The following is a 57,671-nucleotide window of genomic DNA, read 5'->3' on the forward strand; positions in this document are numbered from 1 at the left end:
CAGAAGTGAAACCTCTTAGCGCTGATGGTAGTGTGGGGTTACCCATGTGAGAGTAAGTCATCGCCAGCTCATTATTCCAAACACCCCCATTCCAATGAATGGGGGTGTTTTTTTATGCGCGGGAAAAATTAAAATATTCGACTAACTTTAGAATGAGTTATGATATAAATCATATTATTTAAAATGATAATAAGAGTATTAATAATGAAATTTGCAGGATTTAAAATATTTTCTATTATATTGGTTATAACACTTAGTTGTAGCTCTATATATGCTAAAGAAATTGTGAAAAGTCTGTATAGTACAAAAGCCTTTTTAAATATTTGTGTGAGTTCGAGAGGAAATCCAGAATTAGTAAATAATCAAGCAAAAAATATGGGGTTTATCCAAATGCCTGATGAATATGCTGTACATTTTCTAAAAGATTATAATGGTCATGCTTGGATGATAAATTCTTCTGAAGGAAAATTTGTTATTACACAACTTGATAATGGTGTATGTTCATTATTTATAAATAAAGGAAATTCAGAAGAACTTAGAAAGTTGGCTGCCTCCGGAATCTACAGGCCTAACTTATAAAAAGGAAATATATAAAGATAAGAATTTAACCACAACAAATTATATTATTTCTAAAAATGAGAAGCCTTTAGAGACATGGATATATACTAGTTCATCTGAAAAGAATTCTTCATTAGTTGCTGTTATTTCCCATCAAATGAATTAATTAAAGTAAACCAATCTGAAGCATAGAAGAGCCAACTTTATTAAAAGTGCTCTTCTATAAGCTATTATTTTAACTGTCTACGGGCATGTTTTAGAGCAGTTCGAAGACCTTCTTCTAAAGTCGGGTGATAAAAGGGTTTCTCTAGAATATCATTTAGCGTTAATTCTTCAGCGATTATCCAGCTTAATAAATGGGCCATATGTTCAGTTGCTTCTGTAAATAGCTCAGCACCTAGAAGCTTTTGGCTTTCCCGTTCAATATAAACTTCAATAGCACCTTTATTTTTTCCAAGAACTATAGCTCTTCCTTGTCGTTCATAAGAGGCTTCACCTGTAATAAAATCTATACCTTCATCTTTTAGTTGCTTATAACTTTGACCTACGATCGCCATTTCAGGATGACTAAAGACAATTCCTAATGGAGTAAGTGTTTTAACTGAATTAACCTGTGGATAATTTAAACAGTTATAAACAACTTTTTTACCTTCATGGGCTGCCTCATGCTGTAGTGGTGTTGAGGTGTAAGCATCACCAACAATGAAAATTGGATATGTATCTAGCTGCTTAGTTTTAGCATTTATAGGTAATAATTTAATATCTTTGAAAGAATTATCAATATTTTCTAGTTTTAAAGTATTGAGTAAACTTGTACGCCCTGTTGCAGCTAAAACATATTCAACTTTGAGGTTTTTTTCTTTTTCTTCAAGTTTATAGTTTAATAAAACACTTTCCTCACTGACTTTAACCTCACTTGGCAATGTTTCGAATAGTATTGTTAACTCTTTTCCTAGCTCTTCTTGAGCAAGCTGTTGAAGTCTAGAACTAGTCAATATCCCAATTCGTTTACTACGAGCAAAGATTGTAGTTTTTACCCCTAACCGATGCATAGCTTGGGCAATCTCAAGAGCAATTACACCGCTACCAATTACAGCAATCGATTTAGGGAGTGTTTCTAATTCAAATATTTGATCTGTGGTTATAAGCCGATGCCCTAGTTCTTGCTTCCAAGTTTGATCATAACTAGGAGTAGAACCAACCGCCAAAATAAAACTTTTTGATTGATATTGCTTACCATTAACTTCTACAGTTTGGGCATCAATAAAATGTGCTTTGCCAGAAACTTTATGCTCAGTTGGCCATTGCTCTACATCTTTTAAAGTTGCTTGCGTAAATCGGTCACGTAAGGTCTGCACATGTTGCATCACTTGATCTGTATTAATCTTTGCAGATACGTCTAAAGCAACTTCTTGAGCATTTTGAATATCGAACATGCGGTTGGCTGTTGAAAGGAGGACTTTACTTGGCATACAGCCTACGCGGGCACAAGTGGTATCCCATGGTCCATCATTTATAATTAAAATATTGTTGGTATGTTTAACGGCTTCTTTGTATGCGCTAATACCAGCAGTACCTGCGCCAATGATAATAATATCGAACATTGTCATTAAGCTATTTTAATAGATATTTAGAATATATAGAAAAACCCTCTTAAACAGAGGGTTTATCCTAATTATTTAGCTTTAAAATGTAAATTTTTGCATAAAAGGTGTTTTTAGGTTTGTTGAAACAGTCCCATTTTGATTAATAGACTGACCTTCAATGCTTACCCCATTAATAACATGCTTAAAGTCTAATGTAGTTCCATTCAAGCTTTGTTTGAAAGTAAAAATATTTTGTCCTTCTAAATAAATACTGCCATTAAATTTCTGTGCATTCGTTGTTGGTGATTCATTTTCAACTCGACTTCCTTCAAGGCTAGTAATATTTGGTAGGCTCAATATTTGGTGATTATTAGCCATTACTTTATATGTTGCATTGTTTGTATTGCCAGGAGTAGAGTTCACAACAAATGAAATTGGCTCTGCAAAAGGGACATTAGGATTGTCATTAATGAGTACGTTGAAACCAGAACCACCTTGAACTACATAGAGATCACCATCAATTGATGTATTATCTTTATAGACACTCATTGCACCCGTGGTTACTTCTTTTTCAGTTGGTTGGCCAGTCTCTGGATCTTGAACTAGAGCGGTTGTCGTAATTTTATAATCACTTGTGGCAGCATTAATTAATACGAATCTTTTTTGCTTGGTTTGTTCAAGTCCCCATGACTGTTGGAAAGGATAAGCAAACGCACCTGTAATAGTTACATCTTGAAAGTTTTTATCATTATTTTCATTTTCAAAAATATAAATTCTGGTATTTGATTGATAGTCCTGTAAGTTCGGAGATATATTGTCGTTTGCCAGTTTAATGTTCTTCAAGTCGTCTGCTGTAATATCAAAATCCCAATCATTATATCCAGTGAGTAAAGTTTTTATTTCTTCCCCTTTAAATACATAGCAGGCGCGGTAGTCTGTAGTACTCTTGATAAAACATTTATCACGATAGTGGTCGGAGTACTTAGTAAGATCTACTTTTCGAATATCTAAGGTTAACTTAAGTGGTCCTTGAGCGAAGGTATCTAGTGCATGATCAATATAACCTTTTGATTGCTTTTCATCATTAAGATCATAGGCACCAAATAGATATTTACCTTCTTGTTTTACATTATTTAAAACTGAGGTCGCTAACTCCTGATCTGTTGATGGTGTGGTTGGTGTTGTTGTAGAGCCAGAATTTGAATTTTGGTTATAGTAGCCATCACTGCCACCTCCTCCACAAGCTGTCAAAAAAGCAGCCAAAGTAATCCCACATACCCCATGAGTAAGCTTCATGATTATCCCCATTAAAATGATAAGTTATTTAAAATAATTTTTTAGGTTTATAAAATAACATATATTTCATGAGGTTGCTCATGATATTTATAGGTAGGGTAACTGATTAAATGCGTGTACCCATCGTTACTCCGACAGTAGGTTTTACTTGCATTGAGGAGCATGCGCTAACGATTAAACAGCTTAAAAGAACGAAAATAAATTTATTCATAGAAAATTAATAAATGAATTAAAAGATATAAATACTCTAAATTAATATTGTTTTTAGTTCTGTTGAGTTCATGCAGAGATATGCAAAATAATTTATCAAAAACCCTACTTGAAATAAGAAATAGGGTTTTCAAGAGAATTAATTTTTTAAACTTAGTCGTCTAACAAATCCATTTGTTTTGCTAATTGATATAGGTTGTTTGAACGGTTTCCTGTGCGGCAGAACATCAGCACAGGTTTTGGCAATTCATTATAATGATTAGCAAAAGTACGTACATCTAACTCAGTAATTTGTCCAGCTACAACAGGTTGATAGACATAGTCTAAGCCTACTTGACGTGCTGCTTCTTCAATCTGAGCGCTTGTAGGTTGTTCTGCGCCGCCTTCCATATCTGGTCGGTTATTAATAATAGATTTAAATCCTTTTTCTACAACTTGGCCAACGTGTTCTGGACCAATTTGACCTGCGAAACCAACATTATCTGACATTTCGTCACTCCAAAATTTAACAAAACCTCTTATGCTGTATCATAGCATTAAGCTTAACCTGAGATACAAGACACTAAAACGTTGTTCTTACATAGATAAAACTTATGTCATAGAACAGCTCTAGATTTTTAAAAGGCGATCAGGATGTTTTTTGTAAATTCATTACTTCGACCATAATGCCACGGAGCACATATGCACGCTTATACGGTTGAGCCTTTATATGTTCCATGTGATCAGGAAATGATTGCAGCTGACTTTTATATTCCAAAAACAAATAATAAATCTGCGGTAATTATCATGGCGCATGGTTTTGCCGGATTGCGTCAATTTAAACTTATTCAGTATGCCCAGCGATTTGCTCAAGCAGGTTACGCTGTTATTTTATTTGATTACAGATATTGGGGCGGCAGTACTGGCAAGCCTAGAGAAATGGTCTCCATCAATTCACAATTAGAAGATTGGAAGACAGTGATTCAATATGCTTCGACTTGTAAACTTGTAGATAACCGAAGGATTGTGCTTTGGGGAACTTCTTTAAGTGGGGGATATGCGCTAAGCTTAGCTTCTGAGTTAAAGAATATTCAAGCAGTTTTAGTACAAATTCCCTATGTAGATGGCGCTGAAACTGCCAAGCTCTATCCTTTGCAGCGCTATCCCCAAGCATTAAAGCTGTCGAGTCAGGATTATATGGGATCAAAGATGGGGCTTAATCCAAAGAGATTACCTGTTGTTGATCAACATAACCTATGCTTTATGCCTACAGCAGATAGTTATTATGGCTATTTATCGATTGTGAATTCTGACTATTATTGGAGCGGGGAAGTCCCAGCTCGTGTCTTTTTTAATCTGATGCGATACCGTCCAATCCAAGTTGTGCGCCAGATTAATATTCCTGTTTTATTTATTGCTGCTCAAAAAGATTCACTTATTCCTATTGAGTCAAGCCGTGAAGCTGCGACAAATATTGCACCTTTTGTGAGTTATCATGAATGGGATATGAAACATTTTGATATCTATCACGGTTCATGGTTTGAAAAAGCAGTGACAACCCAATTAGAATTTTTACATCAGCATATAGGAGTGATGTAAATGATTATTGTATGTGCATCGTGTGGTGCTAAAAACCGAGTCCCAGAAGAAAAACTTCCGGAGCAACCAAGCTGTGGGCAATGTCATCAGCCATTACTACTGCTTGCACCAATTGAGCTAAATGAGCAGAATTTTAGTAACTACATCACGAATAGTGATTTACCTATTCTTATAGACTTATGGGCAGAATGGTGCGGACCTTGTAAAATGATGGCTCCACATTTTGCGCAGGTCGCAAAACAAAATCCAGGCGTTATCTTTGCCAAGATTAATACCGAAGAATCTCCTCGCTTGAGCCAAGCTTTTCATGTGAGAAGTATTCCGACACTTGTCTTAATGAATAAAACGACAGAGGTCGCGCGTATTAGCGGTGCATTACGTGCGCCTGAATTGCAACAGTGGCTCGATCAACAACTTCAAACGAATTTCGGGAGCTAAGGTGTCAGAAGCTTATACCAAACCAGAAGGAATTTTATCCTTACAAACGATTGCCATGCCAGCAGATACAAACTGGAGTGGTGATGTATTTGGTGGATGGATTGTGTCACAAATGGACTTGGCTGGAGCAATTCACGCAGAACGTTTCAGTCGTGGTCGCTGTGCTACGATTTCTATTAATCAAATGACCTTTTTGGTTCCGGTAAAAGTTGGCTTTGTCATTAGTTGCTATACCAAAATCTTAAAAGTTGGAAATACTTCTATTCAGATGCAAATTGAAGTTTGGGATAGTCATGATGACTCTCGTGAACCAATACGCATTACTGAAGGAGTCTTTACCTTTGTAGCAGTAGATGTAAAAGGTAATAAGCGTCAAATACCTGAAGAAGCGAAACAAAAGTTTTTAGAAACTCAATAAGAATTAGAAAGCCTGAATATCCGTATTCAGGCTTTAATTTTATTCAAAAGAAAAACTATTTTTTAGAAATTAAAACATAGTATTTGTATTTTTGCTTTGCTCAGGAATATTTTGTATCACATCCCAATGCTCTACGATTTTTCCATTTTCGACACGGAATATATCAACAATCGCTCTTCCTCTGTCTTTTTCGTTTTCAGTGGAATGAACATGTAAAACGACAAGATTACCTTCAGCAATTGCACGTTTAATCTCATTTTTAGCTTGCGGATTCTTTTGGAATTTTTCAGTGAAGAAATTAACAAAAGGCGCTTTCCCATCTGGAACATTAGGATTGTGCTGAATGTATTGTTGACCAATATAGCGGTCTGCATATTCTTTGACTTTATGTTTTAAAAAGACACCTTCATAAAAGTCGGTCACTATTCTTTTGTTTTGAGTACTTACTTTATCAATAGCTTCTGATTTAGCCGAAGTTACTTTACTGGTTTTAATGTGAGGTTCAGTCGCGTGAGAACTTATTGTTGTAAATATTAAACTGGTAAATAAAGAGGAAAGAATCAGTATTTTTTTCATTTTGACCTCAAGATACAAAAATAATTTTTATATCTTGAGGTCAATAACCATCTAAAAATACTTTAGATTAGTTATTATTTCTTACGTTTAGGTAACCATGCCCACAGCATTTGACATTGAATTGGCTCATTGCCTGCGTCATCAATCACAGTAACAGGAATCACAAGTTCACCTTTCTCATTATCTGCAATAAACTTTTGTTGTTCAGCAGACAATGTCGCTGTAGCAGTCAAACCGCCTTCAACCACTTTTAAATAATCTACATGTAATGATTTGATTAATAAAATTCGATTATCAGGAATATGTAAACCGGTTAGAAAACCCGTTGCAGTTTCTGCTAAAAGCGCCATAGCCGCAGCGTGGACGCCTTTAATATGATTCTGCATATTTTTTTGGTTATCTAAACGGACAGTAACGTGGTTTGAGTCTACTTCCAGATAGCGGATATTTGCTGTACCCACCATTGGCACGATACGACCAAACGCCTTGCTCCAAAGCGTGCTCCGAATACCTTTAGGGAATTTTGAAGTTGCTTTTACCAGTTTTGATAGACGGTTGGATTGAGACATGGGATTACCTTAGCTTTAAATGGCCGACAAGATATTAATCTTTAAAGTTATTAAACTGTAATGGCACACCGAATTGTTGTTCACGTAAAAAAGTCATAACTTGTTGTAAGGTGTCACGCTTTTTATCAGTTACACGAATTTTGTCGCCTTGAATAGAAGATTGCACTTTAACGCCACTTTCTTTAATGGCTTTATTAATTTTTTTTGCAGTATCAGAGTCAAGACCGTCTTTAAGTTTAATGACTTGTACAAAATTTTTGCCTGAAGCAGAGGCTTTTTGTGGATCAAGTGCTTGAACATCAATTTTTCGTTTATAAAAATGATTTTCTAACATGTTATAAACTTGTTCACACTGGAAATCACTTTCGGTACTGATTTTGATTTCTTTATTTTTTTCATTTAATTCGATAGAAACATCGTGACCACGAAAGTCAAAACGTGTGGCAATCTCTTTTTGTGTGTTTTGTACAGCATGATTAACTTCAAATAACTCTAATTCAGAGACAATATCGAAAGAAGGCATAGTTTAGACCTTTACAAAGGGAAAGAATATTTGAGATGCTAAGAGGGTTTTCTTCATTTGCCAAGTGTTGTTTACATCAAAGGAGTGCACAATGATCCGTAAACAAGAAATTACAACATTTGAGTTCCCAGAAAATGCTGTTATCTGGGATGTCCGTGATACTAATGCTTATGCAGAAGGGCATGTTAAAGGTGCGGTGAATCGCCCAATTAATGATTTGAATGCTGATATTTTGAACCAGGTCTCTGCGGGTCAGCCGATTTATATTTTATGTGGTGGTGGTAGCAAAGCTCCTCGTGCAGCTGAGAAACTAGAAGGATTGGATGCCTCGCGTGAATATGTCGTGCTGATGGGCGGGACACGTGCAGCTCGTGATGCCGGCTTGCCTCTAGAGCAGGGCGCATAAAAAAAAGCACCTTCGGGTGCTTTTTTATTGAAGTGAATTATTACGGTTTAAAATAAGGCTTTTTAGGTTTCACTTTCTTTTGAAACCGTTGAGGATTCAATTTTTGTAATAGGCGGTCCGGTACCGGGCAAGCTTCTCCTAATATTTGAGCAACTAAGATTTCACTGCACAGGGGTGCAAATAAGAAGCCTTTAGAGCCAAGCCCAGCAAAAGTAGCAATTCGGCTATTCTCCTGCATTTTTCCAACCAGAGGAAAATAATCCAAGCTTTGAGCCCGTATAGATGCACGACCTTGCCATGTCGAAGGTAATGGTAACTTTTCAGCATATTCAGGGAATACACTGTGGATTAATTCAAAGTTATGCACATGGTCTTCGGGAAGTACATCTTGATCTTCACGGTTTGGGTAGAAAGACGCACCTAAAATCATTTGTGAAGCATCAAGTTGCATGCAATAGCCGCCATAGCTATACGCTTCATTTAAAGGTAGGGGAGAAAATGTATTATCAACCCAGCTGACTTGTCCACGTATTGGTTTTAACAGTGGATAGCTGTCAAATAAAGCAGCACTTTCTCGAGCGCAGCACACAACGACATGGTCTGCTTCTGCAATAATTTCATTGTTGGTTTGCAACTGAACTTTATTTTCAGAAGAAACAAGTGCTGTGACATGAGCAATTTTGAGATTGATACATGGATGCTGCAAAATTTCATCACGTAATTGATGTGGTGAGACAGAGCCAGCCGCAGTTAGTAATATGTTTGAGTAATCAGTTTCAAGTGAGTTCGCTGAGTTGGTAACAACTTGAGCTGGATACTGATTTACCAAATCAAGAAGTTCATCTGCATTTTTTAATGCAATTTGCTGGATTTGAAGCGGGCGGAATGCTTTGAAATTTTTATAAAAATTTAAAGCATGTTGCCAACTTAAGGTCATGAGATGTTCATGACTTTGTTCAATTGGGCATAGTTTCGGATTAAGTAATGCCAAAGGGTTTCCAGACGCGCCCGATAACGGATTGGTTTGCTCGTATAAGGTCACTTGGTGGCCACGTGCTGCAAATGCCCACGCCGTGCTTAAACCTGCTACACCAGCCCCTATAATCGCAATATGCTGTTGCTCTGTAGCCAATGCGTGGGTTTGTCCTAATTCTGTGGAACCCTGATCAGATTCAGGCAGCTTCCAGACTGCTTTGAGCATTTCTCGTTTATGGCCAAAACCACGTGGACGAGAAATATCGATACCATGTGCTTTTAGTCCACGTTTTAAAATGCCAGCAACACTAAAAGAGGCAAATGTAGTGCCATAACCTGAAAGACGGACAATATTGTTTAAAACATTTTGTTCCCACATGTCTGGGTTACAAGACGGTGCAAAGCCATCTAAAAACCAGGCATTCACAGCTTTAGTTTTAACCATGCTTGGAAAAATTTCTTGCGCATCTCCAAGCCAGAGATCGATGCTAAAACGTTCTTTAGGGAAAGTTAAACGATGACATCCGGCAATAGGCAGGGGATATTGTTCAATTAGCTGCTCTGCAAGCGGTTTAAGTTCATCCCAGACATTTAAAGCGCGAATAAGATCAGCTTTACTTAATGGAAATTTTTCCACGCTAATTGCATGTAAATGGCTTTGATTATTAGGACGGACTTCCTGCCAAAGTTGCCAGAGTGCAAGAATATTTAAACCCGTACCAAAACCGGTTTCTCCTACACTGAAATATTCAAAATCTTTTAAATTGGTTAATCGTTCTGATAAGTCGTTACCATTTAGAAAAACATGTCGTGTTTCAAGTAGGCCATTATCTTTAGAGAAGTAGACATCACCAAATTGTTTAGAAATGGGAATCTCGATACCATCGACGAATTCCCAGTCCAGCTCTGCTGTTTGGATAGGGTTTGATACGTTCATTGAGTTTAATAGATCGCTTGGTATTACCACTGGCGTCGACGTTTTGTATGAATATAACTAGCAATAAAGAAACCTAGCAATACGCCACCTGCTAAGGTAACAGCGCCATATAAAAACATTTGTGCACTTCGTTCACTTTGTAAGACTTGAACCTGAACAGAGAGATTATCATTTTTTAGCTGTAACTCTTGGTTCTGAGCCAATGCTTCAAGGTTGGCATGTTCTAGCTGTTTTAAGCGAGATGCTTGATCTTGAACTAAGGCTTTGATTTTTGCGTCTTGCTGTTGCTTGTTCTTTGCGAGCTGTTCTGCTGTAAGTGGTTGTGCTGCAGTTGGTGCTGTTTTGACTCCAGTTGCCGATGTTGGAGCTGGTTTAGCGGCTTGAGTTGAAGGCGCACTTGGAGAAGGAGTTGCTGGTGTCGCAGCAGGTTCAACTGCTCCAGCAGTTGAACATATCAAACACAAGCCAAGAAAGCTTTTGATTGCAAGCTGCATGCGATTACCCTTTTGGAAATGCTTTATTAAACGGTTTTACATCAACGTGAGCATAAATGCCTTCCTTAAGAAATGGCTCTTCTTTTAACCATTCATCTAATGCTTCGCGACTGTCGAATTCAACAATCATGGTGCTACCATAGAAGCCTGCTTGCGGATCATTAGGATCTTTTGGCATAGCACCCGCTGTAACAAGGCGGCCTTCATCATCGAGTTTTTGTAAGCGTTCGATATGCTGAGGGCGTACTGCCAAGCGTTTTTCTAAAGTTCCTTCGTTATCGGTACAGCTTAGAACAAAAAAAGGCATGTAATCGTATCTCTATAATTAATCAGGAAGCATTTTAAGCGTCTGGTGACTTAAAATGTTTACGTAAAATAATGAACTGAATAATGATAAATGAAAACATCACGATCATGTCACCAAATGCAGTAAATTCGCCCCAATATTTTCCACCGTGAAATAAAAATGCGAAGAAAACATGTAGACAAGACATCACGACAAACATCGCTGCCCAAGCGAAATTGAGATTTTTCCAACCTTTTTCACTCAAATCTAAAATCGGGTCAAATAAGCGTTGAATGAGTGGTTTACGATCTTTACCAAACCAAGGCGAAATCAAGAATGCGCCTGCGAAAACTAAATTTAAAATCGCAGCTTTGAGACGAATATAGAAATCGTCACTTAACATGAGGGTGATGCCACCAAAAATGACAGTCATAAACAATACAAACCACTGTTGTTTGTCTAAGCGGAATTTTTGGAAAACGAATAGGGCACCATATACCACAAGCATTGAAATAATTAAGCCAGTCGTCGCTACAAGAATATTATTATTATCGGCACCACCAGCAGACCCGATCAGTTTCAGTAAAGGATGCTGGGTGTCAGTTGGATCAACTGTTTTATATAAATAGAAGAAAATAATTAATGGAACAAAGTCCAGAAGTGCTTTCATGTTAGAGTATCTGATCAGGTTTGGCGAATGGCATAGTATAAAAGATGCAAGGCATAGATTTACATACACATAGCAATATTTCTGATGGAACTTTGTCTCCAGAATTGCTGGTGCAAGCTGCTATAGATGTGAACTTGCATACGTTGGCTTTGACTGATCACGATACAATGGATGGGTTGCAACGTGCAAAAAATGCTGCACAAGGTCATGATTTAAATATTATTTCTGGTACGGAGATTTCTAGTCAGTGGTCGCGCCCAAGCACTAAGAAGAGTTATGGTGTACATATTGTTGCTTTAAATATGCAAGATGAAGCACCAATTTTAGAAGCATTAGAACAACAAAAAAGAATTAGAGCGCAAAGAGCTAAAGTGATTTGTGAGCTATTAGAAAAATGTATTGGTTTTCAGATTTATGATGATGTTCTTGCCAAAGTAGAAAATCAGGCGGATAGGGTAACAAGAACTCATATTGCTAAAACATTGGTCGAGAAAAATGTTGTAGCTCGTCCTCAACAGGCATTTGATCGTTTCTTAAAAGAAGGAAAGCGTGCTTTTGTAAAGTTCGAAGGTTTAGGCTTAAAAGAAACCATTGATGTGATTCATCAAAGTAAAGGATTCGCAGTATTAGCACATCCGACGCGTTATGATTTATCTGCAACCAATGTTCGCTATTTAATTGAATTATTCGCGACATCAGGTGGAGACGCAATTGAGTTACCTCCACCGATGGAACCTCTATCTACTCGTCAGATGATTGATCGAATGATTGAACAATATCAGTTGGCAGTTTCTATTGGCAGTGATTTTCATGGTGAAAATATGCCATGGATTAAACTCGGAAATACGCCTAAACCTACAGATAAGCAGCATGGGATTTGGGAGCGCTTTGTTTAAACTCTACAGTAGGTTGTTATCCTGAGCTTGAATTGGTGGTGGAGTAGGTTTACCGAGCGTCCCTAAAAGTTCAATCTCGATACTACGTACCATAGCATCTAAGGGTAAGTCATTACTTTGCGTACCGAATGGCTCTTCAATTTCAGAGCTTAGTGCATCTAGACCTAAAAATGTGTATGCCAAAATTCCAACTAGTAAAGGCGTTGCTAATCCAAGTAATGACCCAAGACTAAAAGGCAACATAAAACAGAAAAAATAGACTGTGCGGTTGAGTAAAACTGAATAGGCAAATGGAATGGGCGTATTGGCAATCCGGTCACAGCCAGTTTGTACAACACTTAAATCTGAAACATTTTTATTCATTTGTGCATAGATGATGTCAGAAATTTCACCTTCTTTAAGTGCCTGCAACAATTCCCAGTGAATGAGACTGAGTGTGTACTGAGGAGCATTATTTTGTTGGTAGAGTTGAGTGAGTGCTTGCTGACTCATACCACTGGTTTGTATTAACTCAGTTGGGTTCGCCGTCTGACGACGTAAACGGTCACGCAATACATTAGCAAAAACAATCACATGTTGAATAACACGCTCACGGCGAGCTTGAGTTAAAATACGACAATCGCGGTCAAAATGGCGTGAAGTTGCAATGAGAACGCCCCATAATTTTCGGGCCTCCCACCAACGGTCATAACATGCACTATTTTTAAATCCTAGGAAAATAGAAAGTACGACACCAATGAGCGTGAAGCCAACCAAAGGAATCTCTGGAAAGCGATAAAGATTGATGTATTCGACTCCACCAATGATTGCCGAGATCAGCATCACAACGCCTAGGGATGGCAAAATTTTGGGTAAAATTGTGCCTCGCCAAGAGAATAATACTTTGAAAATACTAGGCTGTTCCCGAACAATCATTTTATTTTAAACGTCGCTATTTTTGTTTTGATCTTCTAGGCTTAGTAGTACTTTGTCAATATCATTGAACTGATATTGTTGCTGGGTTGAGCAGTTGTTGTTCAGCAAAGGAAAAGCTCCCTTCAGGTGAGATAATAAAGTGGTCAAGCAGACGAATTTCGACAAGCTGACAAGCCCGTTCAAGTTGCTGAGTTAAGGCAATATCTTCGGAAGACGGTTGTGCTGAACCAAATGGATGATTATGTGCAATAACGAGCTGGCAAGCATGTTGCTGTAAGGCGTAGCGTAAGGTTTGATTGACCGAAACTGCGCAATGCTGAACTGAACCAAAGAATAGCTTTTTAAAATGAAGCTTTCTTAGTTCTGGATCTAGACACAAAACAGCAAAGACTTCTTGTTTCTCACCCTTTAGTTCATAGCGCAGATAATCCAACACTAAATCTGATGAATGGAGGCTGAGATTATTTGTCTGGAAGTGATGATTGAGATAACGCCGTCCAAGTTCTTTGACTGCCAGCAATTGTGAATATTTCGTTGCCCCAATGCCATTAAATTGAGTTAACTCACTAAATGAGGCATCAAACACTGCATTAAGGTTACCGAAGTGCTGAATGAGTAAACGAGATAACTCGACTGCTGAATATTGCCTTGAACCTGAGCGAAGAAAAATCGCGAGTAGCTCAGCATCTGATAGACTTTGTGGACCTTGTTGTAATAACCGTTCTCTTGGCCGTTCTTGTTCAGGCCAATTTTTAATAGAAGTATTCATATTCCCCAGCATTATTCGCTTAAAATTTTATTTTGTTTGCCCAATCAATCTTGGGTCTGCGCGTATTTAATGCTATTGTGAGCGCCACTGCAACAGAAAGGTATCCTGTTCGTGAGCTTTGATCTAAGCGTTATTCCTCATAAAAACATTGTTTTAGCTGTTACTGGCGGAATTGCTGCCTATAAAAGTGCCATCTTAGTCCGCCGCCTCAAAGATTATGGCTTTGACGTGCGAGTGGTGATGACACATGGTGCGCAGGCATTTATTACACCATTAACTTTTCAGGCTCTTTCTGGTAATCCTGTTCATACTGAACTTCTAGACCCAGCGGCTGAAGCAGGTATGGGACATATTGAATTAGCACGTTGGGCTGATTTATTACTGGTCGCACCTGCAAGTTGTGACACATTGGCTAAATTTGCGAATGGTTTGGCAGATGATTTACTCAGCACGGTGTTTTTGGCAACAAAATCTCCTGTCTGGGTAGCTCCGGCGATGAACCAGCAAATGTGGGCGGCTAAAGCAACTCAACGTAATTTGCAAACCTTAGTCGAAGATGGCGTACATGTGATCATGCCAGATGCGGGTGAGCAGGCTTGTGGTGATGTCGGCTTAGGCCGTATGCCTGAGCCAGAAGAAATTGCTCGCCAAGTCGCTGGCTATTTCCATCAAGCTCAACGTGCTATCGCTGAGAAATTTGGACTGTTGGCAGGTAAACGAGTGGTTATTACTGCTGGACCAACACGTGAAGCGATTGATCCTGTGCGTTATATCTCAAACCATAGTACTGGAAAAATGGGTTTTGCTTTAGCCGCTGCTTGTTATGCTGCTGGCGCGCAAGTGACTCTGATTGCTGGACCTGTAAGTTTAGATACGCCAAATGGTGTTCAACGTGTAAATGTTGCCTCAGCACGACAAATGCTTGACGTCAGTATGAGTTCACTAGAAACAGGCTGCGATATTTTTATTGCGACTGCGGCAGTCGCAGACTATCGCGTAGCAGAAGTTGCTGAGCATAAGATTAAGAAAGCAGGGGATGAGTTGAACGTTTCCCTTGTAAAAAATCCAGATATCGTGGCGACAATCGCAGGTCAGGAAAAACGTCCATTTATGGTGGGCTTTGCCGCCGAAACGCAGAATGTTGAAGAATATGCGGCAGGAAAACTTGTTGCTAAAAAACTAGACATGATTGCATGTAATGATGTTTCTCGTGCTGATATTGGGTTTGCTTCTGATGAGAATGCGATGACAGTTTTCTTTGCTGAAAGCTATCACATGAAAAAGCGTGAGTTAGAGAAAGCATCTAAGCAAGAAATTTCTCAACAATTGGTTGAAGCAATTTCGGATGCCCTGCGCCGTAAATAATATGTTCTAAATAAAAAAACCGCGAATGAATCGCGGTTTTTTTATTTGTCTTAATTTAGCCAACTTAAGGAATTTCATCCTCAAATTCAGGCTTAACCTGAACGATGAAGTCTTGGCGGTTAAGACCACGCCATAATGCAAATGCGGTACCGATATAAATCGAAGAATAAGTACCAACAAATACACCAACAAACATTGCAACAGAGAACCAGTGTAAGCCATCGCCACCTAAGAACATCATCGCTAGAACAACCAGCAATAACGTCATTGATGTATGAATGGTACGACGTAAAGTCTCAGTTAACGCAATATCAACGATTTCACGAGGAGTCGCACCGCGAATTTTACGGAAATTTTCACGGATACGGTCTGACACTACAATATTATCGTTAAGCGAGAAACCAATAACAGCAAGTACCGCAGCTAACACTGTAAGGTCAAATGGCCATTGGAATAATGCAAAAGCACCAATAATAATGATGATGTCGTGGAATAAAGACATTACGGCACCCATCGCGAGTTTAAACTCAAAGCGGATGGTCACGTAGATCAACATTAAGATAAGTGCAAGTGCAACTGCACCAGCAGAACGAACATAGAGTTCGTTACCAACTTGACCACCAACAGAGTCCACTTTATGAACTTCGGCAGCATTATTTGGTAACTGCACTGCTTTAGTAATCGCATTATTAAGGTCTTCAACCTTAACTTCTTGTACTGGCATGCGCACAAGTAAGTCTTTATTACTACCTAAAGTTTGTACTACAGCATCTTTAAAACCAGCTTTATCGAGTGCCTGAATAACTTCAGATTGATTGGCTGGTTGAGCATAGTTAAGCTCAGCTGAAACACCACCGGTAAAGTCTAAACCGAGGTTAAGACCTTTAGTCGCAATAAAGAAAATACTCGCCAAAGTAATAAGGATCGAGAAGATCGCCGCAGGTTTAGCAATCTTCATAAATGGGATGATTTTTGCATCATCCGGACGACCATATTGTTTTGAATCTTGTTGAGTCACTTTAGTCATCATCGATCTCCTTAAATGCTCAACTTTTTCAAATTACGACGTTTGCCATAAATGATTTGTACGATTGCACGAGTTACTGTAATTGCAGTAAACATCGAACAAATAATACCGATCATTAATGTCACGGCGAAACCTTTGATTGGGCCTGTACCAATTGCAAACAAAATGAATGCAACAAGGAACGTGGTTAAGTTCGAGTCAAAAATGGTGTTATAGGCTCGATCATAACCGGCCACAATGGCCTGTTTTGGTGAAGCCCCCCAGAGCATTTCTTCTCGGATACGCTCACATATCAGTACATTCGCATCGACCGCCATACCAATGGTAATAACGATACCAGCAATACCCGGTAAGGTGAGAGAAGCTCCAATCCATGACATCACGGTTAAAATCATTGCCAAGTTAAACACAAGAGCAAAGTTCGCGATTAAACCGAATACACGGAAGAAAACCACCATCCAGATTGCAACGAGCAAGAAGCCGATTTGAGTAGACAATACACCTTTATCAATATTTTCTTGACCAAGGCTTGGACCTACTACACGCTCTTCAACAAAGTACATTGGCGCAGCTAAAGCACCAGCACGAAGCATTAATGCAAGTTCAGATGCTTCTTGAGGAGAACTTAAACCGGTAATACGGAAAGTCGAACCTAAAACAGCTTGAACTGTTGCAGCGTTAATAACTACAGACTCAGTGTATGGCGTACGAACTTCTGTTTGTGCACCAGTTTTTGGATCTGTGACATAGTTAATTTTTTGCTTGTTCTCGATGAACAATACCGCCATGCGTTTACCAACAGCATTACGGGTTGCATCGGACATCAGCTTACCGCCAGCACTGTCGAGCGTAATATTTACTTCGGCACCGCCAGAGTCCTGACTAAAGCCAGAGCTTGCATTTTGAACACGCTCACCAGTCAATATTCGGTTACGTTGCAACAAGAGTTGACGGCCGCTATCTAGAGACTCATAAGCAAAAACTTCTGTGCCCGGAGGTAAAGGTTGACCATTATATTTACCGGTATATGGATCGATATATTGATCATTTAAGTCAGAAACTAAACGGAATTCGAGGTTCGCAGTACGTCCTAAAACACGTTTAGCTTCAGCTGTATCTTGTACACCCGGTAATTCAACAACAATACGGTTGCTACCCTGACTTTGTACCAATGCTTCTGCAACACCAAGTTCGTTAATACGATTACGTAATGTTGTTAAGTTCTGATTTACCGCATATGACTGAATTTCTTGGCGACGTACATCGGTATAAGTAAGCTTTAAAGTAGAACCTGTAGAGCTTGCTAATGCCTGTTGGGTATATTCATTCCCATTACGACGTAAAAAATCCATTGCTGCATCACGGTCAGCATTGTCAGCAAATTGAACAGTGATCACATTATTCGTTAATGCAAGACTATTAAATTTGATCTTGTTTTCACGGAACTGACGACGCAAATCGGTGGCAGAGGTTTCCATACGTTGGGCAACGGCTTTGTCCATATCTACTTCAAGCAAGAAGTGGACACCACCACGTAAGTCCAAACCAAGTTTCATTGGTTTTGCCCCAATCTTTTGCAGCCATTCCGGTGTGGTTGGTGCAAGGTTTAGGGCGACAACATATTCATCACCTAAGTCACGACGTAATACTTCTTTTGCCTTTAACTGCGCTTCAGATGAACTGACACGCAATAGGGCAGCATTATTTGTAAAAGTATTGTCATGGCTCGCAATATTTGCTGTTTTTAAAATTTGCTCTGCTTTTTTCACCACACTTTGATCAATTTGGGTACCAGCTTTGGCACCGGAAATTTGAACAGCGGGCTCATCCGGATATAGACTCGGCAGTGCGTATAATGTACTGATTACCAGAACAACCAGAATCAGTAAATATTTCCATGCAGGGTAACGCATTCGCTTTCTTCTTAAATGAAAAAGCCGTGCTAAAGCACGACTGTTTTATGATTAAAGGTTATTTAGAGTGCCTTCAGGTAATACTGAAATTACGCTGGCACGCTGAATTTTTACTTCTACACCACGGCTAAGTTCAACAACTGCATAGTCACCTTCAATTTTGGTTACTTTGCCCATTAAACCGCCAGCGAAAACAACTTCACTACCAACACCTAAGCTCTCGATTAAAGAACGGTGTTCTTTAGCGCGTTTTGCTTGAGGGCGCCAAATTAAGAAATAAAAGATTGCAACGAATACAACAATCATCAAGATGTTTGGCAAAATACCATTAGTTGGGCCAGCTGCTGGTGCTGCATGAGCAGCAGAAATTAAAAAGCTCATTTTGATTTCCTAAAGTTAAAAATATGAGTCAGATAACTGACATAATCCTAATTCGTTTTGCAATTTACCTTGTCTTGAGGTTGAGCGCAAATCTGGCTTATTCATCAACCGGACATGGCGGAACTTCTAAACCACGACGGGCATAAAAGTCCTGAACAAATTCATCAAATGTGCCATTGTCTAATGCATCACGCATACCTTCAGTTAAACGTTGGTAATAACGTAAGTTATGAATAGTACCGAGCATAGATGCTAACATTTCTCCACATTTTTCAAGGTGGAATAGATAAGCACGGGTAAAGTTCTTACAAGTGTAACAATCGCAATGTGGATCGAGCGGGCTCTGATCATGGCGATATTTACTATTACGAATACGTACCAGACCATCAGTGACAAAATAATGACCGTTTCGAGCATTACGAGTCGGCATTACACAGTCAAACATATCGACACCGCGGCGCACTGCTTCAACGATATCTTCTGGTTTACCAACGCCCATTAAATAACGTGGTTTGTCATGTGGCATTTTATTTGGTAGATAATCTAAAACTTTGATCATCTCTTCTTTAGGTTCACCTACCGATAAACCGCCAATTGCGTAACCGTCAAATCCGATTTCAAGTAAGCCATTTAAAGACTCATCGCGTAAGTCTTCATACATACCGCCTTGAATAATGCCAAATAGCGCATTGTGATTTTTGAGCTCATCATGATGATGGGTTTTACAACGTTTTGCCCAGCGTAAAGAAAGCTGCAATGATTTTTGAGCTTCTTCATGTGTCGCAGGGTAAGGTGTACATTCATCAAAAATCATCACGATGTCAGAGTTCAATACCTGCTGAATTTCCATAGAAATTTCAGGTGATAAAAATACTTTTGAACCATCAATCGGGGAGCGGAAAGTAACACCTTCCTCTTTGATTTTGCGCATTGCGCCAAGACTAAAAACTTGGAAACCGCCAGAGTCAGTCAAAATTGGCTTATTCCATTTAATAAAGTCATGCAAACCACCGTGTTCTTTAATCACTTCAAGACCTGGGCGCAAATATAGATGGAACGTATTTCCTAAAATAATTTGTGCCTGAATGTCTTCGATGTCACGAGGTAACATGCCTTTGACTGTGCCGTAAGTCCCCACTGGCATAAAAACAGGTGTTTCAACAACACCATGTTCTAAAGTTAAACGACCACGACGGGCGCGCCCCGACTGACCTAATTTTTCAAACTTCATCTAAAAATCCTGAACACGAGCAGAGGCGAAGAAACAGTTCGCTGCTAAAAAGAGGGCTATTTTCCTTGATTCTGCGACGTAGTTCTACTACTAAATGTAGCTGGTTATAAAATAGATAAATTTCCGATAACTTGGAGACTATTTTCTTCCTATTAAAAATTAGGTTTATAGTCAAAATTCTCATTAACAAGATTATCCTTAAAAGGGCGAATCGCTTTCTTGGATAAAGTTAAGGTGTTAATGAGATTATTAGGAAATACTTCAATCTGGTTGTTGAACAGCTCGACATTACGGTTAAAAATGCTAATTGCTGCACCAACATTTTCATTTTGTTCCTGAATATCATCCATCATTTTGCTATAGAGTGAATCAGCTTTAAGTTCTGGATAATTTTCAACCACAACGTTTAAGCTTCGAATAAGTTCTTGGCTCATTTTCTCGATCTGTTGTAGCTGAGAAATATCAGTGTTATTCACATTTAAATTAAGAATTTGTTGACGTAATTGAGTAACCTTTTCTAATGTCGATTTTTCAAATTGAGTATATTGATTGAGCGTTGATTCGAGAGATTCCAAGGTCTTTACTTTTTGACGCTCGAAATTGGCAACTTCAGCCCAAGCTCTTTTAGTCGCATTAAAGTAACGTACGATGGTGTTACGGATGTGAACGCCCCAGACAATCAGTACAACGAAAATCCCCAAGAAAATAAATAAACCTGTCATTTTCACTCCTCTTATTTTTATTCTCTCATTGAGCCTTTTAACTTCTTATTTTTTGATAAGTTGCCAGTTCAGCGCTACGAGAGATTTATTTAATTAAATTAAGCATTAATTGCTGAAATTTTTCATATTGCGGCATAGTCATGGTACGCAAGTGTCCACGTAATGTTGAAACATCATGAATTTCAATTTGCTTACTGGTGATCTGAAAAAGATTTTGTTCACCGAGATAACACAAAATCTGTTCTTCATGATGATAAATTAAATCACCTTTAAAGTGCTGAAAAAAATCATTTAATTTTAAAGTTAAACTCGGACTGACTTCTTTGGCTAACTGGTGTTGATTAACCCCGAAAATATTAAGTTCTTGGTTAATTAAAATATCGCTACTTTGCCATTTACTACTGTAGGGAGTAAAAAAACGAGAACGTTGGTTACTTATAGCAATACCTAATGCAGGCATTTGAAATATAAAAGCGCCCCATAGATCTCTATGGATCTCTTTAACTATTTTTTTATCACTATCTTGATTTTGAAGAATGGGTAAATTATTTACATAGTGATATTTGAACAGCAGAACTTGATGTTCCGTAATTCCATCATCCCACGTAGTGGAAGCAAACTGAGTAATTTCATTAGATTCATTACCCCGATTAAACAGTGGAAAGTGTTGCTTTAATTTGCTTAAGACTAAAATTGGTTGAGATTGAATAGGAAGATAGGCCGGTAACTGTTGAAACCGTAATCCATAACGTAAAGTGGTGATACGTTCTTCTAAATAGTGAATGACTTCGCTTATAGGTTTTTGCGGTTCATAGAGCAAATAGGCCAGAAAACCAATTAAAAATGCCCATAAGAGGCTCAAAATATATTGAATATGAGGATGAAAAAAGTATCCAAATAATAAAGTCGTAATACTGCAAATACTTAACAAATACGGCAATACATTAACAAAACGAAGGTTAGGATCTTCACGCCATGGATGTAAAGCATCTAAAAGCTCTTGGGCTGAATTAGATTTTTGTCCAGCATCCCAAAGTCGAGCGATATTGCGAAAAACCTGTGTATTTTTTTTACGCCTTATATGCAGAGCTTCTTGTAAGGTATCAATTGGCATGGAAGTAATGAGGTCATTATCATAAAGTGCTATTTTTAGATTATCTTTTAAATTGAATGAGATAAATACTAAATATTCCTAAATTTGGAATTTTTCTTTAAAAAAAATGATGCCTGAGTTTTATCGATAAAGTTTTGCAACTCACAGAGCTACATTCATTATTTTTTATTGTAAAAATTTGAGCTGAGTTAAACCTTGAATTAATTTATAAGGTTTAACCCAGCCTTGCTTTTTAAACTTCTAGCTTATCAATCAGCATTGCATCACCATAGCTAAAGAAACGATAGCGGCTTTTAACTGCATGTTCATAAGCAGCCAAAATGCTGTCTCGATTTGAAAGTGCTGATACCAACATGAGCAGGGTAGACTCTGGTAAATGGAAGTTAGTAATTAAACGGTCTACGATGCAGAACTCATAACCTGGATAGATAAAGATTTGTGTGTCGCCCGTCCAAGCTGCAATTTTACCGCCATGAGCTTGAGCTGCACTTTCTAAAGCACGTGTCGCGGTTGTACCAATGGCAATCACTTTATTGCCGCGTGCCTTAGTCGCCAAAATTAAATCAATGGTTTCTTGAGGAACATCACACCATTCACTGTGCATGACATGATTGGTAATGTCATCAGTACGAACAGGCATAAATGTGCCAGCACCGACGTGTAAAGTCACAAAAGATTTTTGAACATTTTTTTGCTCTAACTTTGCTAGTAATTCTTCGTCAAAGTGCAAGCTCGCAGTAGGAGCGGCCACACTGGCAATTTTTTCAGGATTATGGAAAACAGTTTGATAGCGTTCAGTGTCAATTTCTTCTGCTTCACGATTAAAGTAAGGCGGAATAGGTAACTGACCATATTGCTCAAGTACAGGCAAGATGTGCTGTGAAAACTCAACCACAAATAAGTTTTCGTGACGGCCACGTACAATTACAGGAATATTATCTGCACCGACGAAAAGCTCAGCACCTGCTTTAGGTGAGTTACTAGATTTGATATGACAATACGCCGTGGTGTGGTTTAGCATACGCTCAACTAAAATCTCAATCGCACCGCCTGTAGAGCGTTTTCCTTTAAGTCGAGCTTTCATGACTTTGGTGTCATTAAGCACCAACAAATCACCTTCTTCGAACAGATCGATAATGTCTGTGAACATGTGATCGTGATATTGACCCTTTGAATCTAAGTGCAACAACCGCGAAGCACTACGTGATTCGAGAGGGTAACGGGCAATGAGTTCATCAGGTAATTCAAAGGAAAAGTCAGACAGTTGCATATTTGAGAAAAAACACCACAAAAATTGGGCCTAGTATAAACTTTTTCGCTTTTTTATGGCTGTGCTTCTGACCTAAATCATGAAAAATGTTTAAATGATCTAAAAGTGAACGATAATATTCACTTAGGGTTTGACAAGTTTTACAAACGCGCTAATATACGCAACACAAACATACTTCCTCTCCCGAGGTGGTGAAATTGGTAGACGCGGCGGACTCAAAATCCGCTGTCAGAGATGACGTGTCGGTTCGAGTCCGACCCTCGGGACCATATTCGGAATCGTAAGATTCTACGAAAACCCCTAAACTAACGGTTTAGGGGTTTTTTGTTGGTCTAATTTTTATTGTGGAAAGTTTGGAAAAGCTTAGATACTATTACGCATCAAGACTTTATAATAATTTTTGTGGTGAGTTAGGGTGGTTAAAGTTTCAAAGATAATAAGTAGTCCAGAAGATATTCAACGAAGTAAAGATTTAGCAGAAGTCCGTGATAGGATAAAAAATAATATTGAACAACTAATAAAACATCGAGTCTTAAACAGTACTATTCTTATAAGTGATGATCAGGACTTTGTTAAGAATAATTTAGAAACTGTCTTAGTTCTAATTGGTGATTTCAATTTAGATCAGAATATTGGAAAATTCCTAAATTTATTTGTCACCCAAACTCAATACTTAATTGATAATTTTGATGATTTATTAAAATTAAAAAATATGGAGATAGCTGATAAATCCAGAACGGCTATTAAGCAATTAAACTTTTTAAATGATCCTTTTGGATCTACAGGGGAATTAGAGTTCGAAAATAAACAATCAGAAGAAGTATTAATCAATAGAATTAAGCATGGTATTACGTCTTTACTTGATGTAGCAAAACAATTTTATAAACTCTATGAAGCAGTTAATAGAACAATACCTCCTTTCTTAGAAGATGTAATGGCTCGTGTGAATGATGAGCTGGTAAGTTTCAGAAGATTAAGAAATATTGCTGATAATGCTCGGACGGAGAATATTTATAATAAGGCTGTTACTAAATATCGTGAATTAGAAAAAAGTTATAGATCATATTTTTATTGGGGATTGGCAATTATTCTAATATTATCTATTTGTTTGTTCTCATTAAAAAAAATTTTAGTTCCTGCACTTTTCTCAACTATTGAGTTTTGGGCAGTTAAGATATCTATATTATTAGTAGGTATTACTCTAATAAGTTACTTTTTAAAACAATCGGCTCACTATCAAAGATTAGCTGATCAAAATTATCAAACACAAGTTGAACTACAAGCTTATCCAAGTTTTATGGAAAGCATTCCTACAGAAGAAGCTGCTAGTGTACGTAAAGAACTTGCACTTAAATACTTTGGTCGTGAGGTTGATGGGACAGCACATAAAGATATGAGTAATTTAATTTCTGACCAAATGAAAAGTACAACTGAAATGGTTAAAGCTACTACTGAAACAATTAAGAATTTAAAGAAGTAATGGCTGGAAATTTTGTATAGTTTTTTTAATTTGTGGGTAGAGTATGGTTTTTACAGATAATGATTTGAAAAAATTAAATATATTTAATGATATTGCATCGTTGATAAATGAAATTTCTTTAAAGATACAAGATGAAAATTATAAATGGGAATCAGTTTATAGTAAAACAGAGGTTTTTGTTTCCTCGAAAAATTTCTTTTTTAATTTACAAGAATTTATACATGATTTGGATAGTCTTATTTATGGTGATGAGGGGATGCTTGAAGATTTCTTCTTCCCGTTAGATGCTTTAAAAGAAAAATTAATTTTGTTTGCAGACTTTAAAAATAAAAACTCTATTTTTGAATATTTTATATACATTTTTAATGATTTTTTTGAAAAATTTATTCTAAATAATGGTAGTGAGGGCTTTAAAAAATTTATCCAAAAAACACAAGGTAGGCCTAGTTTTTATCATTTTTTAAGAGATATTCTTCCTTATAGAGGGAGTGAATTTAACACAGGTTTTTTCGATATCAACTCTAGTAATGCTAATAGTTTTTATTTAAATAAAATAAGAAGATTAGAAGATGATATAATAAATTTAAAAAAAGATGTTGGAGTTAGTGATGGAAAAATAAAAGAGCAAATAATTACTCACTTGCAATTAAATGATATTTACTTAAAAGATAAAACTAATACTTTGGTTAATAACTTTAATTTAATGATTAATGAATATAAAATACAATATGAAAGTAATGAAAAAAAGAATATTGAAGAATTGTCTAGGTCAGTTCAGGAGTCACAAAGAGAATTGTCTAATCTTTTTGGTGATATAGAAAATTATAAAAGTTTAATTTCGAATAAAACTCAAAGTGAAATATCCAAGTTTTATTTTGAAAAATCTATTTGGGAGAGAAATACCTATTTAGCTATGACATTGCTGAGTCTTCTTATTATTATTTTTGCAATAGGTTTAGCATGGATCGGACTTAGCGGTTATTATTCAAATTATGTAAATCCCCAAGGTTTTGCTGAAACTACTAAAAATTTAAATATTGAGAAAATAAAATTAGTTCAATCGAATGCATTATATTATTTAATATTGCGTTTAGTAATTTCTATTTTATTGTTTTTATCTCTAATATATACAAGCCGTATAGCTTATAGATCATATATTCATTGGCGACATAGTGAAAATATGCATCTAAAACTCGCATCTTTGCGTCCATTTATTAACCATCTTAATGAAGAGGAGAGAAGTAAAATTCATAAAGATCTAATACCTGATTATTTTGGGAAAGATGCTGGTGTGATTGATAATAGTACAAGTGAAAAATTTAATGATCTTCCTGCCAATATAAGCGCAATTGCAATTAAAGCAATTGAGCAAATATCAGCTGGGGGAAATAATGTGAATAAGACTGAGAATAGTTCCAAAAAAGATAGTACTTAATCTAACTATTGAGGAATGTAGCAACTTAATAGTAAATAGCCACGCATTTAGGCGTGGTTTATCTATTCATTGTAGTGAAAATTAAAAGAGGAGAATGGTGTGCAGATATATGGTATCTATGCACATTACAACTAAGCCTGATAAATCCATTGAGCCAAATTCAAAAATGATCTTTATTAAAGTCTAATCAGAGCCTAAGCCTTCATGCAAATAAATTTTTTGACCATCTTTTACGAGTATTCTGAACTCGCATTTCTAACATCTTACAAGTCTTTACCTTCAAACATTTGTTGTATTTTTCTCAAGCATACCCACTTTATGTATCTGAAAACCTTTAATTGAAACTTCACATTTCTATTTTGAAAAGAACGTTGCTCTTTTAATGTACTGTGTTAAAGTTTGTAGTAGATCATAATGATTATAAGTACATTTCTTGAGAGCGGTTCCGACCAAAAACGACATAATCTGTGAGGCGGGCAATGACATTCCAACGTTTAGAACTAAATCAGGTTGAGCAGTTAAGTGCTTGTAGGATATCTCTGTTGCTTGGATTAAACGCCGAGCAGAACTACATCGAGCAATTTTTCCGGTTTAGTCTTCGTCTTTTGAGTTGTAAAAAAGCCTTATTGACTTTTAATCAGGAACCCTACTTTTGGCACCGTTGCCCTGAAGGCATGACGGCAATCTCGTTTAAACCATCAAAGCATTTAAAACAGTGCTTCGCCAAACAACAGACCATTAATCACTTACATCCTTCATATCAAAATTTAATCAACTATTTAAAAGAATTAAATATTGAGTGCAGCAGGGCATTGGCTGTGCATCTTTTACACCCTGATAAAACCTCAATGGGTTTTGCTGTCTTTTTCGATGATGATGCGTCAACGTTTGAAGATGATGATATTCAATTATTGCTCGATTATTGTTCTAGTTTTATGCAACAAGTCGAGTTGAAGTTTAACTACGAAGAGTTAAATGAATTATACGAGCAACAAGTGGCACTTAATTCGAGTAAAACAAAATTTTTCTCGATTATTTCGCATGACTTACGTGCGCCTTTTCATGGATTGCTCGGATTTTCTGAGGTACTCGCTAAAGAGCGTGAAACTTTAGATGAATCTAGTATTCAAAATATTGCAGACTATTTATATGACACCTCACAGTCGACCTATAACTTGCTTGAAAGCTTACTAACATGGGCAATGGCTGAGGGCGGGCGTTTTGTTTATCACCCAATTAATTTTAAGCTTAGACAAGTCAGCAATATCGTTTGCGATGTACTGCACACATTAGCTTTAAAGAAAAATATTGAACTGGTGAATGGTGTTCCGGATGATTTAAACATCTACGCCGATATCAATATGATGACCTCTGTAATTCAAAACTTGGTGTCAAATGCGCTGAAATTTACCGATGTTGATGGATCAGGCAAAGTCTTTATTGAAGCTCAACAAGCGGATACAAATGTAGAAATTACTGTTCGAGACACAGGTCTAGGCATGACCGAACAACAAATGGCAAATTTATTCCATCCACGTATTACTGCTAGCTTTAAAGGCACTGCAGGGGAAAAAGGTGCTGGTTTGGGTTTGAGTCTTTGCAAGCGTTTTGTCGAGATTAATCAGGGGCAAATTACTGTTGATTCTAAAGAAGGGGTAGGAACGACATTTAAAGTTCTATTACCTTCAGCTCAAGAAAGTCATGAAGTACATACCGAACATCATTCTTCATCAGAAGCAAAATTAGTCTAATCCCTTTTCCTTCCACTACTCGAACTGCTATAACTAAAAACAGAGTACGAGGAAAAGAGCTTTTTATATGAATGCGGAGCAGTTACAAAAAACATTGCGTGCCAGTCAGTACGCAGAACAAGTTTTAGGTTTGCATCAAGCTGTTTTAGAACAAGATTATCAAATAGATCAATTTACTGCACCGCTCTCGACCGAACAGATTTACCAGTTTGTACAGACCACGCTAGATGGGATTGGTGATGAAACGCTTTGGATGCGCGGAATGCGCATTTTACGTAGCCGTTTAATGTTCCGCTGGATTTGGCAGGATGCCAATCAATTGACCGATGTTGTCACACTCACTCGTGAACTTTCTGATTTTGCCGATGCCAGCATTTGTGCAGCAAAAGATTTTGCGCGTGTAGCACTTGTGGCGAAACATGGTGAACCTGTGAGTTACTCTGGCAAAGTTCAAGATTTGATTGTTGTTGCCATGGGTAAGCTTGGTGCTCAAGAGCTTAACTTATCGAGTGATATCGACTTAATTTTTGCCTTTGATGAGCAAGGTGAAACCAATGGTCGCAAATGTATTGATGTACAGCAGTTCTGTATTTTGTGGGGACAAAAACTCATTTATTTGCTTGAACACATTACTGCCGATGGTTTTGTATTTCGAGTTGATATGCGCTTACGTCCTTGGGGGGATGGCTCGGCATTAGCGATTAGTCATGCAGCTTTAGAAAAATATTTAAGTCAACATGGCCGTGAGTGGGAGCGCTATGCTTGGATTAAAGCGCGCGTTGTCACTGGGGGAAAAGAAGGACAAGACTTATTGGAAATGACACGTCCTTTTGTATTTCGTCGTTATGTCGATTACACCGCTTTTGCTGCCATGCGTGATATGAAAGCGATGATTGAGCGCGAAGTCTTACGTCGTCATATTGAGGATGATATTAAACTCGGAGCGGGTGGTATTCGTGAAATTGAGTTTATTGTTCAGGTCTTTCAGCTTATTTATGGCGGGTCTAAACGTGAGTTACAAGACCGTCAATGTTTAGTTAGTCTTGAGCACATTGGGGAAGCTGGCTTATTAGAAAAACAAGCTGTATTAGAACTTGAAGATGCTTACCTATTTTTACGCCGTGTTGAACATGCAATTCAAGCTCTCAACGATCAGCAAACCCAATTATTACCAGAAGAATTGGACTTAAGACAACGCATTATTGATACCTTAGGTTTTGCTAGCTGGAATGAGTTTCTTGATGTTCTTAATGAGAAACGTCAAAAGGTAAAAGTTCAATTTAAGCAGCTCATTGAAGATACCAGCTCTAATGCAGCAACTGAAAATTTCGGACAGTTAGAGCAGCAGTTAGATGAAGTGTTGGATGACAATGCGAGAAATCTGATTCATGAGTTTTGGCATGGTCATGCACTTAAGAAACTCCCTTCAAATGCTGTGCAGCGTTTAAAAACCTTCTGGCCTCATTTAATTGAAGCCATCTTGCAATCAGAACAACCACAAACTGCACTGTTGCGCTTAATGCCACTGATTGAATCAGTCATGCGTCGAACCGTGTATTTGGTGATGTTGATTGAAAGTAAGGGGGCACTGCAACGCTTAGTGAAAATGGCGACGGTGAGTCCGTGGATTTGTGAAGAGCTAACGCAATATCCAGTACTGCTGGATGAGTTCTTATCGATGGATTTTGAGTTACCAAAACGTAAGGACTTAGAAGACTCATTACGTCAGCAATTGCTTCGTATTGAGATTGATCAGGTCGAAGATCAGATGCGAGCACTTCGCCTGTTTAAAAAGAGCAATGTACTCACTGTTGCGGCAAGTGATGTCTTAGCTGAAAGCCCATTAATGAAAGTATCTGATGCATTAACTGATATTGCTGAAGTGAGTGTTAATGCAACCCTACATTTAGCTTATCAGACAGTGGCGAAGCGTCATGGGTACCCAAAGGACGTTGATGGGAAACGCTGTTCACTCGACTATAAAGCTTTTGCTGTCATTGGGTATGGCAAAGTGGGGGGGATTGAACTGGGCTATGGTTCTGACTTAGACCTTGTCTTTATTCACTATCTAGATGAACAAGCAGATACTGATGGAACGAAGTCAATTAGTGGCTTTGAGTTTGCTATGCGTGTCGCTCAAAAGTTTATGTCACTCATGACTACTCAAACCCTTGATGGCCGTGTCTATGAAATTGATACACGCTTAAGACCTTCAGGTGAGGCAGGTTTACTGGTAACGAGTCTGAAAGCCTATGAGCACTATCAGTTGAAAAGTGCATGGCTTTGGGAGCATCAGGCATTAGTTCGAGCACGCTCTATTGCTGGCGATGAAGCGCTCTGCCAGAAATTTGAAATATTTCGCCGCGAGATATTGACTCAATCTAGAGATGAGGCTTATGTTCGTGAAGAAGTGTTGAAAATGCGTCAGAAAATGAAAGACCACCTAGGTTCGTCTTCTGAACAAAAAAAACATGGTATTTTTCATTTAAAACAGGACGCAGGTGGTATCGTCGATATCGAATTTATGGCACAGTATGCTGTACTTGCATGGAGCGGGACGAAACCCGATCTCGCCCATTATTCTGATAATGTAAGAATATTAGAAGATGCTGCTAAAGCAGACTGCTTATCCAGTGAAGATGCCACAGCATTAATTCGAGCCTATCTTAGTGAACGTGCCGAAAGCCACCGTTTAGCCCTTGCAAATCAATCCATGCAAGTCAGCGCAGCGGACTGGCGTAGTACCCGTGCGGTCGTTTGCAATTTATGGCAAAGATTAATAGACCCAACCGCTTCGGTTGAGTTGGATAGTGAATGATTTTATAACAATTTGGAGTGTTCCATGAATTTGGCTGATCGTGATGGTTTTATTTGGCAAGATGGAAAATTAATTGATTGGCGTGATGCAAAGATTCACGTTTTAACCCATACTTTACACTACAGTATGGGCGTATTTGAGGGTGTTCGTGCTTATGAAACCCCTAAAGGTACAGCGATTTTCCGTCTTCAAGACCACACAAAACGTTTGTTAAATTCAGCAAAAATTTATCAAATGAAAGTGCCGTATGATCAAGCAACGCTTGAACAAGCACAAATCGATGTTGTTCGTGAAAATAAATTAGCCTCTTGCTATTTACGTCCACTGATCTGGATCGGTTCAGAGAAACTAGGTATTGCAGCAACAAATAACACCATTCATGCCGCTGTTGCTGCATGGGCGTGGGGTGCATACCTTGGTGATGAAGCGATGGCTAAAGGTATTCGCGTTAAAACTTCATCATTTACTCACCATCATCCAAACGTGACCATGTGTAAAGCAAAAGCATCTGGTAACTACACGTTGTCAATTCTTGCTCACCAAGAAGTTGCACATTCTGGTTACGATGAAGCAATGTTAATGGATCCACAAGGTTATGTATGCCAAGGTTCAGGTGAAAACGTATTCTTAATTAAAGATGGCGTTTTACACACTCCAGATATTGCTGGTGGTGCGCTTGATGGTATTACACGTCAAACTGTAATGACAATCGCTAGAGATCTTGGTTACCAAGTTGTTGAGCGCCGTATTACACGTGACGAATTCTATATTGCAGACGAAGCATTCTTCACAGGTACTGCTGCTGAAGTAACACCAATTCGTGAATACGATGACCGTCAAATCGGTTCGGGTACTCGTGGCCCAATTACCACTGAAATCCAAAAAACTTACTTTGATGCGGTTCAAGGTAGAAATCCGAAATATGAACACTGGTTAACTTACGTAAAATAAGTTAATCCGTTAACATAAAAAGGCGAACATAAGTTTCGCCTTTTTATTTTTTGGCTTAGGGAGCTTCTATGCATATTGTCTATGTGTCTGATGGAAAGGCAGGACACCGCTCACAAGCATTAGGCTTGTTTCAGGCAATGCAAAGACAACAGCCAGAAACAACTTTTGAAGAGGTCTTAATTGCTGATTTACCTATTATTTCTTTAATTAAGACACTCTTCTCTTCAAAAAAATCCTTATTTAAACAAGTGCCCGATTTTATATTTGGAGTGGGAAGCCACACACATTTTCGTGTCTGGTTGCTCGGCAAAATTTTTAGAAAAGCAAAAACCATTATTTTGATGAAGCCTAACTTACCTGTAGCTTGCTTTGATTATGCTGTTATTCCGGAGCATGACGGTATTCACGCCGATAACCATGTGATTGTCACGCGTGGTGCATTAAACCCCATCCGTAATGAAAATCGCCATCAAACCGCGAGAGTTTTAATCGCTTTAGGTGGTTCATCTAAACGACATCAATGGAACCAAAATAAAGTATTAACCAGTGTTCAAAAAATTGTTGAGAATAATCCAGACGCTGAAATTATTCTGACCACTTCACGTCGAACCCCAGCAGAGTTTGTCGATATTTTAAGACAACAAAATTTTGCCCAGCATTTACACATATTTCCAGTTGATCAAACACCCCCAGGCTGGATTTTCGAAGAAATGCAAAAAGCAGAAGCTGTGTGGGTAACAGAAGACAGTGTATCTATGATTTTTGAGGCGCTTACCGCGGGTTGTCGAGTCGGGGTGATGGCAATGGAGCGTTTGAAAGAAGACCGGATTACGCACTCAGTTGATCAAATGTTAGAATCAAAATTAATTTCACAGCAGACCTCAGTTGTACAGTTACCACAACCTTATGCTTTTAAAGAAGCGGACCGTGTGGCAACATATCTTTTAGCAAAAAATTAAATTTTTTATTTTGAGTAAATAAATGAAAATATTGCATATTGCAAATTTTGGCTTTAATAAACAAGGCGCCCATTTTTACTGCACAGACCGTAAAATTTCTGCCGGATTAATTGAAAATGGCCATTTCGTTTATGATTTTAGTTTTCGTGACATGGCTCGAATGGGAACCATTTTTAAAACAAAAAAACTGGGTGCCAATTGGGCTAATAAAGAAGTCCTAAAAGTTGTTAATAATATTGAGCCTGATCTAGTGCTCATTGGACATAGTGACTTAATGAGTCCAGATGTTCTAAGACAAATTAAAGAATCTTATCCAAATACTAAAATTGCATTTTGGTATGTTGACCCGCTTTATCTTGAAAATAAACTCGACTTTGTCAAAGCATTCTCGCCATATTTAGATGCTATTTTCTGTACAACAGGCGGGGAATATCTACAAAAGTTAAAGCAACCTCATTTAAGTGTGGCTTATTTGCCAAATGTCGGGCACCGCAATGTAGAAACACTACAGCAATTTTCAAACTCTAAGTCTGACAAGACCTTTATTTTTTGTGGTGTAGTCTATAAAGAACCTGAGCGTGAGAAGTTCTTAAAGGATTTGGCAGATGCTTTGCAACAAGGTCATGTGAACTATCAATATTATGGTTGTTTTGAACAACCGGGTGTTTATGGTAAAGCCTATTATAAAGTTCTGTCTGAAACAAAAATGGGACTTAATTACTCACGCCGTAATGATGTAACCTTGTATAGTTCTGACCGTATTGTACAGCTGACTGGTAATGGTTTACTCACTTTTAGCCCAAGAATTCCGGGCTTTGAGAAGCTCTATACTGAGCAGGAAGTAGTTTACTTTGATGATCAGTTTGACTTGGCCAAGAAGATCCAATTCTTTGATCAAAATCCAGAGCATGCTGAAAAAATAGCGAAAGAGGGCTGGGAGAAAACACGTAAATCTTTCAATGCTAAGCGCATCACGCAGTTTATGGTTGAAGTGACATTTAAGCAGCCACTTTCAGAAGATTATGAATGGTCACACGAGGTTTATGCATGATGTGGTTTTTGTACGTTGCGGTGGGCCTATTAGTACTTGCTGCACTGTTATATGTGCTAGGTAATTATACATTCTGGCTTCCGTTCCGTTCGAACAAACTACCTCGTATTGTCATGTTGCATCAGGTTACCCCTAAAGATGCAGCCTCTGGCATGAACATGCCTCCTGAAAAGTTTGAACAACTCTTACAACTGTTAACTCGTAAAGGGGCTATCTTTTGCTTTGTTTCTGAGCTTGAGCAATATCGTAATCAAAAGAATGTGGTTGCTTTAAGTTTTGATGATGGATTTATGGATAATTATCTTTATGCCTATCCATTACTCAAAAAATATAATGCGAAAGCAACTATTTATTTGGCAACGCAAATTGAAGGCATCGAAAAGCTGACTCATGAGCAAATCCATGAAATGGCCAACTCTGGTTTAATTGAATTTGGTGCGCATACGCAACATCATGTGAACTTACTTAAGCTTGACGATCAAACGGCTTACGATGAAATGCTTCAGTCTAAACGCGACGTTGAAGTATTAGTTGGAAAATGCCCAAGCTTTGCCTACCCATTTGGTCGATTTAACGAAAAACACCAAAAAATGGCTCAGGAGATTGGCTTTAAAAACGCTGTATCGACTCGTAAAAAAATCGAAGCGTATGAAGCTGTTAATCAATTTAATATTCCACGTGTCAGCACGCATGGTGCCATGAATGCTTTACAGATGCGTATCGCCCTTGCTAAAGGACGTTATAAGTTATGAATAAAATTCCATGTAGTGTCTATATTGTCACTTTAAACTGTGGTGCTTGGTTAGAGCGAACTTTGCAAAGTGTCAGTGAGTTTGATGAAGTTATTATTTTAGACTCGGGCAGTACTGATAATACTTATGAAATTGCCCAGCACTTTGAAAATACGCAAATTGCTCATCAAGACTGGCAAGGTTACGCTGGGCAAAAAAGTTTAGCTTTAGCAAAATGCCGAAATGATTGGGTTCTCAACCTAGATGGTGATGAAGTTTTATCTAGCGAGTTAAAACAAGAAATTGTTGAGACCATTCAACAGAACAAGCTTGATGCATTAATCACACCGATTAATGATGTGTTTTTAGGTGTCCCCAACAGTAAACATACTAAAAAACATGCAAAGGTGCGTTTTTTCCGCAAGTCCAAAGGGCATTATGACCTTGCCAATAAGGTCCATGAAAATGTGATTGTAGACGGTGAATCTCAGCGTGCTGAACACGATATTTATCATTATGGTGAGTCGAGTATTTTCGTTAAGGTCGAAAAAAATAACCAATATTCCAACCTAAAAGCATTAGAGAAATACCAAAAAGGAAAGTCTCCGAGCATTGCAAAATTGGTTTTAGTGATGCCTGTGACTTTTATGAAGTCTTATTTTATTCGCCGTAGTTTCTTAAATGGTTGGCGTGGTTTCGTAAATAGTATGATTAACGCATTTTATGCATTTCTAAAAGAAGCTAAGCTTTTTGAACAGACCATGAATAAAGATAAAAAATAAGTAGGCGAGCTATGAAAATTGTTCAGGTATTGGCAACGAGTGGTGGAGTTGGTGGATTAGAGCAGCACACTTTTAACCTTGTTAATGAGCTTGCTTTAAACCATGAAGTACATGTGATTGCACATCCTTGCTATGTAGACAAGTTTAGCCAACAAGTACATTTTCATGCTGTCGATTTTGCACGTAGCCGTTGGAATATTTTTTTACTTTGGCAAATTAAAAATCTTATTCAACAAATCCAACCCGCTATTGTTCATGCACAAGCAGGAAAAGCGGCTGAGCTGATTGCCCGCATTAAGCCATTTTTATCTGGCCCGAAATTTGTAACGACGGTACACGGCACTAAAAAGAATAAATCCGCTTATTTAGCTGGTGATGCAGTTATTGCAGTGAGCCAAGCGCTCACGCAAGGTATTCCGGAGTCTAAAGCATACGTGGTTTATAACGGTGTATATCCTCAACCACTACTTACAGCTGAAAATAAAGAAAAGTTACTTCAATCGATTCAAAAAGATTTTGCTGAGCTAGACACAAGCAAAAAAGTTGTTATGTGTATTGGACGTCTAGAGCCAGTAAAAAATATCAGTTTACTGATTGAGTCGATGCAACAGATTGATGCCAATTTATGGATTGTTGGCGATGGCTCACTTCGAGCAAGTTTAGAAAAGCAAGTCAGCGAATTGAACATGCAAAATCGTGTCGCTTTTCTTGGGTTTAGAACTGATGCTCGAGATCTGGTACAACTGGCTGATATCGTGGTTTTATCATCAGATCGTGAAGGTTTTCCACTCGTCATGGTCGAAGCTTTACAGGCCGATAAAGCAATGGCTTCAACTAAAGTGAACGGTGTGATCGAGTGGTTGCCGGAGCAATATCTGGCAGAAATTGGAGATGCACAAGGTTTAGCAAAAGCGATTAAATATGCGCTTCGACCTGAGGCTCAAAACGACTTTAGCCCTTTGTATGCAAAAGCCAAGGCTGAACTGACTGTACCAGCCATGGCTGAGCAGACGCTTAATATTTATAAAGGCCTGCTGAAAACTTAATTATTCTTCGGTGTAAGGCGGATGGCATCAAGTACCACGAAGTTATCTTCGATATTAATAGTATGACAACCGTCATCTGCTTGATTCCAGTCTGGTAAAACGACTTCTAATAATTTTTCTTCATAAGCTGTCGGGCTAAGCTGAGTAATCGCTTTTAATTCGATATTACCGCCATACCGCTTTAAAGAATCTTGGCTTGGTCGAACCAGTTGCCCTTTATAAATAAAAGGTTTGCCTGCCATACGGAACTGCTGACTGCCTCGGCACACTGGATTCATTGGGTGCTCTTGCCAGTTAGGATTCAAAATATCTTCGGTAAAGAATAGATCTAAACGATCACCAAATTTCTTACAATCACGACGCGTTGAAGTGAAAAGATACCATAAGCCCTCATGGTAAAAAGGGGTGCTATCGACTGCTTCAATATTTTCAATAAGGTTAGAATGCTTTTCCCATTTTAGCGGAAACTCAGTACATTTCCAAAGTTCGATGGTTTTATTGGCTGATGTTTCTGGGACCATATACCAAGTGTTATCTATTTTAAATACGCAAGGGTATGAGAGGTGGTAATCGAGTTTTAAAATGGTTTCAGGCGGGGTGTAAGTGCCATCCTTAAAGATTTCTAAAACCGAAAGAAAGCCTACCGGATGTTGGTCATCGACTTCTTCAAAAAAAATGAAATGACGCCCATTTTCATAAGCATAAAAGCTATCTGCAAAGGTAAACTTTCTAGGGGAGTGAATTTCAAAGAGTGAATCTAATTGCTTAAGTGTAGTAAAAGGTTGCTCTAACCAGCCAAAACGCATATACCAATGGGAGTCAAAAGTTTTCGCTTTTTTTGCTTGTTGGTATTTGTACCATTTTTTTTGAATCAGGCGATTTAGCATTAAATTTTACACTCGATATAACTATAATTAGATAGACTATCCCTGTCTCATTTTAACATTTGAATGAAATGAAAAAATATTTAATCAGTATTGAATCTGCTAATAGTGAACGTTTAAAAAAGTTGTACTCTCAAGCAACATTTTACAAATATCGCGATGAATTTAAGCAATTTGGGGTTGTAGGAAAAAATTTAAGTGTTAGTGAGTATTTTCAACAGGGTGTAGCAGGTAAGAAGAAACCGATGACACCAGGTGAGCTTGGTTGTGCAATGTCACATATAGCTGCATTAAAAGATTTTTTAAGCTCTGATGAAGAATATGCCATTATTTTTGAAGATGATGTGATTGAACGTTTTGAAATTGATTTCCAAGATTTAGAAAAACACATTCATTCTTTGAATTTAGGTCCTTGCTTTTTCTTAAGCTTGGGCGGTATTCAAATGAAAATATGCAATCGTGTTCGTGGAAAATTTTTACCCGAAGAATTGTATAACCAAAAAGTTTTAAAAGTTGATTACGACTATCTTGAAAAACTTGCCTATGCATATGCCTATGTTGTAGATCGTAAAATGGCTCAAATGTTAGTTGATTATCATCAACCGATAAAAATTTATGATCATTGGCAGGACCTTGTTGGACGAGGGGATTTTAGTTTCTATGTCAGCTTTTTATTCGATCACCCAATTATTGAAAATAATGATGCATTAAGTTACTTAGAAAAGGAAAGGAGTCTAGTGACGCCTCTTTCTCAAGATGATAGTGATTTATTACGTTACTTAAGAGTTAAACTAAAGAAATATATACTTAATAAATATATAATTTAGTCATTTTTATAGATTTTATTGACAATTTTATGATTAAGCAAAAAAATATTATTATCGGGTCAGCTACAGGATATGATGCTGACCTCATCTCTTCTTTTGTATATTCTTTGGAAAAAGCAAACTTTGATGGCATATTGGCTTTAATTATATATAAAGAGCAAATGACAGAATTTGTTAATGCATTTTCAGATATCAAAAATTTTAAAATTGAATTTAAAGTTTCAACTATTGGTAAATTTAAATCAAAGTCAAAATATTCAGGTGTTTATAAATTCAAGTTTGTAAAAAATATTCTTAAGAAAATTATTGGCTTAACTGTAAATGAAGAAAACGCTGATTCAAAAATAAAAGCACTTAAAATTACAGGTTATCCGCATGTGAGCCGTTTCTTTGAATATAAGCAAATTGTAGAAAACCATTCTGATGCATCACATGTATTGCTTAGCGATGTTCGAGATGTTTTTTTCCAAAGTAACCCTTTCAAAAATCTTGGCAAAGGACTATTGGTTGGGATGGAAAATCCAAATTTCACCATAGGTACTGAGCAATATAACCAAAAATGGATCTTGGATGCATACGGTGAGGACTTTTATAATCTTGCAAAAGATGAGCAAGTTTCTTGTTCAGGTGTCACTATTGGTGATCATGAATCAATTAGAGTCTATATCAATAAGATGATCGAAGAATTCTGCAAACAGCCATATCAAAAAATGTCTGAAAGAATTTATGATCAAGCTATGCATAATAAATTATTAATTACTAATAATTTAGCTGATGTAACACGCTGTCAGCCATTTGAATCCATTATTGTAACCCTAGGGTTATACCCAATAGATCAAATTGCAGTTAATGATCAGGGATTTATTATCAATCGCAATCAAGAAATCATTCCTATTGTCCATCAACATGACAGACATCCGGAACTGATTCAGTTATGTGATAATTATATTGGGAAATAAATTTAAGATTTTCTAAATTTTATGTGGGATGCGGATATTAATTTTTATCCGCATTTCCTTTTAAAACCATATAAATCAATGCAACAAATATAAGCAATGCACCAACCAAGCTACTTACACAGAAAAATAAAATTCGTTGATTTGTAGTCATGTTAAATAATTCATTTGCAAGAATATAGCGCATGAAAAACCATTGTGCGAGAGAGAATACAATCACGACTAAAGCATGTCGACGAACGTCAGGACGCATTGCCATAATGAATTACCAAGGGAGAAAAGAACGGGTATTATGCCATTTGCCCACTACCATCTCAATAGAGTCTTAATTAAGCAAATTCTGTAGAAAAATTAAAATTATGGATAAATTATGAAGTTTTATTAACATTAATAAACTTGGTATCCGATTTTTATCGAATTTTATCTAGTAAATTGCTGAATTTATTTGGATATATGTTTGATGCAGCCTATAGATTTTGTAATGATTTGGGTGGACTCAACCGATACGAAATGGCAGCAACAATATCTATATTATAAATCCAAAGAAACTAAAACAAAGATTGATAAACTCGCTGATCAATGTCGCTATCGCGATTGGAATAATCTACATTTTTGGTTTAGATCTGTTGAAAAATTTTGTCCTTGGGTTAGAAAAATTCATCTTGTGACCTGTGGTCATTTCCCAGAATTTTTAGTCAAGAATCACCCCAAGTTAAATCTAGTTACCCATGATCGAATTATAGAATCAGACTGTTTGCCGACCTTTAACTCACATGCCATCGAAATCAATATTCATAAAATAGAAGGCTTAGCAGAACACTTTGTCTATTTTAATGATGACACCTTTATTAATAGCCCTTTAGAGCCAGAGTTCTTTTTTAAAAATGGTTTACCTTGTGATGGTATCCAGCTACAGCCTTTAATGGTCGTGGGAGAAGAGAACTTTTTAGGTGCAGTTGCATTGACTGATGTTGCAATCATTAATAAGTATTTTGATAAGCGGAAATTATTTCATAACAATCCCTATGCACTTTTTAATCATCGCTACTCTATGAGTAATAATTGGGGGAATTTTTTAAGTTTATATAACCGAAAATTTTCGAGCTTTTATAGTACTCATTTACCTCAACCATTTTTGAAATCAGTGTTTGAAGAAGTTTGGCAAACTGAAGAGACTTATTTGAAAGAAGTATCAAGTCATCGCTTTAGACAGCCTTTAGACGTTAACCAATATTTGTTTAGGTTATGGCAGTTATGTTCAGCCCGTTTCTATCCTGTAAATATATTTGAGCGCGGCCAAAATTTTAATTTAAGACTGCAAAATCTTCCAGAAATTAATCAGATTATTAAAAGTGAACGGCTTCCACAAATTTGTCTAAATGACGATGAACAAGTAGTCGATTTTGAAAAACTAAAAAAAGAAGTTATTCAAATTTTTGAACAAAAATTTAATACGCTTTCAAGCTTTGAAAAAGAAATATCTCATTAAATTTTTCCCATTAAAAAACCCTGCATAAGCAGGGTTTTTTAATTTGAAGATCTAAAAAATTATTTAGATTCTTCAGCTTTAGGTTTTTCACGTAAGCGGATGCCTAAGTCACGAAGCTGGTTTGCTTCAACAGGGGCAGGTGCTTGAGTAAGTGGACATTCAGCAGTCTTAGTTTTCGGGAATGCGATAACGTCACGAATTGAAGTCGCGCCAGTCATAAGCATAACTAAACGGTCAAGACCAAATGCCAAACCACCGTGAGGAGGAGCGCCATAACGAAGTGCGTTAAGCAAGAAGCTAAATTTCTCTTCTGCTTCTTCATCAGAAATACCAAGCGCTTCAAAAATCGCTTTTTGCATTTCTAATGTGTAAATACGAAGTGAACCACCACCAACTTCAGTACCATTCAATACCATGTCGTAAGCAACAGAAAGTGCTTCACCTGGATTGCTCTTCACGTCTTCTACGCTAGATTTAGGTAACGTGAATGGGTGGTGAACAGAAGTCCATTTACCATCGTCAGTTTCTTCAAACATTGGGAAGTCAACAACCCAAAGTGGAGCCCACTCACAAGTTGAAAGGTTCAAGTCGTGACCAATCTTGACACGAAGCGCACCCATTGCATCGTTTACAACTTTAGCTTTATCAGCACCGAAGAATACGATATCGCCATCTTGTGCGCCAACACGTTCCAACAGTTCAAGTACAATCGGTTCAATGAATTTCACGATTGGAGATTGAAGACCTTCAATTCCTTTAGCGAGTTCATTAACTTTAATGTACGCTAAACCTTTAGCACCATAGATGCCAACGAATTTGGTGTATTCATCAATTGCACTACGTGGCAATGAAGCTGCACCAGGAACACGTAAAGCAACAATACGACCTTTAGGATCTTTTGCAGGACCAGCGAATACTTTGAACTCTACTTCTTGCATTAAGTCTGCAACGTCAACGAGTTTCAACGGAATACGCAAATCTGGTTTGTCAGATGCATAGTCACGCATTGCTTCGCTATATGGCATACGGCGGAATTTTTCAAATTTTACGCCAAGCAAGTCGTTAAATAGTTTAACAGTCATGCCTTCCATCAAATCCATGATTTCATCGTCATTTAAGAACGATGTTTCAATGTCGATTTGAGTAAATTCTGGCTGACGGTCAGCACGCAAGTCTTCATCACGGAAACATTTCGCGATTTGGTAGTAACGATCAATACCACCAACCATCAATAATTGTTTAAACAATTGTGGTGATTGTGGAAGTGCGTAGAAGCTACCATTTTGTACACGACTTGGTACTAAATAGTCACGCGCGCCTTCAGGAGTTGCACGAGTTAAAATCGGAGTTTCAACGTCTAAGAAACCGTGATCGTCTAAATAATTACGGATCAAGTTAGTTACTTTAGAACGGAAACGTAAGCGATCTAACATTTCTGGACGACGGATGTCCAAGAAACGATATTTTAAACGGTGTTCTTCTGACACGTTAATCGTGTCATCATTTAATGGGAATGGCGGAGTTTCAGAAGCAGCAAGAACTTCGATTTCTTTGCCTAAAACTTCGATTTGTCCACTCACCATATTTTGGTTTTCAGTACCTTCATAACGGCGACGAACACGACCTGTAATTTTTAATACATATTCAGAACGTGCTTTATCTGCAGTTGCAAATGCTTCTGGAGTATCTGGGTCAATAACCACTTGAACGAGACCATCACGATCACGCATATCAAGGAAAATAACACCGCCATGGTCACGGCGACGATGTACCCAACCGCATAGTGTAACGGTCTGGTCGATTTGGGCTTCAGTTAAAGAGCCACAGTAATGAGTTCGCATCATGATGAAGATTATCCAAACTATATTGGCTGAAAGGACGGATGCGTAAACCGCGCACCGTCAAAAAAGTAAGTTTTCGATTATGCCTTGTTGGATGGTTTGTCACAAGAACTAGATCAAAAAACCGCAGAAATTAAGCTGAAAATGAGCAATTTGGCAGCAACTTTAAGTATTCACCCCATTCTTTTTTGCCGATCTAAAACCAAGAATAGTAAGCATCCTAAGCTAAAGCTACTTAACCAACCTTGCATAAATTCATTAATAGAGCGACCCGTGAAATAATAGGTATCGGCATGCCAAACTTCATGAGGAATGTAGCGGGCATAATCCCAAAAAGAAAATAGACCTAACAATGTAGATAAAATCAACAGACACCATGAGAAAATTTTAATTTTATAGTTTACTTTCCAGTGTTGTTTATAGCGCTGATAATAGTGAACACACATCCAAACAATAAAAGGTAAGGCAAGAGCAGAGGAACCTAACTGCAAAAGACGATGTAAGGGGTATGGATGTCCTAAAAGGGGAATATTTGTTGCTAATACATCTTTAAATACAAAGGTGCGAAAGTCCGAGTGTGTTAAACCATCCCAAATTAAATGTGTTGCAATTCCTAAAGTAAGTGCGAGTAATGTCCCAATCAAAAATAAAAAAATATGTTTTAAAGAGTTGAGGCCAAGATCATGCTGAATGCCGAAAAAACGGTAAATTACAGGCCGATATAGAAAGTACCAAATAGCACAAAAAACGAGACCTAAAGTAAGGTTGGGATAAATCAGGCCTTTCCATTGATGTGTCAGCATACCTGATTGCATTGTAAATAAGCGGTAAAGATCGGGTGTCATGCTGCCAATTGCTAACGCAGCAATTGGCAAAGTGTTTCGGCTAAGCTTTGAAAGAGGAGGCGCTATAACGGCATGAGAGATTGTAAAAGGCATTGGAAATCGGAATTTACTCGCATCATTTAATTGGCCAGTCTAACGAATCATCTGATTAGAAATGTTTTTTATTGCAAAACAACTGAAATGTTATAATATAACAAAACAAAGGCGTAGCGATCAGAGAATCACCTCATGTTGTTCCATAAAAATATTTTGACCATATCCATTTTAGCTGTCATATCCGTACCTTCATTTGCAGCAGAAAGTGAAAATGTTGAAAAGCTAGAAACCATTCGAATTAAGGCTCATCCGCTTGAGCAAACTTCACAAGATTTTGCTGTGGCAGATACTGTTGTTGATCAAAAGCATCTGTCGCAAGGCGCTGCTACCATTGGGGATGCACTCAGTAGTGAAGTAGGAATTTACGCGAATCAGTTTGGGGCTGGTTCGAGTCGTCCGGTCATCCGTGGACAAGATGGGCCACGCGTTAAAGTACTTCAAAATTCATCAGAAAATATTGATGTATCGACGTTGTCTCCTGACCATGCGGTAACAGTAGATCCTGTGCTTGCGAAACAAGTAGAAGTAATTCGCGGCCCTTCAACTTTACTGTTTGGTGCGGGGACTGTCGGTGGTTTAGTTAACGTCATTGATAACAAGATCCCTACGCAAATGCCCGAAAATGGTTATGAAGGACAAGTTGGCTTACGTTACAACACTGGAAGTGATGAAAAACTAGCGAGTGCTGGCGTAACTGTTGGCTTGGGCAGCCAAGTTGCTTTACGTGTTGAGGGGTTAACTCGTGATGCGAATAATTATATTGCTCCAAATTATATTCATGAAGGTGAAAAAGAGCGCCGTGTAGACAATACCTTTGCGCAGGGTGACTCAGTTAATGTTGGTCTGTCTTGGATTTATGACCGTGGTTATACGGGTATTTCTTATAGCAACCGTCGGGATCAATATGGCTTACCGGGGCATAGCCATGAATATGAAACTTGCCATATTCATGGTTTAAGCTTGCATTGTGGAGACCATGAAGAAGGTGAAGAAGCTCACGATCATGAGCATGAAGAACATGAACACGAACATGGCGGTCCATGGATTGATTTAAAGTCTGAGCGTTATGATTTTAAAACCGAGTTAAATGATCCATTTGCAGGCTTCCAAAAGTTACGTGCGCAGGCGAGCTATACTGACTATCAGCATGATGAAATTGAAGAGGGCGCAATTGCGACCCGATTCCAAAACAAAGGCTATGATGGACGCATTGAGTTAGTACATAACCCGATTGCAAGTTGGGAAGGAGTGATTGGTGCACAGTTAGGTCAACAGAAATTAGATTTAACTGGTGAAGAAGCATTTATGGCCCCGACCACTACCAAAAAGTGGAGCGTATTTGCTTTAGAACATAAACAATGGAAAGACGTACATTTTGAGCTTTCTGCCCGCGCAGATCAGCAAGAAATTGATGTAGACGATAACTCTAAACAAGATTTTGATGGCTCGGCACTTTCTTACGCAGGTGCTGCAAATTGGGAGTTTGCACCAAACTATAAACTTTCTTTTGTCGCTTCACATCAGGAACGTTTACCTTTAGCTCAAGAGTTATATGCAAATGGTGGACATTTTGCGACGAATACTTATGAGTTAGGAAATGATCAACTCAGTAAGGAAAAATCGAATAATGTTGAGTTAGGTTTGCATTTTGATAATGACAAACTTGATTATCATCTTCATGTTTACCATAACTGGTTTGATGACTACATCTATGCGCAAACCCTTGACCGTTATAAAGACTTCCGTTTAGTTCAATACACTCAAGATAAAGCTCGTTTCTATGGTGCAGAGGGTGAAATTGGTTATCAAATTACCCCAATGTACAAGATCAGTGCTTTCGGTGACTATGTACGCGGTAAAATTGATGCAGAGGGTAACGCTCCACGTATTCCAGCGGGACGTTTAGGTACTAAAGTTGATGCAGACTTTGGCGATGGTTTTAGTGGTTCTGCCGAGTACTATCATGTCTTTAACCAAGATAAGATCGCAGCTTACGAGACCGAAACTGAAGGCTATAACATGCTTAATCTTGGTGTAGCATATTCTGGACAATATGGTGCAAAAACAGATTATCGTGTTTATATGAAAGCAAATAACTTGTTAGATGACACGGTTTATCAACATGCTTCATTCTTATCAAATATTCCACAAGTTGGACGTAATTTTACTGTGGGTGTTGATTTTACTTTCTAAGGCTTTAACACGAAACTAAACTTGAAAAATCAAGCCAAAAGACCTAATTTGAAACCATCAAGTTAGGTCTTTTTTATGCGTATTTTTCAACGAATTCATCAAAAGTTAAATTGGTCAGGGCGTCGTTATATGGCGGTATTACTTTGCGTTGTTGCTATTGCATATGTTGCATCGGCGATTTACCACACAGTAAAACCATTACCACAAGGGATTAACTTTAGTGGCAAGCTTAGACATGCCGATGTTAAATTTTTAGCAGACAAAACTTATCTTGATGCAAAAGGGCAACAGCAGGTTGACCAGCACATCTTTGATGAAATCTTGAAAATGATTGATGAGGCAAAAACCACGATTGTGGTGGATATGTTCTTGTTTAATTCAGAAGTGGGTGATTCAAAGTTGAAGCAAAGACCATTAATGCAAGAGTTAACAGATGCATTAGTAAGTAAGAAAAGACAAAATCGCCAAATTCAGATCGTTATGATTACCGACCCGATTAACTCGGTATACGGTGGTATCAGCCCTGAACACTACCGTCAGTTACGTCAGGCAGGTGTTGATGTGATTGAAACGAATTTAGCCCCTTTGCGTGCTTCTAACCCATTCTGGTCAGGCTTCTGGTACATCTGCTGTCAAAATATTGGCAATAACCCTGAAAAGGGCTGGTTACCAAATCCATTCGGTGATGAAAAAATTACACTGCGCAGCTATCTAAACTTATTTAATTTTAAGGCGAATCATCGGAAAACCGTTGTTGTTGACACCGATGCCGGTTGGAAATCATTGGTAACCTCAGCAAATCCACACGATGGCAGTTCTAGACACTCTAATGTCGCGTTGGTTGTAACAGGGGCAACAGCTGCTGATGTTCTTCAAACTGAAGCTGCAGTTGCACAAATGTCAGGCAGTAGCTCTCCATCGCTCATTTTAGGTGACTTTGAAAAAGACGTTAGCAAGCCTCAAGTGCAGGTGTTAACTGAAGGCGCAATTTATCAATCTGTATTGAAATTGATTAATTCAGCGAAGCCGAAAGAGCATCTTGATTTAAGTATGTTCTATTTATCTGAACGCAAGATTATTCAAGCGCTAAAAAATGCTCAAGAACGAGGTGTTATTGTTCGTGTTTTACTCGATCCAAATAAAGATGCGTTTGGTCGACAAAAGAATGGTATTCCAAACCGTCAGGTGGCTTCAGAGTTACATGCTGCTGGTATTCCAATCCGTTGGTGTGATACCCATGGCGAGCAGAACCATAGCAAAATGATCTTAAAATATAATACCCAACACGCTGAGTTGATCGTAGGATCTGCCAACTTTACGGCCCGTAATTTAAAAAATTATAACCTTGAAACAGATATGTTGGTCATTGGCAAAGTTCAAGATCAAGTTTTTAAAGATGCACAAGATTACTTCAATACCTCTTGGTCAAACCTAAAAGATAGACAGATGAGCGTGGATTACGCGAAGTATGCAGATGAATCTAAAGTGAAGTATTGGATTTATCGTTTTATGGAATGGTCAGGGTTGTCGACTTTTTAATCACTATCTTTGGAGTTTTCCAAAAAATAGCAAGATGATTGGCGACATGGATGTCGCCGTTTCACTGTGTTGCAGGGAAGCAACATCAGTGAAACAAAGGTTTTTGTCACTTTTGACCTCTCAAAAGTGAGGCATTAGCCTATACAAAAGACATAAGAACATCACTGTAAGCAAAGGCTGTGCTATAAGTCCGATTTAAGGTGCTGGCGGAATCAATTGATCCAACGCTTTATCATCAAGTTTTTCTATTTCACTCAAATCAGTCTTAATTTTCCACTGCGACTCATCATCTACAGGATTTGGTAAACGTGCTTCAAGCCAGTCACAGACCACATCTGGAGAAAACTCCGGATGATTACACTGAATAATCCATGATAAAAAATCTTTGGCTTCACCATTCATATAAGGTGGTGGTGAAACAGGAAAGAATAATGTGGGCAGACGTTCATTCGTCGATAGGTAATTTAAAACATGACCTAGTTCTTGAACTGTTTGCCATGCAAGTGCATGCTCTACGTCAATACTGAACTTAAACCACCAAGCATGTTCGCCATCTGCTCCATGAGCCATGATACGGGCTTCTTGTACACTTGGAACTTTGCAAAAGAATTGATGAAGACGCTCAAAACTGATTTCAGACACAGCAATTGACCTAGTTTGAAAAATGCTAATGGTAGCACAGATACAGATTCTTCATATTTTCTTTATAGTCATTACAAAGTTTAGCAATCAAAGCTGTTTTATTCATGGTTTCTCCTCGACTGTCTTCTAATCTAGCTCCATATCAAGATTAAAAGGAAATAGGCCATGAAAAAGCCAATCGTTCTTGTACTTTCAACATTGATGTTAGGTATATCAGCTACCGCGATGGCTGATTCAGGTCATCGTTGGGACAATAAACATGGTAAAAACTATGATCGATATGAGCATCGTGATGACCGTCGTCATGATTATCGTAATGATCATCGAGCGCCAGTTTGGTCAAATGCTGATCGTGGTAAGCATTATGGTAACTATGTTGTTTTTAAACGTGGTGAACGTATTCCTACTCAATATCGCCATAGCCGCTATTATGTTTCGGACTGGAGAGCGCACCGTTTATATGCACCACCACGTGGATACCATTGGGTTAAAACCCCTAATCAATACTTATTAGTAGACTCAAGACATAACATTTATCGAGTTCGTTAAAAGTAAAATAACAAAGGCCTCTATTTTGAGGCCTTTTTCTATGCTAACTCGTCATCTTGCGGTTGAGGGGTTTTCAAATTATTTGAGGTTTTTGCATGTTTCTCTTTCATCACTGATGGGTAGTGCCATGACGCAAATCGTACGACTAAAATAGATAGGGCTAAAATCAAAATTGAGCCAGTAATAATGACTTGATCGATATCCGCTTTATGATCATGTTGAATATCTGAAATGAGTAGTCGGGTTAAGGCTGTAATTGCAACATAAATAAGAAAGCGCACAGGCATATGATTGGTTTTAAAGTAAATTCCAACCATTGCTCCCAATTCCAAGTAGATAAATAATAATAAAATATCATCAATTGAAGCGTACTTTTTGACAGTCAGAATTTCAAAAACGGTATTGGCTGCCGACCATGCCACCATACACCCGATAATAAACAAGGCTAAATAATGGAAGGCTTCTACGGCGTAATGTCCGAAACGGTCAAGTATCCGTTCGTATTTTTTAGAATCAGGCATAATGAGATCTTTTGTTTACTTCATAATGTTTAGAAATTAAACAAATTTTGTGCCAATGGAAATAGTAAATATAAAATAAAAAACGCCTGATTATTCAGGCGTTTTTATGAAGAGCTTAATTAAGCTTGATTTGTAAAGTAATCTTCACTAAAGCCCATAATTAAGTCAGAACCAGCTTTGATTTTAGCAATACGCGCATCAATATCAGGCAAAATACGTTCAACAAAATACTGAGCTAAAGCAAGTTTATTTTGGTAGAAATCACCAGACTTATCTTTTGCTGCTGCTGCAATTTTTGCAAACATGTATGAGAAGCTGAGTAAACCAACTGCATGTAAATAATCAACCGCAGCTGAGTTCGGGAACTCTACATTCTCAGCAGCTTGCTCAATAATAAACTGAGTGATTGCTTCAATTTCAGTTGCAGCATCTAAAGTTGCATCTTTAATGAAGTTCAAATCTGCATCTAATGTATTTGCAAAGTCACGAATTTCAGAGATGTATTCAGCGATGAAAGCACCACCATTCTTAATCACTTTACGACCGATTAAGTCTTGTGATTGAACACCATTCGTTCCCTCATAGATTTGAGCAATACGAAGATCACGAATACATTGTTCCATACCCCATTCACGGATATAACCGTGACCACCGAACACCATTTGAGCATCTAAAGTCGCTTGGAATGCTGTATCTGTGAGGTAAGCTTTTGCAATTGGAGTTAAAAGCGCAACGCGGTCATTGGCTTTTTTCACTGCTGCTGCATCAGTTGAGAATTTAGTAATATCGAGTTGTTGACCTACATAAACTGCAAATGCACGAGATGCTTCATTGTTTGCACGTACGTTTAACAACATACGACGTACATCGCCGTGTACTAAAATGCTGTCAGCAGGTTTATTTGGTGATTGAACACCAGCTGCACTACGACCTTGTAAACGATCAGTCGCGTATTGAGCAGCATTTTGATATGCAAATTCAGATGCGCCTAAACCTTGAATACCCATTGATAAACGTTCGTAGTTCATCATAACGAACATTGCTGCAAGACCTTCGTTTTCTTTACCAACGAGGTAACCTTTAGCTCCATCAAAGTTCATTACACAAGTTGCAGATGCTTTGATACCCATTTTATGTTCAATTGAACCTGGGCCAACATGGTTACGGTCGCCTAAAGAACCATCTTCATTTACAAGGTATTTCGGTACGATAAATAACGAGATACCACGTGAACCAGCAGGGGCATCTGGAGTTTTAGCAAGTACTAAGTGAATGATGTTTTCTGCTAGATCGTTGTCACCACCAGTGATGAAGATTTTAGTACCAGTAATGTTATAAGTACCGTCTTCATTACGTTCAGCTTTAGTTTTGATAATACCTAAGTCAGTACCTGCATGTGGCTCAGTTAAGCACATAGTGCCTGACCATTCACCTGAATAAATCTTAGGTAAATAAGTCTCTTTTTGCTCTTGAGATGCGTAGCTGTTCAAAGCCATACCTGCGCCGACTGAAAGAAGCGGGTAAAGCATAAATGATGGGTTTGTCGCAAATAACATTTCATCAGAAAGAACGGTGAGCATTTTTGGCATGCCTTGACCGCCCCATTCTTCATCGGCACCTAAGCCAATCCAACCACCTTCTGCATATTGACGAAATGCATCTTTAAAACCAGCTGGTGTGAATACTTCGCCGTTTTCATAGCGAGCGCCTTCTTCGTCACCAGTACGGTTTAATGGATGAGTCACATTCTGAGCAAATTTAGCCATTTCTTCTAAAATTGCTTCAGCTGTTGCAGCATCTACATGAGCGAGTTTCTCATTAGACTGCCAAAATTGTTCTGCTTTAAATACATCATTTAAGATGAATTTCATATCAGCTAAAGGAGCATTGTAAATTGGCATAATCGTTCACCTTTTTTGTGCACATTGGCCTGTGCTAGATATCCTGTAAAACGAAATGGATATGGAATTTAAAGTGTAAATTTATCATTGATTTTATAAAAAAAGGACCGTCAAAACTGAGCAGTCCTTTTTTGTTTTTTAACATTGCATATCGCAACTAACTATGGTTAGAAAGCGAAATGTTCAGCGTCTAATGACATTAATGGATCTAGACCACCAGCGATCACATCTACATGAGAACGTACACGTGGCAAGATTTTCTTGAAGTAGAAACGAGCAGTAGTTACTTTCGCATTGTAGAAGTCAACATCGGTTGTACCTTCTGCCAATTTCTCTTGTGCTACAAGCGCCATACGAGCCCATAGGTAAGCTAAAGTGATATAACCTGCGAAGTATAGGTAATCTACAGCAGCAGCACCGACTTCATCTGGGTTTTGCATCGCACGCATACCGATTTGCATAGTAAGATCGCCCCATTCTTTGTTAAGTGCCGCAAGCGGTTCAACAAATTCTTTCATAGCAGCGTTGTCTTTGTTTGCTTCTACGAATTTATGGATGATCTTAGTGAAGTCACGTAGCATTGCACCTTGAGTTTGCAATACTTTACGACCTAACAAATCAAGTGCTTGAATTTCAGTTGTACCTTCATATAAGCAAGCAATACGTGTATCACGTACGATTTGCTCCATGCCATGCTCAGAAATAAAACCATGACCACCGAAGACTTGTACACCGTGCTTAGCAGATTCAGAACCTGTTTCAGTTAAGAATGCTTTTGCAATTGGAGTCAATAAAGACAAGATGTTGTCAGCAAACTTACGCTCTTCTTCAGTTTCGCCTTTTTCAACGATATCTGCGTATTGAGCAAGTAAGTAAACAAGTGCACGGCCGCCTTCAGCAAACGCTTTTTGAGTTAAAAGCATGTTACGAACAGCAGGGTGAACGATAATTGGATCTGCTTCTTTTTCTGGAGCTTTAGGACCAGAAAGTGAACGCATAGCTAAACGTTCTTTCGCGTAAGTCAACGCACCTTGGAAAGATGATTCAGACGCTGCTAAACCTTGAACAGCAGTACCAATACGTGCTGTGTTCATGAAGGTGAACATACAGTTCAAACCACGGTTTTCAGGTCCAATCAAGTAACCTTTAGCTTGGTCAAAGTTAATGACACAAGTCGCGTTACCGTGAATACCCATTTTGTGTTCGATAGAACCACAACGTACCGCATTACGTTCACCAATAGTTCCATCTGCATTTACATTGAATTTAGGAACGATGAATAATGAGATACCTTTAGTACCTTTTGGTGCACCAGGTAGGCGAGCAAGAACGATATGGATGATGTTCTCAGCCATGTCATGTTCACCAGCAGAGATAAAGATTTTCTCGCCAGAGATTGCATAGCTACCATCTGCATTTGGTTCTGCTTTAGTACGGATAATACCTAAATCTGAACCTGCATGAGACTCAGTTAAACACATCGTACCTGTCCAAACACCTGAAACAAGGTTTGGTAAATAAGTATTTTTTTGTTCATCAGAACCATGATGTTCTAATGTACGTACAGCTCCGTGAGACAAGCCAGGGTACATGCCCCATGCCCAGTTCGAGCTACCTACCATTTCAGAAATTGCAATACCTAAAGAGTTAGGTAAGGCCTGACCACCGTATTGTTCTTCAGCTGATAAAGACGGAAAGCCAAGTTCAATATATTTTTGATAAGCTTCTTTAAAACCTGTTGGAGTAGTGACTACGCCATCATTCCAAGTACAACCTTCGCGGTCGCCAACTTGGTTTAAAGGAGAAAGTTCATTTTCACAGAAGTCAGCAGCAGCTTCTAAATATTGATCAACCAATTCACGGCTTACGTTACCTTGGAAATCAGGTAATTTTGCATAGTGTTCTTCAGCATTTAATAATTCATGCAAAACAAATTGCATATCACGTAAGGGCGCTTTGTATTGTGGCATATCGGGTTCCTCAATACTGGTGAAACCAGAGTTATAATCTTAATCTATGAGAATGTGCCATGAGGCACCTTGGACTATTACATCGTGCAACAACTTGCATAACTGCACAAGCACCTCAGGACCTTTACTTTGTGACTGCAAAGTCAAGAAAAAAATGCTTAAACTAGCTAAGTGCTTTGAGTGTAAACACTTTTGGTTATGTTTATATGATACAAATAGTCAAAATCGTAAACAGTTATGTATAAACAAAAAGGCGCCTATAGGCGCCTTTTTCTTTCATAATTTTAGAATTATTTTGCTGGAGCTGGTACTGGAGCAGGAGCGTTAACTGGTGGTTGAGGGCGCTTTGGTTCAAAACGAAGGTTACAAGTACCTTCAAGTGTCTTATCTCCAACTTGAACATTTACTGTTTGTCCATTCGCTTTACCATCACATGCTTTTTGGATTTGTTCAAAGCGAGCTTGACGTTCTGCGCGGTGCTGTTTCCATGCAGCTTTTTGTTCTGGAGTGAACTCACGGTGCTTCATATGGTGGTGACCCTCACGAGGGCCATCTTGCATCATTCCACGCTCTGGTTTAGGTGGTTGAGTTGTCGATTGACACGCAGCCAAACTTCCCATTGTTACAATTGCCGCACTAAATAATGCAATTTTTGCCGTCATTTTCATATCTAAAGCCCTTTAATGTTGTGTTTACTGATGGGTTAAAGATTAGATAATAAAGATGTAGAAACAATGGAGAGTTTTTCTTTTCGTTGTTGGTTACAATGCAAAATATAGGGTAAAAATGAGAGAGTGCTTTTGAACGTTCTACGTGTTCCCATTGCATTACGGTTATTTTTGACAGTCTTGCTCACCACATTGCTTATTGCGACTGCAAGCTTGAGCGTTTTGCACTGGACAATGCAAAAGAACTTTGCCAAATACGTGGCTGACGTTGAAATGCAGAAGCTAGATCGTCTCATTACCAATCTAGGTGATGTCTATACCGTGTACCATGATTGGGGAAATGCGATTCAGGCACAGATTTTACAAATTGAAGGAACCGCAGCTCCTGACGACTATGATCGTCTCTCACAGTGGTGGCTTCGTCGCCAATATGATATTGCCATACAGCAGCATTCTTTTGATGAACATGCCCTTATTAATATTTCACCGCAAGTTGCACCGACCAATAAAAATACTATTTTTAGTGATGAAGAGTTAAGAACGCTTGAGCAAAATTTACCTTCTCAATATCAACCTTTTGAAGGATTAAGATTCCCCTTAAGCGCAAACCAATTTCGCCCAAGTGATGATAAAAATAAATCAAAGAAGGGGAGCTTAAAAGATATTGAAACCCAAAATGGGAAGAAGCGTTTTATTGCTTTGCCTGACCGTTTGGGTTTGAGTTCACGTTTATCTTTATATGATGCACGGCACCAGTTTGTGGTAGGTGAGCCGCCTTCTTCAGATCAGATGTCATTTCGGCCGATTATTTTAAACAATCAAGTTGTTGGATATTTAGGTTTAAAGCCAGTTTTAGATAAAGAAGATGCTTTGAGTATTAATTTCTTTAGTAATCAAAAGCGTTATTTACTCTTAATTTATGCTTTAACTTTACTATCAAGTCTAGTTGCAGCGCTGTTAATGGCGACTTATTTTAAAAAGCCAATTCAGCGTTTATTAAATGCAACGAATGAATTAACCAAAGGAAATTATCAACACCAAGTAGTCATTAAGCGAAATGATGAGTTAGGTGATTTATCAACTCAATTGAACCATTTGGCAGAGATTTTACATCAGCATGAAGAGTCACGACGTCAATGGGTGGCTGATACTTCTCATGAGTTAAAAACGCCTTTGGCTGTATTGCAAGCGCAAATTGAAGCGATGCAAGACGGGATTCGAAAAGCAACCCCTGAACATTTAGATGCAATGATGCGTCAGGTTTCAAGTCTGAAAAAATTGACCCAAGACCTTGCAGACTTAGCGCAGGCAGATGCTCAGCAGCTTAAGTGTTATTTGAGTTCTGTAAATCCATGGGAAGTGGTATTACAAGAAGTTGAAAACTTTAAACCCAAACTTGAGCAGGCTGGTCTTGAAATTCAAGTTGAAGGAACAAGTTCTCCGCTATTATTAGACCGTGATCGATTTAAACAGATTATTGTTAATTTAATTAGTAATAGTATTCGTTACACAGAAACAGGTGGCAAAATTCATATTCATACAAGTCAGACTCCTCAAGAGTGGACGTTATATGTCGATGATAGTCCTTATGGTTTAAGTGATGAGCAGTTATCCCGTTTAGGTGAACGTTTCTATCGCGTAGATGATTCGCGTACGCGTAGTACAGGTGGAACAGGGCTGGGCTTAGCTTTGTCTTGTAAGATTGCGCAGGCGCTTGGTGGTACACTCAGTTTTGAACATTCACCATTAGGTGGTTTACGTTGTGTACTTACTTTTAAAAAGCAGAGTTAAATATAAAAGGAAAAATATCTCATGAAACATGTGATGTTGGTTGAAGATGAAGTCGAATTAGCGCATTTGGTGCGTGATTATCTTGAAGCTGCCGGTTTTGAAGTAAGTATGTTTCATGATGGTCAAGATGCCTATGCGAGTTTCCAGCAACGTAAACCTAATTTAATGATTCTGGACTTAATGGTTCCACGAATGGATGGTTTAACGATTTGCCGTAAAGTTCGTGAACAGTCAGACTTACCGATTATTATGGTCACTGCCCGTACCGAAGAAATTGACCGAGTATTAGGTCTTAACATGGGTGCTGATGATTATGTATGTAAGCCATTTAGTCCGAAAGAGTTAGTTGCTCGTGTACAAGCTGTGCTACGTCGTTTAGAGCGTAAGGCAGAGCCTGAGCAAAATGATTCTTTCCGCATCGATAAAGCACAACAAAGAATTTGGTATCAACAAAAATCATTGAGCTTAACGCCAACCGAATTTCGTTTACTTGAGCTATTTTTAGAGCATGTGGGGCAAGTTTATTCACGTGCACAATTATTAGATCACATTAATCCAGATAGCTTTGATGTTGCCGATCGTGTGATTGACAGCCATATTAAAAACTTGCGCCGAAAAATTAGTGAAGCGGCTGAAACTGGTAACCGCCATGAGTGGATTCAAGCGGTTTATGGTGTAGGTTATCGCTTCGAATATCCTGAAGAGTAAGTCTTTATAAAAGTTATTCTGTGGATAACCACAATGTTATCCACAGAAAATGTGGATAGTTTTAAAGAGTTATGGATAAATTATAATCTTGGTGTGATTGGGTACTAATTGCCAAATTTCATCTATATCTACATTTCTAACAGCGATACATCCTAAGGTCCAATCCTTATGGGGCATATAAGTCGAGCTAAAAGGCATCGATAGTAAGGATTTTGGAACGGATCCATGAATCATGATATCTCCTCCCGTTGGTTGATTATGTTGCTTGGCATAAGCAATATCTTTCGCATCGGGATAGGAAATATGCAGCGATTTATAGTACGCACTTTTGGAGTTTCGCCAATCTATAGAATAAATTCCTTCAGGTGTTTTACCATCATTTTCAAAGTGTTTATGTCCTTTAGGATTAAAGCCGAGACGAATCGGATATTGGCGAATTATCTCTTCATTATTTTTAAGTAGAAGTAGGCGTTGGTTTTTAAACACTTCAATTGAAGTAACTGGCTTGGTCTTTATGAGTTCTAATATTTCTTCTTTTGAAAGCGCTTGATAGCTTGACGTAAAAGTCGGTAAATATTTTTCATAATTATAAAAAGCGATTCCCAGTGGAACGATAAGAAGTGTGCAAATAATGATGGGGCTAATTTTCATATATTATTTTTTATACTCAATGAACTCTCTTAAGTGTTGAGAATGACTTAAGAGAGTTTAGTTTTTTAATATTAAGATGAACAGCTTACTGCAACATCAGGCATATCGCTTGGTAACGGGCCTAAATCTTGTGGTTGCTCAAGCTCTGGTTGTCTTGTGTATGGATGATTAAGTAGCTTAAATAAACGATCTACTTCGCTAAAATCATCTCTTTCCGCTGCTTCAATAGCACGCTGCGCCATGTGATTACGTAAAATATAAACTGGATTTGCTTTTTGCATATTTGCATCCAGCTCATCAATATCTTGATGTTCACGAATGCTTTCATATTGGCTAAGAAACTCATCAAACTGTCGAATATCAAGACAATCATCTCGTAAAGCTTTGTATTCTTTATTTTGAAGACGAATAAAACTTTGAGTGTAATCGAGTTGTTCAGTTTGTAAGATTCTTAAAAACGCAAAACTACAATCAAGGCTGTCTTTGTGGAAATGGGGAAGTCCCATTTTTTGACATAAACCTTGTCCATAGTGTTCTAAAAAGATTGGTTCAAATTGTTCTAAGCAACGTGCTAACTCTTCTTTAAACTCATCTTTTTGTTCAGGTTCAGCAAGAGGAATTAAGTTGTTTAACCACGTCCATAAGTTCCAATGACCTATACTCGGTTGATTTTGATAAGTATAACGGCCTTGGTAGTCCGAGTGATTGTTGATCCAGTTGGGGCGGAAACGCTCCATAAAACCATATGGCCCAAAATCGAGTGTTGAACCTGTAATATTTAAGTTGTCGGTATTCATCACTCCATGAGCAAATCCAACCAATTGCCATTTCGCAATCATAATTGCAGTACGTTCAACTACCTTTTTGGCAAAGGATAAAATTGGATTTTCAGTTTCTAAGCATTCTGGATAATGCCATTCAATACATTTTTGAGTGAATTCTGACTGCAATTCAGGCGCATATTGATTAATCCATTCGAAGTGTCCTAAACGAATATGGCATTCAGATGTTCTGAGTAGCATTGCACCTAACTCTAATTTTTCACGCTGTACGCCTTGAGTCGAGGTTGTGAAACCGACTGCATGACTAGATGCGACGCCTAAAGCATTTAGAGCATGTCCTGCTAAATATTCACGGACCACAGAGCGTAATACGGCTCGTCCATCTCCCATTCTTGAATAAGGGGTAGGGCCTGCACCTTTGAGATGTAGGTCAATGGTTTGACCCTTTGTATTTAGTATTTGCGCAATCAGTAAGCCACGTCCATCGCCGAGTTGTCCTGCCCATTGTCCGAATTGATGGCCAGCATAGACCATCGCAAGAGACGGAAATTCAGGGAATGTACGCTGTCCACTACAGATCTCAACCCATGCATTTTTATCGTTTTCTGACCATTGCAGTTCATCAGCCAAAGCACTGTTAAAATGTCCTGCTTTTGCACCACGTAAGGGTGATGGCTGCTGAACATGAAAT

The 57,671-nt window shown here is 38.1% G+C and carries 54 protein-coding genes, 1 tRNA gene and 1 pseudogene (1 of these 56 running past the window's edge); 26 read left to right on the plus strand and 30 right to left on the minus strand.

Translation table 11 applies throughout. The features are described from left to right. The first annotated feature begins 204 nt into the window (after positions 1-204). Positions 205-724, plus strand: a pseudogene (locus KTJ10_RS13595) (NMCC_0638 family (lipo)protein). Positions 725-788: 64 nt separating this feature from the next. Here the strand turns inward: KTJ10_RS13595 and KTJ10_RS13605 are convergent. The 3 genes from KTJ10_RS13605 to KTJ10_RS13615 all read right to left on the minus strand — a co-directional run bounded on the left by KTJ10_RS13605 (position 789) and on the right by KTJ10_RS13615 (position 4,139). Beyond that, the gene (locus KTJ10_RS13605; protein WP_262442219.1) at positions 789-2,162 is read right to left on the minus strand and encodes a dihydrolipoyl dehydrogenase; all 1,374 of its coding nucleotides are present in this window, start codon (positions 2,160-2,162) and stop codon (positions 789-791) included. 81 nt (positions 2,163-2,243) lie between these two features. Next, positions 2,244-3,440 carry a hypothetical protein gene (locus KTJ10_RS13610; RefSeq protein WP_262442220.1) on the minus strand — a complete coding sequence of 399 codons (1,197 nt, stop codon included), beginning with the start codon at positions 3,438-3,440 and terminating at the stop codon, positions 2,244-2,246. Between the two features lie 363 nt (positions 3,441-3,803). Continuing rightward, the gene (locus KTJ10_RS13615) at positions 3,804-4,139 is read right to left on the minus strand and encodes a TIGR01244 family sulfur transferase (protein WP_262442221.1); all 336 of its coding nucleotides are present in this window, start codon (positions 4,137-4,139) and stop codon (positions 3,804-3,806) included. A gap of 192 nt (positions 4,140-4,331) precedes the next feature. On the opposite strand from KTJ10_RS13615, the gene KTJ10_RS13620 reads away from it, so the two are divergent. Genes KTJ10_RS13620 through KTJ10_RS13630 form a run of 3 tightly spaced genes read left to right on the plus strand, consistent with a single transcriptional unit; the run spans position 4,332 to position 6,084 of the window. Continuing rightward, positions 4,332-5,228, plus strand: coding sequence for an alpha/beta hydrolase (locus tag KTJ10_RS13620; protein ID WP_046813354.1), 897 nt, complete (start codon positions 4,332-4,334; stop codon positions 5,226-5,228). Then, positions 5,229-5,666, plus strand: coding sequence for a thioredoxin TrxC (gene trxC / locus KTJ10_RS13625; protein ID WP_262442222.1), 438 nt, complete (start codon positions 5,229-5,231; stop codon positions 5,664-5,666). 1 nt (position 5,667) lies between these two features. Further along, positions 5,668-6,084: an acyl-CoA thioesterase gene (locus KTJ10_RS13630; protein WP_002116010.1), complete on the plus strand. Its 417-nt coding sequence runs from the start codon at positions 5,668-5,670 to the stop codon at positions 6,082-6,084. Between the two features lie 69 nt (positions 6,085-6,153). Here KTJ10_RS13630 and KTJ10_RS13635 read toward each other — a convergent pair whose 3' ends face one another. The 3 genes from KTJ10_RS13635 to KTJ10_RS13645 form a co-directional block, all read right to left on the minus strand. Beyond that, positions 6,154-6,660 (minus strand): ester cyclase, encoded by a 507-nt coding sequence (locus tag KTJ10_RS13635; protein WP_068528472.1) that lies wholly within the window; start codon positions 6,658-6,660, stop codon positions 6,154-6,156. Between the two features lie 74 nt (positions 6,661-6,734). Then, positions 6,735-7,229, minus strand: a complete 495-nt coding sequence (locus KTJ10_RS13640) for a DUF4442 domain-containing protein (protein ID WP_005804736.1) — start codon at positions 7,227-7,229, stop codon at positions 6,735-6,737. Between the two features lie 34 nt (positions 7,230-7,263). Then, positions 7,264-7,752 (minus strand): YajQ family cyclic di-GMP-binding protein, encoded by a 489-nt coding sequence (locus KTJ10_RS13645; RefSeq protein ID WP_032055429.1) that lies wholly within the window; start codon positions 7,750-7,752, stop codon positions 7,264-7,266. A gap of 91 nt (positions 7,753-7,843) precedes the next feature. Here KTJ10_RS13645 and KTJ10_RS13650 point away from each other — a divergent pair, with 91 nt between their 5' ends. Beyond that, positions 7,844-8,158 (plus strand): rhodanese-like domain-containing protein, encoded by a 315-nt coding sequence (locus KTJ10_RS13650; RefSeq protein ID WP_002116171.1) that lies wholly within the window; start codon positions 7,844-7,846, stop codon positions 8,156-8,158. Between the two features lie 40 nt (positions 8,159-8,198). Here the strand turns inward: KTJ10_RS13650 and mnmC are convergent, their stop codons facing one another. The 4 genes from mnmC to KTJ10_RS13670 are packed head-to-tail and all read right to left on the minus strand — an operon-like array spanning position 8,199 to position 11,520. Next, positions 8,199-10,070 carry an FAD-dependent 5-carboxymethylaminomethyl-2-thiouridine(34) oxidoreductase MnmC gene (mnmC, locus tag KTJ10_RS13655; protein WP_262442223.1) on the minus strand — a complete coding sequence of 624 codons (1,872 nt, stop codon included), beginning with the start codon at positions 10,068-10,070 and terminating at the stop codon, positions 8,199-8,201. Between the two features lie 23 nt (positions 10,071-10,093). Further along, entirely contained in the window at positions 10,094-10,564 is a 471-nt protein-coding gene (locus KTJ10_RS13660) for a hypothetical protein (RefSeq protein ID WP_068612020.1), read from the minus strand. Between the two features lie 4 nt (positions 10,565-10,568). Continuing rightward, positions 10,569-10,871, minus strand: coding sequence for a YciI family protein (locus KTJ10_RS13665; protein WP_002116400.1), 303 nt, complete (start codon positions 10,869-10,871; stop codon positions 10,569-10,571). Between the two features lie 34 nt (positions 10,872-10,905). Next, the gene (locus tag KTJ10_RS13670) at positions 10,906-11,520 is read right to left on the minus strand and encodes a septation protein IspZ (RefSeq protein ID WP_033850634.1); all 615 of its coding nucleotides are present in this window, start codon (positions 11,518-11,520) and stop codon (positions 10,906-10,908) included. A gap of 44 nt (positions 11,521-11,564) precedes the next feature. On the opposite strand from KTJ10_RS13670, the gene KTJ10_RS13675 reads away from it, so the two are divergent. Beyond that, positions 11,565-12,416, plus strand: a complete 852-nt coding sequence (locus tag KTJ10_RS13675; protein WP_262442224.1) for a PHP domain-containing protein — start codon at positions 11,565-11,567, stop codon at positions 12,414-12,416. A 3-nt stretch (positions 12,417-12,419) separates the two neighbouring features. Here KTJ10_RS13675 and KTJ10_RS13680 read toward each other — a convergent pair whose 3' ends face one another. Both KTJ10_RS13680 and radC read right to left on the minus strand, forming a co-directional pair. Beyond that, positions 12,420-13,331 carry a bestrophin family protein gene (locus KTJ10_RS13680; RefSeq protein ID WP_069141498.1) on the minus strand — a complete coding sequence of 304 codons (912 nt, stop codon included), beginning with the start codon at positions 13,329-13,331 and terminating at the stop codon, positions 12,420-12,422. A gap of 61 nt (positions 13,332-13,392) precedes the next feature. Further along, positions 13,393-14,112 carry a RadC family protein gene (gene radC, locus KTJ10_RS13685; RefSeq protein WP_262442225.1) on the minus strand — a complete coding sequence of 240 codons (720 nt, stop codon included), beginning with the start codon at positions 14,110-14,112 and terminating at the stop codon, positions 13,393-13,395. Between the two features lie 99 nt (positions 14,113-14,211). On the opposite strand from radC, the gene coaBC reads away from it, so the two are divergent. Beyond that, positions 14,212-15,465, plus strand: a complete 1,254-nt coding sequence (gene coaBC / locus KTJ10_RS13690; protein ID WP_002116235.1) for a bifunctional phosphopantothenoylcysteine decarboxylase/phosphopantothenate--cysteine ligase CoaBC — start codon at positions 14,212-14,214, stop codon at positions 15,463-15,465. 64 nt (positions 15,466-15,529) lie between these two features. Here coaBC and secF read toward each other — a convergent pair whose 3' ends face one another. From secF to queA, 7 genes are all read right to left on the minus strand, one after another. Next, complete coding sequence (gene secF, locus KTJ10_RS13695) at positions 15,530-16,495, minus strand: protein translocase subunit SecF (RefSeq protein WP_014207646.1); 966 nt, start codon at positions 16,493-16,495, stop codon at positions 15,530-15,532. Positions 16,496-16,503: 8 nt separating this feature from the next. After that, positions 16,504-18,405: a protein translocase subunit SecD gene (gene secD, locus KTJ10_RS13700; protein ID WP_002116237.1), complete on the minus strand. Its 1,902-nt coding sequence runs from the start codon at positions 18,403-18,405 to the stop codon at positions 16,504-16,506. Between the two features lie 51 nt (positions 18,406-18,456). Then, positions 18,457-18,786 carry a preprotein translocase subunit YajC gene (yajC, locus tag KTJ10_RS13705; protein WP_002116168.1) on the minus strand — a complete coding sequence of 110 codons (330 nt, stop codon included), beginning with the start codon at positions 18,784-18,786 and terminating at the stop codon, positions 18,457-18,459. A gap of 97 nt (positions 18,787-18,883) precedes the next feature. After that, positions 18,884-20,017: a tRNA guanosine(34) transglycosylase Tgt gene (tgt, locus tag KTJ10_RS13710; RefSeq protein WP_002116306.1), complete on the minus strand. Its 1,134-nt coding sequence runs from the start codon at positions 20,015-20,017 to the stop codon at positions 18,884-18,886. Between the two features lie 152 nt (positions 20,018-20,169). Continuing rightward, positions 20,170-20,739, minus strand: coding sequence for a LemA family protein (locus KTJ10_RS13715; RefSeq protein WP_199113827.1), 570 nt, complete (start codon positions 20,737-20,739; stop codon positions 20,170-20,172). 85 nt (positions 20,740-20,824) lie between these two features. Beyond that, complete coding sequence (locus tag KTJ10_RS13720; protein WP_262442226.1) at positions 20,825-21,853, minus strand: hypothetical protein; 1,029 nt, start codon at positions 21,851-21,853, stop codon at positions 20,825-20,827. Positions 21,854-22,085: 232 nt separating this feature from the next. Further along, positions 22,086-23,123, minus strand: coding sequence for a tRNA preQ1(34) S-adenosylmethionine ribosyltransferase-isomerase QueA (gene queA, locus KTJ10_RS13725; RefSeq protein WP_262442227.1), 1,038 nt, complete (start codon positions 23,121-23,123; stop codon positions 22,086-22,088). A gap of 182 nt (positions 23,124-23,305) precedes the next feature. Here queA and KTJ10_RS13730 point away from each other — a divergent pair. The 11 genes from KTJ10_RS13730 to KTJ10_RS13780 all read left to right on the plus strand — a co-directional run bounded on the left by KTJ10_RS13730 (position 23,306) and on the right by KTJ10_RS13780 (position 36,127). Then, positions 23,306-23,392: transfer RNA gene (locus tag KTJ10_RS13730), tRNA-Leu, on the plus strand. A 146-nt stretch (positions 23,393-23,538) separates the two neighbouring features. Beyond that, entirely contained in the window at positions 23,539-24,603 is a 1,065-nt protein-coding gene (locus KTJ10_RS13735) for a hypothetical protein (protein ID WP_262442228.1), read from the plus strand. Positions 24,604-24,646: 43 nt separating this feature from the next. Continuing rightward, on the plus strand, positions 24,647-26,038 hold the full coding sequence (locus KTJ10_RS13740) for a hypothetical protein (RefSeq protein ID WP_262442229.1): 1,392 nt from the start codon (positions 24,647-24,649) through the stop codon (positions 26,036-26,038). A gap of 479 nt (positions 26,039-26,517) precedes the next feature. Next, on the plus strand, positions 26,518-27,789 hold the full coding sequence (locus tag KTJ10_RS13745) for a sensor histidine kinase (RefSeq protein ID WP_262442230.1): 1,272 nt from the start codon (positions 26,518-26,520) through the stop codon (positions 27,787-27,789). Positions 27,790-27,856: 67 nt separating this feature from the next. Next, positions 27,857-30,607 carry a bifunctional [glutamate--ammonia ligase]-adenylyl-L-tyrosine phosphorylase/[glutamate--ammonia-ligase] adenylyltransferase gene (gene glnE / locus KTJ10_RS13750; protein ID WP_262442231.1) on the plus strand — a complete coding sequence of 917 codons (2,751 nt, stop codon included), beginning with the start codon at positions 27,857-27,859 and terminating at the stop codon, positions 30,605-30,607. Positions 30,608-30,631: 24 nt separating this feature from the next. Then, positions 30,632-31,558: a branched-chain amino acid transaminase gene (locus KTJ10_RS13755; RefSeq protein WP_086265231.1), complete on the plus strand. Its 927-nt coding sequence runs from the start codon at positions 30,632-30,634 to the stop codon at positions 31,556-31,558. A gap of 68 nt (positions 31,559-31,626) precedes the next feature. Then, complete coding sequence (locus KTJ10_RS13760) at positions 31,627-32,517, plus strand: mitochondrial fission ELM1 family protein (RefSeq protein WP_262442232.1); 891 nt, start codon at positions 31,627-31,629, stop codon at positions 32,515-32,517. A gap of 22 nt (positions 32,518-32,539) precedes the next feature. Next, positions 32,540-33,568 (plus strand): glycosyltransferase, encoded by a 1,029-nt coding sequence (locus KTJ10_RS13765; RefSeq protein ID WP_262442233.1) that lies wholly within the window; start codon positions 32,540-32,542, stop codon positions 33,566-33,568. Then, positions 33,565-34,320: a polysaccharide deacetylase family protein gene (locus KTJ10_RS13770; RefSeq protein ID WP_262442234.1), complete on the plus strand. Its 756-nt coding sequence runs from the start codon at positions 33,565-33,567 to the stop codon at positions 34,318-34,320. The genes KTJ10_RS13765 and KTJ10_RS13770 overlap by 4 nt, the downstream gene beginning before the upstream one ends. Beyond that, positions 34,317-35,081, plus strand: coding sequence for a glycosyltransferase family 2 protein (locus KTJ10_RS13775; RefSeq protein ID WP_262442235.1), 765 nt, complete (start codon positions 34,317-34,319; stop codon positions 35,079-35,081). Before KTJ10_RS13770 ends, KTJ10_RS13775 begins: the two co-directional genes overlap by 4 nt. A gap of 11 nt (positions 35,082-35,092) precedes the next feature. Continuing rightward, positions 35,093-36,127 carry a glycosyltransferase gene (locus KTJ10_RS13780; protein ID WP_262442236.1) on the plus strand — a complete coding sequence of 345 codons (1,035 nt, stop codon included), beginning with the start codon at positions 35,093-35,095 and terminating at the stop codon, positions 36,125-36,127. Here the strand turns inward: KTJ10_RS13780 and ghy are convergent. Then, complete coding sequence (ghy, locus tag KTJ10_RS13785; RefSeq protein WP_262442237.1) at positions 36,124-37,014, minus strand: glycosyl hydrolase Ghy; 891 nt, start codon at positions 37,012-37,014, stop codon at positions 36,124-36,126. The genes KTJ10_RS13780 and ghy overlap by 4 nt on opposite strands. A 68-nt stretch (positions 37,015-37,082) precedes the next feature. Here ghy and KTJ10_RS13790 point away from each other — a divergent pair, with 68 nt between their 5' ends. Next, positions 37,083-37,838 (plus strand): glycosyltransferase family 25 protein, encoded by a 756-nt coding sequence (locus KTJ10_RS13790; protein ID WP_262442238.1) that lies wholly within the window; start codon positions 37,083-37,085, stop codon positions 37,836-37,838. Positions 37,839-37,846: 8 nt separating this feature from the next. After that, positions 37,847-38,797 carry a lipooligosaccharide outer core biosynthesis glycosyltransferase GtrOC6 gene (locus KTJ10_RS13795; protein ID WP_262442280.1) on the plus strand — a complete coding sequence of 317 codons (951 nt, stop codon included), beginning with the start codon at positions 37,847-37,849 and terminating at the stop codon, positions 38,795-38,797. 37 nt (positions 38,798-38,834) lie between these two features. On the opposite strand, the gene KTJ10_RS13800 is transcribed toward KTJ10_RS13795, so the two are convergent. Next, complete coding sequence (locus KTJ10_RS13800) at positions 38,835-39,053, minus strand: hypothetical protein (RefSeq protein WP_014207632.1); 219 nt, start codon at positions 39,051-39,053, stop codon at positions 38,835-38,837. Positions 39,054-39,254: 201 nt separating this feature from the next. Between KTJ10_RS13800 and KTJ10_RS13805 the strand changes: the two genes are divergently transcribed. Continuing rightward, positions 39,255-40,283, plus strand: coding sequence for a stealth conserved region 3 domain-containing protein (locus KTJ10_RS13805; RefSeq protein WP_262442239.1), 1,029 nt, complete (start codon positions 39,255-39,257; stop codon positions 40,281-40,283). Positions 40,284-40,342: 59 nt separating this feature from the next. Here the strand turns inward: KTJ10_RS13805 and aspS are convergent, their stop codons facing one another. Next, positions 40,343-42,127, minus strand: coding sequence for an aspartate--tRNA ligase (gene aspS / locus KTJ10_RS13810; protein WP_005064200.1), 1,785 nt, complete (start codon positions 42,125-42,127; stop codon positions 40,343-40,345). Between the two features lie 170 nt (positions 42,128-42,297). After that, positions 42,298-43,062 (minus strand): DUF4184 family protein, encoded by a 765-nt coding sequence (locus KTJ10_RS13815; protein ID WP_262442240.1) that lies wholly within the window; start codon positions 43,060-43,062, stop codon positions 42,298-42,300. A 135-nt stretch (positions 43,063-43,197) separates the two neighbouring features. Between KTJ10_RS13815 and znuD the strand changes: the two genes are divergently transcribed. Together znuD and KTJ10_RS13825 are read left to right on the plus strand one after the other, a co-directional pair. Beyond that, positions 43,198-45,258 carry a zinc piracy TonB-dependent receptor ZnuD gene (znuD, locus tag KTJ10_RS13820; RefSeq protein ID WP_262442241.1) on the plus strand — a complete coding sequence of 687 codons (2,061 nt, stop codon included), beginning with the start codon at positions 43,198-43,200 and terminating at the stop codon, positions 45,256-45,258. 75 nt (positions 45,259-45,333) lie between these two features. Continuing rightward, positions 45,334-46,797 carry a phospholipase D family protein gene (locus KTJ10_RS13825; RefSeq protein WP_262442242.1) on the plus strand — a complete coding sequence of 488 codons (1,464 nt, stop codon included), beginning with the start codon at positions 45,334-45,336 and terminating at the stop codon, positions 46,795-46,797. A gap of 195 nt (positions 46,798-46,992) precedes the next feature. Here KTJ10_RS13825 and KTJ10_RS13830 read toward each other — a convergent pair whose 3' ends face one another. Then, on the minus strand, positions 46,993-47,439 hold the full coding sequence (locus KTJ10_RS13830) for a hypothetical protein (RefSeq protein ID WP_002116392.1): 447 nt from the start codon (positions 47,437-47,439) through the stop codon (positions 46,993-46,995). Between the two features lie 165 nt (positions 47,440-47,604). Here KTJ10_RS13830 and KTJ10_RS13835 point away from each other — a divergent pair, with 165 nt between their 5' ends. After that, entirely contained in the window at positions 47,605-47,988 is a 384-nt protein-coding gene (locus KTJ10_RS13835; RefSeq protein ID WP_133481527.1) for an RcnB family protein, read from the plus strand. A gap of 38 nt (positions 47,989-48,026) precedes the next feature. Here the strand turns inward: KTJ10_RS13835 and KTJ10_RS13840 are convergent, their stop codons facing one another. The 4 genes from KTJ10_RS13840 to KTJ10_RS13855 form a co-directional block, all read right to left on the minus strand. Then, complete coding sequence (locus KTJ10_RS13840; protein WP_086265224.1) at positions 48,027-48,509, minus strand: phosphate-starvation-inducible protein PsiE; 483 nt, start codon at positions 48,507-48,509, stop codon at positions 48,027-48,029. A gap of 119 nt (positions 48,510-48,628) precedes the next feature. Then, on the minus strand, positions 48,629-50,410 hold the full coding sequence (locus KTJ10_RS13845; protein ID WP_199977978.1) for an acyl-CoA dehydrogenase C-terminal domain-containing protein: 1,782 nt from the start codon (positions 50,408-50,410) through the stop codon (positions 48,629-48,631). A gap of 167 nt (positions 50,411-50,577) precedes the next feature. After that, positions 50,578-52,380 (minus strand): acyl-CoA dehydrogenase C-terminal domain-containing protein, encoded by a 1,803-nt coding sequence (locus KTJ10_RS13850; RefSeq protein ID WP_046811894.1) that lies wholly within the window; start codon positions 52,378-52,380, stop codon positions 50,578-50,580. 290 nt (positions 52,381-52,670) lie between these two features. Continuing rightward, positions 52,671-53,048 carry a hypothetical protein gene (locus tag KTJ10_RS13855; protein WP_199984927.1) on the minus strand — a complete coding sequence of 126 codons (378 nt, stop codon included), beginning with the start codon at positions 53,046-53,048 and terminating at the stop codon, positions 52,671-52,673. Positions 53,049-53,180: 132 nt separating this feature from the next. Between KTJ10_RS13855 and baeS the strand changes: the two genes are divergently transcribed. Both baeS and KTJ10_RS13865 read left to right on the plus strand, forming a co-directional pair. Then, on the plus strand, positions 53,181-54,839 hold the full coding sequence (baeS, locus tag KTJ10_RS13860) for a sensor histidine kinase efflux regulator BaeS (protein ID WP_044100323.1): 1,659 nt from the start codon (positions 53,181-53,183) through the stop codon (positions 54,837-54,839). Positions 54,840-54,860: 21 nt separating this feature from the next. Further along, a complete protein-coding gene (locus KTJ10_RS13865) occupies positions 54,861-55,547 on the plus strand; it encodes a response regulator (RefSeq protein WP_002116101.1) in 687 nt (228 codons plus the stop codon). A 69-nt stretch (positions 55,548-55,616) separates the two neighbouring features. Here the strand turns inward: KTJ10_RS13865 and KTJ10_RS13870 are convergent, their stop codons facing one another. Continuing rightward, on the minus strand, positions 55,617-56,198 hold the full coding sequence (locus KTJ10_RS13870; protein WP_262442243.1) for a murein L,D-transpeptidase family protein: 582 nt from the start codon (positions 56,196-56,198) through the stop codon (positions 55,617-55,619). A 71-nt stretch (positions 56,199-56,269) separates the two neighbouring features. Beyond that, positions 56,270-57,671: the 3' portion of a protein adenylyltransferase SelO gene (locus tag KTJ10_RS13875; protein WP_262442244.1), read on the minus strand. Its footprint extends 41 nt past the window's final position; 1,402 of the gene's 1,443 nt are visible here — the last part of the coding sequence; its start codon lies beyond the right edge, outside the window; it ends in the stop codon at positions 56,270-56,272.

The organism is Acinetobacter sp. WU_MDCI_Abxc222 (assembly GCF_025514755.1).
In the GTDB taxonomy this organism is placed as follows: Bacteria; Pseudomonadota; Gammaproteobacteria; order Pseudomonadales; family Moraxellaceae; genus Acinetobacter; species Acinetobacter geminorum.

Bases quoted from the DNA above. Each gene is read 5' to 3' on its own strand.
- KTJ10_RS13620 (WP_046813354.1), top strand. From the start codon at position 4,332: ATGCACGCTTATACGGTTGAGCCTTTATATGTTCCATGTGATCAGGAA.
- KTJ10_RS13870 (WP_262442243.1), bottom strand. From the start codon at position 56,198: ATGAAAATTAGCCCCATCATTATTTGCACACTTCTTATCGTTCCACTG.
- KTJ10_RS13715 (WP_199113827.1), bottom strand. From the start codon at position 20,739: ATGACAGGTTTATTTATTTTCTTGGGGATTTTCGTTGTACTGATTGTC.
- mnmC (WP_262442223.1), bottom strand. From the start codon at position 10,070: ATGAACGTATCAAACCCTATCCAAACAGCAGAGCTGGACTGGGAATTC.
- KTJ10_RS13645 (WP_032055429.1), bottom strand. From the start codon at position 7,752: ATGCCTTCTTTCGATATTGTCTCTGAATTAGAGTTATTTGAAGTTAAT.
- KTJ10_RS13850 (WP_046811894.1), bottom strand. From the start codon at position 52,380: ATGCCACAATACAAAGCGCCCTTACGTGATATGCAATTTGTTTTGCAT.
- aspS (WP_005064200.1), bottom strand. From the start codon at position 42,127: ATGATGCGAACTCATTACTGTGGCTCTTTAACTGAAGCCCAAATCGAC.
- KTJ10_RS13825 (WP_262442242.1), top strand. From the start codon at position 45,334: ATGCGTATTTTTCAACGAATTCATCAAAAGTTAAATTGGTCAGGGCGT.
- KTJ10_RS13610 (WP_262442220.1), bottom strand. From the start codon at position 3,440: ATGAAGCTTACTCATGGGGTATGTGGGATTACTTTGGCTGCTTTTTTG.
- secD (WP_002116237.1), bottom strand. From the start codon at position 18,405: ATGCGTTACCCTGCATGGAAATATTTACTGATTCTGGTTGTTCTGGTA.
- KTJ10_RS13865 (WP_002116101.1), top strand. From the start codon at position 54,861: ATGAAACATGTGATGTTGGTTGAAGATGAAGTCGAATTAGCGCATTTG.
- yajC (WP_002116168.1), bottom strand. From the start codon at position 18,786: ATGAGCTTTTTAATTTCTGCTGCTCATGCAGCACCAGCAGCTGGCCCA.
- KTJ10_RS13680 (WP_069141498.1), bottom strand. From the start codon at position 13,331: ATGATTGTTCGGGAACAGCCTAGTATTTTCAAAGTATTATTCTCTTGG.
- KTJ10_RS13805 (WP_262442239.1), top strand. From the start codon at position 39,255: ATGCAGCCTATAGATTTTGTAATGATTTGGGTGGACTCAACCGATACG.
- KTJ10_RS13640 (WP_005804736.1), bottom strand. From the start codon at position 7,229: ATGTCTCAATCCAACCGTCTATCAAAACTGGTAAAAGCAACTTCAAAA.
- KTJ10_RS13745 (WP_262442230.1), top strand. From the start codon at position 26,518: ATGACATTCCAACGTTTAGAACTAAATCAGGTTGAGCAGTTAAGTGCT.
- KTJ10_RS13765 (WP_262442233.1), top strand. From the start codon at position 32,540: ATGAAAATATTGCATATTGCAAATTTTGGCTTTAATAAACAAGGCGCC.
- queA (WP_262442227.1), bottom strand. From the start codon at position 23,123: ATGCAACTGTCTGACTTTTCCTTTGAATTACCTGATGAACTCATTGCC.
- KTJ10_RS13760 (WP_262442232.1), top strand. From the start codon at position 31,627: ATGCATATTGTCTATGTGTCTGATGGAAAGGCAGGACACCGCTCACAA.
- KTJ10_RS13670 (WP_033850634.1), bottom strand. From the start codon at position 11,520: ATGAAAGCACTTCTGGACTTTGTTCCATTAATTATTTTCTTCTATTTA.
- trxC (WP_262442222.1), top strand. From the start codon at position 5,229: ATGATTATTGTATGTGCATCGTGTGGTGCTAAAAACCGAGTCCCAGAA.
- KTJ10_RS13835 (WP_133481527.1), top strand. From the start codon at position 47,605: ATGAAAAAGCCAATCGTTCTTGTACTTTCAACATTGATGTTAGGTATA.
- KTJ10_RS13740 (WP_262442229.1), top strand. From the start codon at position 24,647: ATGGTTTTTACAGATAATGATTTGAAAAAATTAAATATATTTAATGAT.
- radC (WP_262442225.1), bottom strand. From the start codon at position 14,112: ATGCTGGGGAATATGAATACTTCTATTAAAAATTGGCCTGAACAAGAA.
- secF (WP_014207646.1), bottom strand. From the start codon at position 16,495: ATGATGACTAAAGTGACTCAACAAGATTCAAAACAATATGGTCGTCCG.
- KTJ10_RS13605 (WP_262442219.1), bottom strand. From the start codon at position 2,162: ATGTTCGATATTATTATCATTGGCGCAGGTACTGCTGGTATTAGCGCA.
- KTJ10_RS13650 (WP_002116171.1), top strand. From the start codon at position 7,844: ATGATCCGTAAACAAGAAATTACAACATTTGAGTTCCCAGAAAATGCT.
- KTJ10_RS13845 (WP_199977978.1), bottom strand. From the start codon at position 50,410: ATGCCAATTTACAATGCTCCTTTAGCTGATATGAAATTCATCTTAAAT.
- glnE (WP_262442231.1), top strand. From the start codon at position 27,857: ATGAATGCGGAGCAGTTACAAAAAACATTGCGTGCCAGTCAGTACGCA.
- KTJ10_RS13755 (WP_086265231.1), top strand. From the start codon at position 30,632: ATGAATTTGGCTGATCGTGATGGTTTTATTTGGCAAGATGGAAAATTA.
- KTJ10_RS13770 (WP_262442234.1), top strand. From the start codon at position 33,565: ATGATGTGGTTTTTGTACGTTGCGGTGGGCCTATTAGTACTTGCTGCA.
- KTJ10_RS13660 (WP_068612020.1), bottom strand. From the start codon at position 10,564: ATGCAGCTTGCAATCAAAAGCTTTCTTGGCTTGTGTTTGATATGTTCA.
- tgt (WP_002116306.1), bottom strand. From the start codon at position 20,017: ATGAAGTTTGAAAAATTAGGTCAGTCGGGGCGCGCCCGTCGTGGTCGT.
- KTJ10_RS13665 (WP_002116400.1), bottom strand. From the start codon at position 10,871: ATGCCTTTTTTTGTTCTAAGCTGTACCGATAACGAAGGAACTTTAGAA.
- znuD (WP_262442241.1), top strand. From the start codon at position 43,198: ATGTTGTTCCATAAAAATATTTTGACCATATCCATTTTAGCTGTCATA.
- ghy (WP_262442237.1), bottom strand. From the start codon at position 37,014: ATGCTAAATCGCCTGATTCAAAAAAAATGGTACAAATACCAACAAGCA.
- KTJ10_RS13720 (WP_262442226.1), bottom strand. From the start codon at position 21,853: ATGCCAATTGATACCTTACAAGAAGCTCTGCATATAAGGCGTAAAAAA.
- KTJ10_RS13800 (WP_014207632.1), bottom strand. From the start codon at position 39,053: ATGGCAATGCGTCCTGACGTTCGTCGACATGCTTTAGTCGTGATTGTA.
- KTJ10_RS13780 (WP_262442236.1), top strand. From the start codon at position 35,093: ATGAAAATTGTTCAGGTATTGGCAACGAGTGGTGGAGTTGGTGGATTA.
- KTJ10_RS13840 (WP_086265224.1), bottom strand. From the start codon at position 48,509: ATGCCTGATTCTAAAAAATACGAACGGATACTTGACCGTTTCGGACAT.
- KTJ10_RS13855 (WP_199984927.1), bottom strand. From the start codon at position 53,048: ATGAAAATGACGGCAAAAATTGCATTATTTAGTGCGGCAATTGTAACA.
- KTJ10_RS13635 (WP_068528472.1), bottom strand. From the start codon at position 6,660: ATGAAAAAAATACTGATTCTTTCCTCTTTATTTACCAGTTTAATATTT.
- KTJ10_RS13615 (WP_262442221.1), bottom strand. From the start codon at position 4,139: ATGTCAGATAATGTTGGTTTCGCAGGTCAAATTGGTCCAGAACACGTT.
- KTJ10_RS13775 (WP_262442235.1), top strand. From the start codon at position 34,317: ATGAATAAAATTCCATGTAGTGTCTATATTGTCACTTTAAACTGTGGT.
- KTJ10_RS13790 (WP_262442238.1), top strand. From the start codon at position 37,083: ATGAAAAAATATTTAATCAGTATTGAATCTGCTAATAGTGAACGTTTA.
- KTJ10_RS13815 (WP_262442240.1), bottom strand. From the start codon at position 43,062: ATGCCTTTTACAATCTCTCATGCCGTTATAGCGCCTCCTCTTTCAAAG.
- KTJ10_RS13675 (WP_262442224.1), top strand. From the start codon at position 11,565: ATGCAAGGCATAGATTTACATACACATAGCAATATTTCTGATGGAACT.